The organism is Algoriphagus sp. (assembly GCF_024305035.1).
Taxonomy (GTDB): domain Bacteria; phylum Bacteroidota; class Bacteroidia; order Cytophagales; family Cyclobacteriaceae; genus Algoriphagus.
Genome location: NZ_JAMWZB010000017.1, coordinates 57084 through 106299 on the forward strand (window position 1 = coordinate 57084; position 49216 = coordinate 106299).

Sequence of the window (49216 nt, forward strand, 5' to 3'; positions counted from 1 at the left end):
GCAAGTCGTTCCCGAATCAGTGGGAGATGAATACTTTTTTCCCCCAGCTCCAGGGTCTGGGAAAAGGAAATCTCGTTGAATCCACTTGGAAAATCCTTCATTTCTTCCTGAAGTTGCTTCATTAATTCTACCCCAGACCAATACCGGGCATCCGGGGGACGAAGCTCACCAAAAATCCGTGTCAAATTCGGATCCATGGGCAATCTGGTTAGGAAGTGAATTGCCACTTGAGGTTTCTTTTTTTTGTAAACCTTCCAAATGCCGGGAAGCGGTTCGGGATCTATTTTCCCATAGTAAAGATGGTTTACCAAACGGTAAAAGGAAGTGGTCAATAGGACTTCCCACTCATCCAATTCCGGAGTGAAAGGAACCGAGTTTCGACTTGAAAACTGGGAATAAAGTAAGCTGATACGGGAAAACTGGTAATCCTCCGGGTCCAAGCCTTCGTAATGAATCTGAGAAAGAATTTCTTGGTAAGCAAGGGCCTGCCGGTTCGGAAATCCATCGACCAACCAAATGGGCTTAAATTCCCGCTTTTGATAAAACTCAAAAAGTTCGGCTTGCTCAGCAGGGTTAAGCTGTTTACCCTGCTGCGCTAAAGCCCACTTAATTCTTTCCCCCTGCCCTTGGGTCATCCCCAAAGTAGCGATTCCCCATTGAAAAACAGCAAGTAGAAACAGAAAGCGCATGCGCTATTCTACCTGAAAATCTTGATATTTTCTACCCAAAGTCCAAGATTCTTTTAACATCGCCAAAAAATCACCCATTCGATGCAAGGGGATCAAATTTGGACCATCACTGAGGGCTTTACTGGGTTCAGGATGGGTTTCGATGAAAAACCCATCAATTCCTGTTGCTGCTGCCGCACGCGCTAAAATCGGAGCAAACTCCCGTTGTCCCCCACTGCTACCCCCTTGGCCACCGGGCTGCTGAACCGAATGGGTAATGTCAAAAACCACCGGAGCAAACTGACGCATAATCGGAAGTCCTCGCATATCTACGACTAGATTATGATAACCGAGCGAAAAACCCCGTTCGGTTAGACAGACCTGATCATTCCCTGCTTCGCGTACTTTTTTGACCGCATACTGCATGTCCTCCGGGGCCATAAATTGCCCTCGCTTGATTTTTACCGCCTTTCCTGTTGCCGCAGCTGCCAAGAGCAAATCGGTCTGACGACATAAAAATGCGGGAATTTGAAGTACATCCACCACTTCGGCCACTTCGGCTGCTTGATAGCTTTCGTGAATATCAGTGACCAAAGGAACCTCCAAGGCCTTTCCCACGCGCTGAAGTACTTCCAAACTTTTATCCATTCCTATACTTCGAAAAGATCCGGATGAAGTTCGGTTGGCCTTGTCAAAGGAAGCTTTGAATACATAGTCAAAGCCGTTTTCGGAGGCCCAAGCTTTTACCTTTGTGCCGATTTCCAGGCAAATATCATAGCTTTCAACCGCACAAGGTCCTGAAAACAACACGGGGCGCTCGCTTCCCAAAATCACATTTTCGGTGATTTTCATCGGAAGGGTATTTTTTTTTATCATCGCGTTAATCAAAATAAGATTGGATAATTCCTGAAAGCTTTCCCTGAGCAAACAAAATCAAATCAGCCGTTTCACGAAATACGCCTTTTCCTCCGGGAAATCTTGAAATAAAGGTAGCCATCGGCTTGACATACTCCAAAGCATCTGCCGGAACCACGGCCAAACCCACTGCTCTCATGACGGGAATATCGATCAAATCATCTCCAATATAAGCCACTTCATCGAGTTGAATTTCTAGTGTTTCCAAAAGTTCTTGAAGCTTTTTCCCTTTATCCTTGATCCCGTGATAATGAAAATCAAACCGAAGTTCTTCGCAGCGGTTTTCAACTACCGGGGAAGACCTGCCGGTGATTGCCCCGACCATAATTCGAGCTTTCCGAAGATGCTGAACAATCAATCCATCTTTGACATTGTATTTTTTATATTCAGTCTTGAGATCATCGTAAATGATCCCACCATCGGTCAGCACTCCGTCCACATCGGTGATCACGAGCTTGATTTTGGCTGCCTGGGCAAGGACCTCTTCTGAAACGGCTTCGAAATAAGCCTGAATTATTTTTTCTGTTTCCATTGGATTGAATAGAGGTCTAATCGACGCTGTTCAAGATTTCGTACGCTTCCTGCTTTTCGTTGCTTGGTCAACAAGTCCAAATCCACGTCTGCCACGATGGTAGTTTCGGCATTTTCTGAGGCCTGAGCTACGATCGAATCATGGGGAAAAGAGAAATCCGAAGGACTGTAAATTGCCGCCTGAGAATACTGAATATCCATATTTTCGACTTTGGGAAGATTCCCTACCGATCCGGTAATGGCAACATAGCACTCATTTTCGATCGCCCGCGATTTGGCGCAGGTATTGACTCGAAGGAAAGCATTTTTTGTGTCGGTCCAAAAGGGAACAAATAAAATATCCATATCCTGCTCGGCGAGAATTCTGCCCAACTCCGGAAATTCAACATCGTAACAAATCAAAATCCCCACTCTACCGGCATCAGTTTCAAAAACGTGGATCCCATTCCCTCCCTGCAGTCCCCAATATGAGGCCTCATCAGGGGTAATGTGAAGCTTGTATTGTTTTCCATGTGTTCCGTCTCTTCGGCAGAGGTAGGAAACATTTCTGAGCTTTTTCCCATCATACTCAGGCATGGATCCTGCGATGATATTCACATTGTAGGATACAGCCAAATCACTCATCCTACTGACGATTTCATCGGTGTAGTCGGCCAAATTACGGATTGCCTCCGAGGCATCCATATCGTTAAATTCAGCCAAAAGCGGCGCATTAAAAAACTCAGGGAGCAAGCAGAAATCTGATTTGTACCCGGATACGGTATCGACAAAAAACTCCACTTGCTGCATCAAATCATCCACATTGGAGAAGCGTCGCATTTTCCACTGAACCAGTCCGAGACGAACGATGGATTTTTTGTTGCCAATGAGCTTTTCGTCCTTTTCGTAATAAATATTGATCCATTCGAGCAAAGTGGCATAAGCTCTGGAATCCTTATCCTCGGGTAAATATTTGGTGATGACTTTTCTGACGTGAAATTCATTGGCCAACTGAAAAGAAAGAACCGGGTCAAAAACTTCCCTATTTTTCACCAAATCAATGTATTTTCTGGGAGTCATTTCCTCGGCATAATTGGCATAGCCCGGAATCCTGCCACCGGCAATAATGGAACGCAAATTTAGATTTTCACAGAGTTCCTTTCGGGAATCATACAATCGCCTTCCCAGCCGCATCCCCCGGTATTCCTGATGTACAAACACATCGGTTCCATAGAGTGTGTCCCCTTCCGGGTCGTGGGTATCGAATTTTCCATACCCCGTGATTTGATCATAGGTATGGTTATCCCCGAATTTGGCATAGTCCACAATAATACTGAAAGCCGCCGCAACGACCTTTCCATTATCCTCAATACAAATCTGTCCTTCGGGAAATGCCTTAATTTGATTTTTCAGTTCTTGCCTAGTCCATGCCATCCCTTTGTCTTGATAAATAGACATCATGATTTCACGGATATCTTCATAATCTCCCGGCTTGATATTTCGGAGTTTGAGACGATGCTCTAATTCTTCTCTTTTCTGACTCATTTCACAAAATTAACTAAATTCAATCAAAAATTTCAAAAGTGATAGTTCTAGCTCCAGTAAACAGAATAATCTACCGAATACCAAAACTTTTTGAAACCTGATGGGTTGAGGCTTTGCTTTTTTAAGTATAATTAAGTTCAAATTACGCTAATGTCCTGCGATATTTCATGCAAAACGATTCAATAAATAATTCAAGCGACAATTCTTTTAATTTAATTTCTTGGCTGGAAGAAGTCATGAATTTGAGCTTGTTTCATCTTGGTGATTCTCATCTAACACTAGGCCTTTTGCTGGCCTTAATTTTCTCTTTTGCTGCCTTATTTATTGTTTCGGAGTGGATCAGAAAGTTACTCGTCGATCGAATTCTTGCCCGCTACCAATTGGCCTTAGGCACCAAACAGTCTATTGGCACCATGGTCAAATACCTGCTGATCATTATTGGTGTTTTTACCATTTTGCAGACGAATGGAATCGACCTCAGTGCTTTGGGAGTTTTGGCAGGAGCTATTGGTGTGGGTATTGGTTTTGGTCTTCAGAATATCACCAACAATTTCATTAGTGGCTTGATCATCTTATTTGAGCAACCCATCAAAGTCGGAGACCGAATTGAAGTTGGAGACGTTACCGGCGATGTGATCAAAATATCAGCTCGGGCCACCATGGTAGTGACTAATGACAATATCACGATAATTGTCCCAAATAGTCAGTTTATTGATTCGCAAGTGATCAATTGGTCACACAGTGATCGGATGGTTCGGTTTAATTTTCCGGTGGGAGTTTCCTACAAAGAAGATCCTCAAAAGGTAAAAAGGATTTTGCTTCAGGTCGCAAAAGATAATCCAGGAGTTTTGGAAAAGCCTGAAACCGACGTACTATTCGAAGATTATGGGGATAGTAGTATTAATTTCAACCTGAGAATTTGGACTTCCGAATACATTAACAAACCGAAAGTACTCAAAAGCCAGCTCTATTACGAAATTTTTAAGAAATTTGGAGAAGAGGGGATCGAAATTCCTTTTCCTCAGCGAGATCTCCATCTTCGCTCAGGATTTGAAAATTTAAAGAATTAAGTTAATTTTCGCCAATAACCGCTAGCTGCCTTCTTGACAGCCTGAAAATGAAAAAGTTACTCCTCATATTCTTTGTTTTTTTAAGCTTAGAAACTTTCTCCCAAAGCTTCTATCGCTACCGCTTTGAGGAGCCTTGGTCATTTTCAGCCAGCTTAGGTCCCACCCAATATTTTGGGGAGCTTTATTCCTTTTGGAAATACAATGAAGGGGTTCAACCCGACTGGAATGCAAATATCGCGTTCCATTACACCTTTGGCACCCACCTGAGAGCACGGGGAGAGTTTTCCTATTACAAAATGTCAGGACAGGACCCTCCTTCCGATCCGAGAGCTTATCGAACTCCGAGAGATTTGCACTTCCGGGCTAAAAACTGGGAGATGACAGGTATTATCGAGTATTATTGGCATCCCGTCAAAGTTCCCAATATCCACCGCCCCCTTTGGAATCCCTATATTTTCTTCGGCATTGGCATGTCCACCAATAATCCGGAAGCCCAACTCGATGGGGTATGGCGAGACTTACGCCCCCTTCAACTCGAAAACAATCCCTATGAACGCTACATCACGGTTTTTCCCATGGGACTGGGTTTTAAATACAAGCTCAATGTGTACATGGACTTGATCTTTGAAGGGAATTATCGCTTTACCCTGACCGACTACATGGATGATATTTCGGCTTACAATGTCAATGAGTTCTACCTAGACTTGGTTGATGATTACGTGACGGGTAATAATCCTGATCGACTCAGGCTGGCTATCCGAAACCCTAGTTTTCTCGATGACAATGGCATGCCTGATGTAGACAAAATCCTACGAAATAACGGTCGGGTTCGCCGAGGTTCAGGTCTTCGTCACCGATACGATGGATACATGACGGTGAATGTAGGCTTGGAAATTCACTTCTCCCGAGATATTTTCCAAAACTGGATCTTCAGAAACAGGATTTACGAAAAGCGATTCCGATTCTGGTAATTTTTTATCCGAGGCAAAAAACTTAATTTTCTACCCTTGAGCCTTTCTAAGAACTAGGGAAAAAAATGGAAAATTTTAATTATTGGGAGTTTTTGGCGGGCTTGGGGATCTTTTTGTTAGGCATGAGCCAAATGGAAGGGGGTATTCAGGTACTCGCAGGAAAATCTTTCCGCCAACTTCTTCAAAAATTTACCAATAAACCCTGGAAAGGAATTGTGGTGGGAACCGGGATCACCGCATTACTCCAGAGCAGTTCCTTGGTCACCTTACTCGTTCTGGCTTTTTTAGGAGCAGGGGTACTCAGCTTACATCATGCCCTCGGGGTGATTTTGGGAGCTAATTTAGGCACTACCCTAACCGGCTGGATCGTCGCTACGGTTGGATTTAAGCTCAGCATAGAAGCCATGGCCTTTCCTTTTATCGGCTTAGGCTCCCTACTTTTCATCTTTTTTTCACCAAGGCCGCTAGTCAAAAATACGGGACTTCTGATTTTGGGTCTGGGCTTTCTTTTTTTGGGGATCGAATGGATGAAAGGATCTATTGAAACGATAGCCGATCAGGTGGATCTTGCTCAGTTAAGTTCAATCGGGACGTTTGCCTTTCTGCTTTTCGGCCTGATAATTACTGCCTTGATCCAATCCAGTTCGGCGACCTTAGTCATTTTGCTCACCGCCTTACATGCTCAAGTAATCGGATTGGAACAGGCAGCAGCAGCTACCATTGGAGCCAATATCGGAACTACCCTTACGGTCATTCTGGGTGCCTTGACCGGCACCCCAGATAAAAAACGACTGGCCCTAGTCCATACCCTTTTTAATGTGATATCCGGACTCCTCGTTTTTATAGTTCTTGATCAAATCATCGATGGGATCCTCAGCCAATCTATCGCAAAAGATCCCATGATTTCGTTGGTCCTGTTTAACACCTTGCTCAACCTTTTTGGGATTCTTCTTTTTTACCCTTTTCTTTCGTTGTTAGAAAGTTGGGTGCAGCGGAGATTTCAAGAACAAAAACACTACGCCACCCGGTATATTCAAAATGTGGATATTGCCGTACCCGAGGCTGCCATCAGGGCACTCGAAAATGAACTCGATCAAGTTTATGAAAAAACAAAACTGTACATCCAATTAAGTTTAGGCTTGACAAATGAGCCACAGAATCAAGGTTTTTGGGAGAAAGTACTCGAAAAACCTTTTGAAAAAATCAGTCTTTACAATCAGCTCAAAGAGATCGAGGACGAAATGATCGCCTACCATATCAAACTTCATTCTTCCACCCTTAGTGAACCAGTGGCCAAACAATTGACCGCTATCATGCTGTCTTTACGATTAATGATATTTGCTGCCAAGGACTTTAAGGACATCAATCATAATCTGATCGAGCTTCAAAACGCCACCCGGAATTTACCCAAAAACTTCCTGAAAAAAGTCCAGCAAAAAACACAGGATACCCTTCAAAAAATTGAGGATATTACCAACCCACCCCGGGTAATCCTCAAAATCCCGGATTGGCTGGAAGCTTTGGAATCAGAATCGGATACGCTGATTGAAGAATTCTACCAAGAAGCCAAAAAACACAAGACCGATATTCCTTTTTCCACCTTGACCAATGTCACCAAAGAGTTTTCGCGGGGTTTATATCATTTGGGTGCTGCCATTTTACATAAGCAGCACCCCATCAACGAAGTTTTGGATGATCAACAACTCCCTCACTATTCTAAACCGATTTAAACCTTAACACTCAATACGCCTACTTCTCCTTTAAAGAGCACCGTTTCGGTAGTACTGATCAGATAGGAAGGACTTTTTTCATGGTTGCCGGTGACCACAGCCAGCCATTTGATGCCCATTTCTTCACAGAATGAAATGATTCCCTTTTCAGCCTCTGAGTCATTGTAGGTATGTTGATGAAAAACGATTTCTTCATTTCCGGATTGAAATCGGTCCATTCCTTCTTTAATTTCAGCAGATGAAGTGAATTTTGCAGGAGTATTGACAAATACCAGGTGAACGCTGGACTTGAATGTTTTGACCAAAGGTTTGATTTTATCAAAGGCAACCTTTGCACCCGGATGGAAAGTGGAAGCAAAAGCCAATTTTCTGAAATCATTTCCATCTAGGGCTTCTTTTACGGTCAAAACCGGAACTTTGGATTTGCGAAGTACTTTTTGAATCGTTGAACCGATAAATTTACCCGGAGTGTAGCCTTTTCCATAAGCCCCCATCACGATCAGATCAGCCAGATGTTCATCGGCCACCCTGAGAATTAATTCATAGGGTACCCCTATCCGGATATCTTGAAGGATAGCTGCTTTGGCAGGAGCTACCTCTTGGATATACTCCGGCAATATCCGTTCAGCCTCCTCTTTCTGCTCCCAAAGCTCCTTATATTTTTGCTTGGCAGCATTCGATAGCTTGTCAAAGTCAATCTCCGAAGGGATGACCGTGACACAGATGATTTTTGCGCCTGATTTGCTGCTTATTTTTTGTGCTGTTTTTAATGCTGCAAGTGAATAAGGCGAAAAGTCGAAGGGAACAACGATAGTTTTCATGGCAGGGGTCAGTTTGATTCTGTACAAATCTCAAAAAAATCCAAGTCCATTACCGTGAGGGATATCACCGAATAAACTGATATAAATCAGCTATGAAACTAATTGATTTTCAACTTAATGAACTAAATCAAAAAGGTCCATTGTCCGTTTTGTAGCGCTTAGAATTTAAAAAAAGCGTCCACCTCCAAATAAAATTTGCTTTAAAAGCCATCTTAACTAGTAAGAAAAGTGGAAATTGCAAAGCAATCTGAAGTAACCAGAATTTATCAATTCAATCATGCGATCCAAGGTGACAATAAGTGTTTTGATGGCGGTATATAATACGCCATTTGAATGGGTAAAAAGGGCGCTTGACTCAGTGATGGTCCAAGATTTTAAGGACTTCGAACTTTTGGTGATTGATGATGGAAGCAATCTGGGCTTGAGCCAACAGATTATTGGATACTGTGAAGCCCATGAAGAAAAAATCAGCTATATCCGCTGTAAAAATGTCGGACAATCCATAGCTGTAAACCGGGCTGTTCATTTTGCCCAGGGAGAATACATTACCATCATCGATTCGGATGATGAATATAAGCCAAATCACCTCTCGGCTTGTTTCAAAGAGATGACCCATGCAGATTTGATTTCCTCACTCACCGAAACAGTCGTTTCCAGCTTGGAAGATTATTTTGTAGCAGATAAACACGATCTGAAAAAGAATATCCATGTGGATGATTGTATCCTTTTTGCTACGCTTTTTGGAAAAAAGGAGGTCTTCAAGAGTATCCATTTTGAAAATCGCTATTCTGCCGATTCGTTTTTTTATGAAAATGCATCAAAAAAATATCGGGTTAAAAAATTAGAGAGCCGTACCTACATTTACTATCGAAATATTCCGGACAGCATCACGGCACGAAGCAAACAAACCCGATTACCTAACCCCTAAACTTATGGCTGACTTTAGGGGGGATATAATTTGTGCTTCGCTATTTACGGGAAATTACGATGTCAATCGAAGCGAATTGCTAGCTGGAGACAATTTTCAACTGATCGAAAAGTGGTGCAGCTCCATTCAATCCCTGGGTTTAAAAGGTGTGGTGTTTCATAATTCCTTTTCAGAAAAAACAATCCGTAGCAACCAAGTGAATGGGATCGAATTTGTAGCGGTGGATTTCAACACTCCCCTCAGTGCAAATGCCTATCGATACCTGGTATATAATGAGTTTTTGAAAAAACACCGACCCCACCTTGATCACGTGTTTTTTACGGATATTGCAGACGTTGAAGTCGCCAAAAACCCGTTTGAGGACCCCTTTTTCAAGGAAAATTCAAATGCTATTTTCTGCGGGGATGAGGAGGAAATTCTAGATAATCCATGGATGAATGAGCACAGTATGCATCTTCGACATCTCATCGCAGAGTTCAGCGATTTTGAGGAAAGAAACAAAAATCAAAAGTTGCTGAATTGTGGCGTATTCGGAGGGAAAACGGCTGTGATTTTCAAACTAGTGCAGGAACTGAGCCGGATTCATAGCACCTATACTATCCACAATAAAACCCCCTACACCCTGGATATGGGCGCCTTCAATTTTGTGATGCGAACCCAATTTAACACCCAACTCATCCATGGATTTCCAGTCAATACCCGATTCAAATTTTATGAATCAACCCGCCAGGATTGCTGGTTTAGACACAAATAGCTGAATTACTTGGAACTAAAGATCCTTAGACGGCCATCGCATCTAAGCGGAAATTCAAACAGAGAGAACCATCTTCAAATTGCAGCGACAGTATTTTCCTGGCTCGGGGACTTCATCTTGGAACCCCAGCTTTCGGTAAATCTTCAAAGCCGCTTCAAGTTTAGTATGGGTATAGAGCTCCACCTTTTGGGCTCCCAATTCCTTTGCTTTTTCCAAAATCGCTTTTCCCAAAAGCAGCCCGACCCCCTTTCCCTGAGCTGATTTTTTCACCCCCATCTTAATCAACTCATAGGTTTGATCCTCAACTTTAGCCAAGCCGATGGTACCCACAATTTCTCCCTCCCAGTCCGCAAAAAGGATATGTCCACCTCGATCCAAAATCGTAGCTTGAGGGTTTTCCAATTGGGCGATATCAAACGGCTCGAGGGAAAAGAACTCCTCAACCCATTCTTGATTAATGGTTTTGAATTCGTCTTGAAGTTCTTCTCGATAGGGAATGATTTTGATTGTAGACATAATTTTGAAAGGCTTGAGGAAGGGGAAAGGAAAATTTCTGCTAGATTAGTTTACCTAAAGCAAAAATCCAATGAAGAAATGTATTTTAATCGCACTGCTCCTTTTTGGTTCCTCTCAGGTTAGCCAGGCACAAAGTCCAGAAGAAAAAATAAAAGAGCTGGGCCTGGAATTACCCGAAGTCAGTCAGCCCATGGCCAATTATGTCAAGTGGAAGCAGGTAGGAAACCTACTTTACCTCGCTGGAAATGGTCCAGATGTTTTTGGTAAAGTCGGTGCAGATCTCACTACTGAAGAGGGCTATCAAGCTGCTCGGGAAACCGGGCTGGAAATCATCGCCGTGCTCCAGGCTGCGACCGGAGATTTAAGCCGGATCAAGCAATTCGTCAAAGTACTGGGAATGGTCAATTCCGCCCCGGATTTTACTGGACACCCCGCAGTAATCAATGGGTTTTCGGACTTGATGGTAGCCGTATTTGGGCAAAAGGGAAAACATGCCCGCTCAGCGGTGGGAGTGGCCGCTTTGCCCAATAATATAGCCGTAGAGATAGAGGTGATTGTGGAATTGGAGGACGAAAAATGAGTAGGGTATTCTTTCTTTTGATTTGGCTTCCTGCACTCTTCATGGTTCCAAATAAAAAGACTTTCCTAAGCGAATACATGTATGTGGATGGCTTGGCATTTCGACAGCAGGGACTCAAAACTATCTTTGAAAAATATGGACCCATCAAAAAAAGTCCCATCAATTATGAATGTGGTTTCCATTCCAATGAAGAACAGGGAAAACTATTTTACCAATTAATTTATCCTCAAATTACTTGGATCGGAAGCTCTGAGGATGGTCGTTTTTTAGCTGAACGTATTATTTTCGATCCCGAAGGACAACTCAAATGGGTCTATTTCCAAGAAGCAGAATTTACCGGGAAAAGCACCATGGTCGAAGTAGAAGAATTCATGGGCAAAAGAGCCCAACCCATTCAAATTCAAGGACGGGATGAGGAAAAATTATTCAGTATTGGAGGGCGATTCACCTATAGTGATGATGGTTTTTTCTTTCTTTTTAGCCAAGGAAAACTGATCGAATTTCAGTATTGGAGCCCTTGTTGAAAACAAAAACACGGATAGACTAAAATAAAAAAGTAGCGTTCATTTATCGCCTAGGGAGGGGTGAATCGCAAAAGAAAGAAAGAATAAGATTGTAGGCATTTTTTAAATCCAAGGAACTAAAGGATGGAAATTTTAGCAGCAATTGCTCGGTCGTGGTTGCTTTTATCGCTGATCGAAACAAAGAATTTTTTAGCATTTGAACTCCTTCTATTGGGTAAAAGATTAATTAAATCCCCTACTGAGGCAAGCGAAAAAACCTTACCTCCCGCAAATCTCCTTATAGGGACAATACTCGCATTTTTTCAAAACCTCGGTTTGGTCAAAGGGAACTTCGGGATTGTAAATTTCCTCAAGCAGTTCCTTCAGTTTTGACTGAAAATCTTGGTCGTAAGTCCTGTAATCTATCACTTCTACCCCGGTCTTTCTGCCTTCTTTTTGATAGAGATAGGGATCAAAATCAGCATTGAACACTTCCTTCAAATTGAAAATGGCAGGCTTAAGTGGAGCGGTATTCTCCGGGTGGGTACCCTGATAGATCAACCCGTAAAATAGGGTTTGCATAGCTGCTTTGTTCCTTTTTTCGATGGTACGGTCAAAGAGCGCATCCAAATCCGGAAAGGTTTTCTGATCTCCACCCGATTTATAGTCAATCAGCCGAATGACTCCATTGAGTTCATCCACCCGGTCGATTATCCCCCGCAGGATCACCTCACGCGTGCCCGATGAGGTCCTAATCTGCAAGCCTGCCTGATAGGTCTTTTCTTTTTCCAAGGATACCAATCGGAAGGGTCCTGTAGACGCATCGTATTCCAAGACCTGGTCCACGTAGCGTTGGATCACATCTCGGGCGATGGCCAATTGACCATTCAATTTTGTATCTGCTTCCTCCTCCAGGTGATAGAAATCCCGAATCGCTTTTTCAACCGCAGGGAAAATCCAGTTTTTCCGTAATTCTTCGATGTCTTCTTTTTCTATGACCGAACGAGCTTTTCTCTGAATAAATCCTTGATACAAATTCTCCAAACTGAAATGGGCCAAGTTCCCAAAGACTCCAGCGTCAATCTCCTCACTCACTTCCTCTTTCTGCTTGATTCCCACAATATATTGAAGGTAAAACTTCAAGCGGCAATCCAAATACATATTCAAGGCTGAAGGAGAAAATGCCGTCTGGGAATGGCCGTTTTCCCCTACTAGGTAGCGCTCTAAGGTTTGAAGAATAGCGGGCACCTTTTGGATTTGAATAGCCGAGGTTGACTTTTGGTCAATGGGAACGTAAATCACCTCCTCGACTATTTTTTGATTCAGTTCTACCTCCATCTGCTGAATATATCGACTCTTTTCTCCGGCCTTTCCTTGATCAGCAGCGGTAGTGTAGATCATGTGAACTTCCTCGGCCGCATGTAAAAGACGGTAAAAGGTATAAGCGTAGATGGCATCATTTTGCTCCTGTACAGGCAATCCGAAGGCTCTCCGGATGCTAAAAGGAATCATGGAGTTTAGGCCTGCTGAGGGTGGAAAACTATCCTCGTTCATATTGCATAGGATGACCCGGCGAAAATCCAAATTCCGGGATTCCAACACCCCCATGATTTGGAGTCCACGCAAGGGCTCTCCTTCAAAGGGTAGCTTGACTTCTTGAAATACCTGACGAAACAAACGAATGAAAAACTCCCGATCAATGGTCCATTGTTTTTCTTTCTCAAAAGTCTCTCGAAGTCGGCTCAATTGCTTGAAACATTGAAAAAGATAATTGCGCTGAAGCTTATCCTCTTGGAGCAATTCGGCCAATTCCTGTATCAGAGTACTCAGGTAAGGAAATAATTGATCGGCCTCCAACTTCTGGAAAATCAACTCAAACATAATTCCTCCCTTTTGCAATTCGGACTGGGGGACGTAAACCTTATTCATGGCCTGAATTTCTCCCAGGACCCGCTTGCAAAAGTCCTCATCCACACTTTTGAGGTAGGTTGAAGAAAGTAAATTTTTGATGGGTTGATGGTAGAAGTAGACTTCACCATTCTCTAGTTTGATAAAGCGCTGCATTTCCAAAACGGCTTCCAAGAATGCATAAACAGGGGCATTTTTTACCGGATACCCCATCGTTACATTCACCTGATCGATCCGCTCGGGTAAGGAATGGAGTACCGGAAAAAGTAATTGCTCATCGGGTAAAATCACCACCGTCTCCTCAAGCCGCTCATCTTGGGGAATTTGCGCTAACAGCGAGCCCACCAAGTTGGCCTGATTCACTTTCAAAGGCGTTGCGTAGGTTTTTATCGTGGCTGATTTGCCTTGGATCATTTCAGGAAGCGTTTCGGGAAAGGTCGGCCCCAGGATAGAATCTCTACGATATTGACGGAAAAATAGCCCCGCTTCCTGATTTCCATCTAAGGTGTAATAGGCATCCAAATCCCAGTAGATTTCTGCCTCAAACGCTTGGATAAAATGCTTAACCAGTACTTCTTCTGTTTTGGTGAAGGCATTGAAACCTACGAACAGGTACTTTTTAGCCGGTTTTTGAATACCGTTCAAATTCTCGGCGACCTGTCGATAGAGCTTTCCAGAATAAGCCAAACCAGACACGTCAAGTGAAGCTTGAAAGGATTGGTAAAGCGGTTTGAGTACCTGCCAAAATTTGAGAAATTTCTCCTGATGCTTTTTATCCTGGGTGATGAAGGAATTCCAAAATTGACGGATAAGCTCAATTTGACTATCGGTCAAAAAACTCAAATCCGACTCCAGTTCCTTGATTTCTGCCAAATGATGGTAGAGTTTATTTGGATCGGCCATAAACTGATCCACATCATTAAAGTCCTTTAAGATCATTTCCCCCCAGAAGAAAAACCGGTCAAACGGTTCCGGTTCAGGATGCAATTCCCCATAAACCCGATACAGCTCAAATATCAAGGTCAATTCATCAGCCGGTTTTTTCCCCGCAAAACCGTAGAATACATCCTCAATTGTTTTGACCTCCGGCATCCAAGTAGCCTGGTCAATTAAAGTCCCTAAGTGTTGGGTAAAAAAAAGCCCTGCCCGACGATTGGGCAACACCACCACCAATTCTTGTAATGACTTGGATTGCTTGAGGATATTTTGAGCTGTATTTCTTAAAAAGTTATGCATGTACTTCTTTGATTTTTCCGGTTTCTAAATAACATAAATAGCCTTTACAAGGCTTCTGGGTCAGGGAATGCACCAAATCCATGTATTCCCGGATTTGCTTGGAATAGCGGTCTTGTTCCTCTCCTGTTTTAAAATCGACCACCACGGCTTCTTCGGGTTTGAGCAGGATTCGATCCGGCCTTTTTTGTTTGCCCCCCGGCAAAAGAATTCCCTGTTCATTCAAGGAAAGCTGATCGGGATCAAACCAAGAAGCAAAAAGAGGATGATCGAAAAGAGCTCGGAGTTGAGAGCGCACTTCGGCTTTCTCCTCAGTACTCAATCTCCCCTCAAAATAAAAGGCATCCAGTTCTAGTTCAGCTTGCTTTAGGGTATCGGATTTTTCCAAAATCTCATGGACCAACAACCCAAAATTTCGCTTTTTCCGCTGTTCCATCCCCTGGGCAGAAAAATCCACGGCATATTGCTTGACTTCAAGCAAATCCTCCCATCTTTTATAAGTCCAGCGCAAAGAAGGAGTTTGAAACTGGGCCTTCTCCGGAACCGTCGATTCGGGCCATTCGCCCAATTGAAATACATGGGACTCCCGATCCATTGCTCCAATTTCTTGCACCCCGCTATCTAAAAGTTGCTGTAAATGAACTTGCACATAATTTTCCGAAGTCTTGGTCGAACTGGCTTTGCTCATCTCCCTATAGGGTGACAAAGACCAGAAAATCTCCTCGGCACGAGTCAGCGCTACATAAATCAGGTTCAAGCTGTCCAGGTAGGCCAAAGTCGCTTCCTGCCCATAGGTATCGGCAAAAAATGATTGACTTAAACTACTTTGGAGCTTTAAAGGAATCACGGCTCGGATTCCTGATTCGGCATCTTCAAAAGGGGACCAGACGATATTGTCTTTAGAGGTATCAAAAATGGTCCATTTCAAAAAAGGCATCAAAACCACCTTAAATTGGAGCCCTTTAGACTTATGAATGGTTAGGATACGCATGGCATCATGCCCTTCTGGGATTTTAACCGTACGCTTCTGTTTATTGATTTCCCACCATTCCAAAAAAGCGCCTAAATCCGAGCGATTTTTAGCGATGAAATCAAAGATCGCCTCTCGAAAACCGGAAATATAAGCCTTCTCTAACCCGCTCTCTTGAATCCCCAGTATTCGAATTAATTCTTCGGTCATCTCCAAAAGAGAAAGCTGCATTAAGCCTTTTTCCTGATGCTTAAATGAGGCAATGATCTCGGAAAAATCCTGACCCATCTGATCCAGGGAAAAGAGTTGATGATCTATTGTTTGATCTTTCAGGACGGCCCGGTAATACCACATGGTCTTAAACTGCACTTCATCATCGGGCTGGTACAAATATGAAAGTGCCGATACCAAAGCCTTAACCGAGGCAGATTTGTGTAGAAACATGGACTCATCAGAGAGCACATCGTAGCGGTAGTGACTTTCCTCGGCTTTTGCCGTTTCTTGCATGAAACAATCCGCAATTTCCTCCCCTTCGGACTTGGTACGCACCAAAAAAGCAATATCCTTGAGTTGATAACCCAAGTCTTGCAACTTTCTGACTTGTTCGGGTAATTTTTCAATGACCTGTGCACTAAATTTTCCCTCTTCCTCCAGCGCTTTTTCGTCTTCCAAAAACTCCATTCGGACTAATCCTTTGAAATTGGCTTGCTCTTTTTTGGAGGATACGTTTTGGTCCACATCGGCATAAGCTTTGGACAGAATACTAGGGTCTGTTACGCCATAAGTATCCGAAAGTACCCGCTCAAAGGAAGCTGGAAGTACCCGAAAAAGTGCGTTGTTGAATTCGATGATTCGCGGCAAACTCCTAAAATTGGTACCCAGGTTTTTAGCATCAATCAAGTGAGTCCCGATTTCCTGCTGCACCTGCTCAAGAAGTAGCTTCATTTCACCACCACGCCAGCGGTAGATGGACTGCTTCACGTCTCCCACCAGCAGGTTTCGATTTCCAAAGGATAAGGAGTTTTCCAACAATGGCTTAAAACTGGCCCATTGAAAGCCTGAAGTATCCTGAAACTCATCGATGAGAAAATGCTGAAATTGATTGCCTACTTTTTCATAAATAAATGGGGCGTCATTTTCGTAGGTGATTTCTTTGAGAAACTCATTGGCATCTGAAATCAACAACATGTTCTCCTCTTCTTTGATCAGGGATAGATCATCAAGCAAATTCCGAAAGACCCCATACACGTAAATGTTTCGGGAAATTGCCTGGATCGTATTCCATTGCGATTCGAGTTGGGGTACTTTCCCTAAAAGTTCTCCTAAGCCCGCATAATAAGAGATTTCGATGGCCTCCTTCTTTTTACTTGCTTGGGTAGCCCAGCCTTCCGGGGAGTATGCCTTTTCTTTTTGGGCATCGGTAAAATTGGCAAAGGGGGCGTTCCGATCTCCAAACTTATCAAACTTGGCCAAAAACCCCCGGTTGTAATCCGACCATTCCAATCGGTGAGCCATCCGTATCCGATTGGCTTGTTGCTTTACCTCCTCCCCTACCTTCACCAGCTCATTTCGACGCTTTCTAATTAACTTCTGGAGTTGATCGGCATTTTCTTTGTCACTGAGGAAAGCCTTTATTTCGGTGGCATGTTGTTTAAAATTTTCTTGAAAAATCTGCTTGCCTAAGCCATGAATATTTCTTCGGATATCCCAGGATTTGCCATTTTGAATTTGATCAGTGGCGTAGTCCACCAGCCATTTATGCAAAAATTCATCGTCCATGACCTGCATGACCACACGATCCACCACACGCTCCAAGACTCCATCCTGATCCAGTTCTACTTCAAATTTGGCATTGAGATCGATCTCTCGGGCAAAAGCTCGGACCACCTTTTGGAAAAAACTATCGATGGTACTGACCGAGAAATGACTGTAATCATGTAGAATAGCCGTTAGGGTTGCTTTGGCTTTTTGTTTCAGACCGATTTGATCCACTTGAAGAAATTTCATCAATTCTTGATCTAAAAATTCCTGCTCATCCACTTGCTCAGCAATCCTTCTCAGAACTGAAAGGATCCGCTCTTTCATCTCCTGAGTGGCTTTGTTGGTAAAGGTCACCGCCAGGATTTGTCGAAAGGCCGAGGGTTGCTTCAGGGCAAGCTTGAGGTATTCCAGAGTCAGGGTATAGGTCTTACCTGAACCTGCCGAGGATTTGTAAATGATAAAGGGTTTGTTTTTCATTTCGAAAAAGTCTTTCCCGAAGATAGAAAAGCTTAGGATTTTATCGGTAAGGGAAGTTTGACTTTGACAAAAATTGTCAGACATGTAAGGCGATTAGTTTTTGACTTTCCATCCCCTAATCATAGGTATTCAAGCGTTTTTTTCAGAAATTCTGCCCTCAAACCTTAAGCCCATGAAAAACCTATTCCTCATTTACCTTTGCTTTTTGGGTATGATTGGACCCAGCCTAGCCCATGACGGGTACAAACTTTGGCTGGATTATCAACCTATCGAGCATCCGGAATTAAACCAAACTGTTTCAGAATTATTTTCTGGTATCTTTTTCTTTGGTAAAAATCCAAGCTACCAGATGATCCAAAACGAACTCGAATTAGCCAGTCAGGGCTTTCTAAACTCCGCACCCACCTTTAGGGCAGAACGTTTTGAATCCACCAAACTTTGGATCGGAACCAGGGAGGAACTTTCACAGTTTCTTGGACTCGAACATCAAACCAAAATCAAGAGCCTGGGAGCAGAAGGATACTGGAGGGGGACGATCATTCACGAAGGAAAAAACTACTACGCCTTGATTGGAAACAGTGCTGTGGCAACACTTTATGCCACCTTCGACCTGCTGAAAAGCATTCAAAGTAACACTTTTGATAAGAATACTGAAAAAACTGATTTCCCGAAGGTTAAATTACGAATGTTAAACCATTGGGACAACTTGGATCGCACGGTAGAAAGAGGGTATGCGGGATTCTCTATTTGGGACTGGCATCGTCTTCCCGGCTACGTAGATCCCCGCTATGTCGATTATGCTCGTGCCAATGCCAGCTTGGGAATCAACGCAGTTTCCCTAACCAATGTCAACGCGAATGCTTGGATTTTACGCGAAGATTTTGTGGAAAAAGTTAAGGTCCTGGCGGACATTTTCCGTCCCTATGGAATCCAGGTTTTTCTCACCGCACGGTTCTCTGCCCCGATTGAAATGGGGAAGCTCGAGACAGCGGATCCACTGGACCAAGAAGTTCAAAAATTTTGGAAAGATCGGGTTGCCATGATCTATAAGGCTATTCCGGATTTTGGAGGATTTTTAGTGAAAGCAAATTCGGAAGGACAGCCCGGTCCACATGAATATAATCGTGATCATGCGACGGGTGCAAACCTACTGGCTGATGCGCTTTCGCCCCATGGAGGAATTGTAATTTGGCGAGCTTTTGTCTATTCCCATGAAATCGATGAGGACCGGCATAAACAAGCCAATTTGGAATTTGAGCCACTCGATGGAAAATTCAGAGACAATGTCATCCTTCAGGTTAAAAATGGTGCCATTGACTTTCAACCTCGAGAACCCTTTCACCCCTTATTTGGTGCTGTTGAAAACACTAATCTGGGAATGGAGTTCCAGATCACCCAAGAGTACCTGGGTCAAGCTACCCAATTGGTATATCTGGGTACGATGTGGGAAGAAATCCTTCAATCCAAAACCTATCGACCGACAGACTCCAGTACAGTGGCTGGGATTATTGACGGTTCAGATAGCAAACAAAATCACACCCTGATGGCTGGGGTCTCCAATATAGGAACGGATAGAAACTGGACCGGGCACTTGTTTGGACAAGCTAATTGGTTTGCCTTTGGGCAATTGGCTTGGGATCCAGATCGCTCCGCTGCTCAAATTTCGGAGGAATGGATAAAATTGACCTTCGGTCAAAAAGAAGGTTTGCTCACTCAGATACAAGAACTGATGATGGGCTCACATGAAGCTGCTGTCAATTACATGACTCCGCTAGGCCTGCATCATTTGATGGGGAGAAGTCATCATTACGGACCCGGCCCATGGGTAGAAGGAGGGCGTGCCGACTGGACGTCCTTGTATTACCATCGGGCAGATAGTTTGGGAATTGGGTTTGATCGGACAGCCTCGGGAAGTGGAGCCTTAAATCAATATGCAAGTCAAATCAGTAGGGTTTGGTCGGACCCCAAACAAACCCCTGAAAAGTTTTTGCTTTGGTTTCATCACTTGGCTTGGGATTATGAAATGAAATCAGGAAATACCCTCTGGGAAGAAATTTGTCTTCACTACGATAAGGGAGTCAAAACCGCCCGCCACATGCGGGATCTATGGAGAGCATTAGAAAATCAAGTCGATGCGGCCCGTTTTTCCCATGTAGATCAATTGCTGGGCATTCAAATCGAAGAAGCCGAATGGTGGAGAAATTCATCTTTGCTTTATTTTCAGACCTTCGCCAATCGACCTTTTCCCGAGTCCATCGAAAAGCCCGAAGGTGAGTTGGAATTTTTCAAGCAACAACGATTTCCTTTTGCCCCGGGGATTCGCCCCAATTGGTAATTGAATCTAATTCAAAAATTATGGAACCCTATCAAATTCCCTCAGAAACCCGAATTGGCCACGTCCACCTTAAAGTGAGCGATCTGGAAAAAAGCTTGGACTTTTACTGCGGTCTGCTGGGTTTTCAATTGATGATGCGCTACGGTAGGGATGCTGCCTTTATTTCGGCTGGAGGCTATCACCATCATATCGGATTGAATACCTGGCAAAGCAAAGGCAGTTCTCCTGCACCCAAAAGCTATCCGGGATTATTTCATACCGCGATACTATTCCCTACGCGCAAGGATTTGGCAACTATTTTCCAGCGCTTGCAAACCGCCAATTACCCATTGACGGGAGCCGCAGACCATGGGGTGTCGGAAGCCCTCTATTTGGATGATCCAGACCAAAACGGAGTCGAACTGTATTGGGACAGACCTCAGGACCTTTGGCCCAAAGATGAACAGGGAGAACTAAGGATGTACACCCGAAGATTGGATATCGAAAACCTTTTGGGCGAATTGAAAACCTAAACCAGTGGTTCGATTTTAAGTTGTGACCAAATCTTGAAATAACATAAAATACATTTTTGCTATTTTTAAATACATTTACTTGATTTCCAGCGTTTAATTTTTATATTTACCTAGCCTTCAAACCTCGAAATTTTACCATTAGCGTCGGCATCGCCCTGAGCGGTTTTTTCCAGTTTATCAGTTTTCAATAATCAAATAACCCAAAACACTATGCTTCATTTTCGCAAAATGAGTAAGGTAATTCTATTGGTGGCTATCAGTAGTATTGCTATTTCCGGTTGTATCTCTGATACAGGTCTTGATCCGGTAAAGGATCAGGTTTCCATGCTTGAATTTGATCAAGAGCTTCCGCTAGGTAATCCGTTGGAAAACCTTCGGATGGATCCTGAAACCTTAGAAATGCTTTCGGCACTTCGCGAATCCACCGATCACTTTCACCAAGTAGAAACGGCTTTGCAAGAAGGTCATGATTTTATTTCAGAATGCGTCTCCATACCCAATGTGGGAGGAATGGGCTATCATTACGTCAACTTTCCTGCAATCTTTGGAGCCTACGACCCCACCATGCCACAGGCTTTGCTTTACGAAAAGATGAAAAATGGAAAAATGCGATTGATCGGAGTCGAGTTTGTAATTGACCAGGAAACCTGGGATGCTGAACACGACGAGCCCCCTTATTTTGGGAGTAGGGAATTCGACTTTGATAATGCTCAGGCATTACCCTTCACGAATTATCAACTTCATGTCTGGATTTGGAAACATAATCCCAATGGAATTTTTGAGAAATTCAATCCAACTGTTTCCTGTCCTGAAGAATGAGCAAGAGAGCTGAGCACTCCTCAAGGTGCCAATCCCTGAATTTAAACTAAATCTTCTAAAAAGGCTGCCCATGGATTTTGAGCAGCTTTTTTTTGCTAAAATCCACTTCCAGGTATTGATTTTTTTCCTTTTCAACTAACTTGTCAAAAACTTCCTTACCTGAAATGCCCTTGAAAATAAAGTTACACAGGGGGATGATTATCCGGCCACTCCATCTAAGCTCTCAAATACAACAAGTAAACCCATGAAGTCCACCACGCTGCTTTCCTTATTTTTGATCCTTGCCTTTTTCAAGGTCACCCATTCAGTTGCCCAAAATCCCTCCACCCGGGAGATGGACCGGATCAATTGGATGGAGTTTTCCGAATTTGTCCCGGAAAAAATCACTACCGTGCTTCTGCCTACTGGAACACTTGAACCCCATGGGGTCATCAACAATGGAGCAGATAATACCGCGCCTTTTGCAATGGCTAATGAACTTGCTGATCAGCTCAATGCACTGATCTCCCCTCCCCTCAATTATGGGATGACCGGTTCTTTGGCTAATTATCCAGGTGCTTTTGAAATCAGCGAGGAGGCTTATTCGCTTTTCATTCGGGATATTTTGAAAGGCTTAGCCAAAAATCAATTCAAAAATATCATTATCCTCAATGGACATGGAGGAGGGCAAACCGCCGTATTGCAAAAAGTCGCTGCCCAAGTCGCCAATGAATTAGGGGTACGCACCCTGGTCATCAACTGGTGGTCCTATGCCTCTGATGTGACCCTGGAAGTATTTAAAGAAGACGGAGGTCACGCCGGGCTCAATGAAACGGCCTACATCCAGGCCATCGATTCTACCTTGGTTCAACAAGAGCGCTATACCCCCAATCAAGCTACCGCCTATCCGAAAGACAAATCCTGGTCAGCCGTTCCCTTCCCCTCTGCAATCGGGCTTTATCAACAAGGGCAGGGCTACCCCAACTTTGATCAAGCTCAAGCCGATGAATACTTCCAAAAAGTGAATGCCAAAGTCTTGAAATTAATTCAGGATACGATTGCCAAATGGGATTTGGCAGGACTGTAATGTAGGATTTACGAAGTGCGATTTATAAACTAAAATTCATGTCATTTTTCACTGAACAAACTTTTCAAAAGCTTTCCGTTTCTGATTTTCAGACCGGAGAATATGAGCACTGCATTTTCCAATCCTGTGATTTTTCTAAGGTAAACTTCCAGAGATCAGCCTTTGAAAACTGCATCTTCGACACCTGTGATCTGAGCAACAGTAAGGTTCCCAACGTCTCCTTTCAGCAGGTTAAATTCAAAAATTGCAAAATTCTAGGGGTACATTTTAATAGCGCCAACCCATTTTTGCTTGAATTTTACTTCCAAAATTGCCAGATGGATTACTGCAACTTTTTCAACCTTCAGCTCAAGCAATCCACCTTTGTCAACTGCCGCTTGCACGAAGTGGATTTTTCCCAAGCCAATCTTAGCGGGGTGAGTTTTCTGGAGTCGGATTTGATGGGAGCTGTTTTTGATCAGAGTAACTTGGAAAAAGCGGATTTTCGCCATACCCAAAACCTCCGGCTCGATCCTGAAACCAATAAAATCCGAGGTGCATATTTTGACCTGAATGGGCTTCCCGGGCTTTTGGAGAGGTATGGAATAAAAATAGGCTGAATACTCGGTAATTTTTCACCCCTTTCCTTCAAAAAATCAGTCAAGCCCTTGACTTGATTTCAATTATTTTTGTCTAATTTATAAACAATAAAATGTTAAAATAATTGACATTTTATCCCAAACGGGCATTGAGGCTTAGAAATTCTCGAAGGCTGATCAAAATTAAGCCTTCTATCCTCTGGATTTGAACCGAGAGGGCTTGGGCTGGGATTTGTACTCCAGCCTAGACTATCTCCCGAATGCAGAGCGCACATTTGACCAAGTCTATCTCTAAAAGTATAGCTCCAAAGCCTCGAGGCCTGCTAAACCTCTATCATTTTCCAATTCGTTAAATCACACATGTTTCTCAACTGCCATTCTCACTTCAGCTTCAAATATGGGACGATGTCCGTGGAAGCGCTAATCGCTGAGGCGAAAGGTAAAAAAATCGATTCCCTCGCCCTGACCGACATCAACTGCACCGCAGGAGTATTCCCCTTTATCCGCGCTGCACAAAAAGCAGGCATCCATCCGGTCATCGGGATTGACTTTCGCAATGGCGTGCAGCAACAATACATTGGACTGGCCCGAAACCAAGAAGGCTTTTTTGAACTCAACAGGCATCTTTCTGAACATTTGGTGTACAAACGGGAGTTTAAACCCAAAGCCCCGAAATTTGAGCACAGCTTTGTGATCTACCCCTTTTCAGAGAAGGCTTTCCCCCTACGGGAAAATGAATTTATTGGCCTACATCCCGGTCAACTCAACAAATTGCTCACCTCGCCTTGGTACAGACGCAAAGAAAAACTGGTGCTTTTGCAACCGGCAACGTTCAGTTCCAAAACGGAATTCAATGCCCACCGGCTTTTGCGCAGCATAGACTTAAACTCCCTGTTGAGCAAACTCCCTGTTGGCGAACAGGCCGACCCAACTGACCAACTTTACTCCTATGCCGACCTGATTTCCCGCTGTGAAAATCATAGCTACCTATTGGTCAATGCCCAAAAGCTGCTCGAGCAATGTCAGTTTTCCTTCTATTTCCAAGCGGTCAAAAACCGTCGGGATATTCTCGGTTCAGATTGGGAGGATTTTGACTTTCTCCGACAGGAGACCTTCAAAGGAGCCATTCGACGCTACCCCGACCTCAGCCCAAAAATCAGTCAACGAATTGAAAAAGAGCTCGAGCTTATTCAGCAAAAGGGCTTTGTCTCCTACTTTCTGATCAACTATGACATCATCACCTTTGCACAGCACCGCAACTTCTATCATGTGGGACGGGGCTCCGGTGCCAACAGCATCGTCGCCTATTGTCTGGGCATCACGGACGTGGATCCCATTGAGCTGGATTTGTATTTTGAGCGCTTTATCAATCTCTACAGGGAAAACCCTCCCGATTTTGACATCGACTTCAGTTGGACAGACCGGGACGAGGTAACCGATTACATTTTCCGCAAATACAATGACGGGAGAGAAGAGCATGTGGCCCTGCTCGGTTCCTACAGTACTTTTCAGTACAACTCCATGCTCAGGGAGCTGGGGAAAGTCTTTGGCCTACCCAAGACCGATATCGAATCACTGATCCACCATGCCGACAAGCAGGGCTACGAACCCGATCAATTTGGCAGGCTGATTATCAAATATTCCCAAGTGCTGCATGATATGCCTTCGCATTTGACCATACATGCTTGCGGAATTTTAATATCCCATAAACCTATCCATTATTACACGGCCACGGACATGCCTCCGAAAGGTTTCCCACTCGCCCATATCGATATGCATACCGCCGAGGATATCGGGCTGCACAAATTTGACATCCTAAGTCAGCGGGGACTCGGCCACATCAAATCCGCCTTGGAGATCATCTACCAAAATCAAGGCATAAAAGTGGATATTCGCCAGGTCGAAAAATTCAAAACAGACCCCAAAATCAAGGAGCACTTGCGCACCGGGCACACCATTGGTGCCTTTTATGTGGAATCACCCGCAATGCGTATGCTTCTGGCCAAACTCAAGGCAGACACTTATCTCGAACTCGTGGCAGCAAGCTCCATAATTCGCCCCGGAGTAGCGCGATCAGGCATGATGCGGGAATATATTCTACGCCACATCGATCACAATCGAAGAAACACTGCCCATCCAGTCATGGCTGAAATCATGCCGGAGACCTACGGCATCATGGTCTATCAGGAAGATGTGATTAAGGTAGCCCATTACTTTGCCGGACTGAGTTTGGGAGAGGCCGATGTACTGCGCCGGGGAATGAGCGGAAAGTCCCGCTCCAAGGATGAATTTCAGCGGGTAAAGGACAAGTTTTTTGAAAACTGCAAAAAGCTGGGCCGGGAGGATAAAATTGCTTCAGAAGTATGGCATCAGATTGAGAGTTTTGCTGGCTATTCCTTTGCCAAGGGTCACTCGGCTTCTTTTGCGGTGGAAAGCTATCAGAGTTTGTATCTAAAAGCCTATTTTCCACTGGAATTCATGGTCGGAGTGATCAATAATTTTGGAGGATTTTACCATACCGAATTCTATGTACACGAGCTGCGGATGAACGGGGCAAGCATTCAGCCTCCACATCTCAATGAAAGCGAATACCTGACACGAATTACAGGAAAGACCGTTATTCTAGGATTCATTCATATGAAATACCTGGAAAAAACCACCGTAGAAAAACTTTTGGCGGAGCGCAGCGCTTCCGGTCCGTTTTTAAGCCTATCTGACTTTGTGGCCCGGGTAGAAATCGGGTTAGAGCAGCTGCTGATCCTCATCCGGATGACCTGCTTTCGGTTCACGGGCAAGACCAAACAGGAGCTCCTCTGGGAAGCGCATTTTCTTCAAAACAAACGAAGGGCCCTGGTCAGTACAACTGAGCTTTTTCGTTCGGATTCGACCCAGATCAGTTTTGGCAAAAAACCACCCCAAGTTCCTGACCTTGATGAGACGGATATTCGACAGGATATTCTCGATCAGATCGACATTCTGGAGTTTCCGCTAGACTCTCCTTTTCACCTGGTCAAAGACCAAAGCGTCCGAGGAATCAAGGCCCGAGAAATGACAAATTACCTGGGAAAGAAAATCATGATCGTCGGCTACCTGGTCACTGTGAAATACACCCGAACAATAAAAGGTGAAGTCATGAATTTTGGGACTTTCCTGGACCGGGACGGTCACTGGATCGACACGGTACACTTCCCCCCTGTGGTCAAGAAGTACCCCTTCAAAGGCCGGGCGATCTACCGAATCGAAGGAAAAGTCGTCGAAGAATTTGGCTTTTACTCCATCGAAGTGGAAAAACTGGAGCGAATGGCCTATTGGAATGCGGGTGAAGCCTAAAGATAAAATCCTAAAAGTAGCCTTACGATCGGACAACTTACCGGTTAAATACCAAAAGAAGTCTTCCAATCCCAAAGGCTATACCGATTGGTTGAGCCTTAGCTGCCGGGCATCGTGATCTCCACCCGCTCTGAACAAAAGGTTACCGAAATAAATGCTCCTGCTCCTCAACGAAAGCTCAACTCGTCCCGGTTAGGCAGGCCTTCATAACCATCCGCTGAAACTGAAAATCATCCTTCATGATTCTAAAAAAATCACCGATAAACCGGGTGCAGGATTTTTGATCAGACTCATCCATGTAAACCGACATGTTTTGTACCACTTGCCAGATTTGATCTTCCTTGTCTAAAAACTCTTGACGCATATACTCCATCAACTCCGGATCTCTGCAATACCCACGATACAAGCGATCGGTAACATGCTCGATATCGACCAAATTACTTACTTGGGCATAAGGTGGATTCACCAGACCGGTCATATCAAAATCATAAGGCAAGGGCAAAACAGCATTTTCCCCAACTTTGAGAATTTTCTCATTGTGCCGAAACATGCTCGAAAAATCTGTATTACCAATTAAAAATTGAAAAAAATCATGCCGCAGCGAGGCCGTGTCCAGCATAAAATTCGGATGAATTTTCACATCCTTGACAATCTCCCCACCGAATCGATCGGCAATCTTATCATCGTCTTCAATCAAGAAGCCTAAAAGCTGTTCTTTCTCCCCTTTTTTATCATCCAGATTTTCCATCTCCACCTGTATCATGCGAGTTTGGAATGAATAAGGGGTCACTTGCTCATATAGCTTATAGCACAAAAGTTCTTTGGCCACATAACCGTTGGCATTTTTGACTTTAGTGCAAGGCAATACCACTTTCAAATGCTTATGCCCCTGGAATGGCGTCCCTTCTCGTTTCTTCTTTTTAATCTTGAGACGAAGGGGTGGATAGTAGCAATTATCTAACCTGAAGTTGCCTCGAGTCCGAAGCTCCACCTCCAAGGAATCCCAATTCCCTTTCTCATCTTGATACCAGAGCACTTGATCAGAATAGGTCGAATCGTTGGTCGTCTTTTTCAATTCCTTAACTGAAAACTTCATTCGGACAGGTAAGGCCTCCTGACTGGAAAAAAGATCCTGGGCGAGCGAAGAAAAGCTCGGCAACAGAAAAAACAAATAAAGTGCGGAGATTAAGTATTTCTTCATGTGTTTCGTGAAAAGTGAATGAAAAATACAAAAAAATGCTGATTACCAAGTCATTCAGTCTTTATTTCTAGCTTCCCAAATTCGCATAAAAAGCATGTGTGCCATTCTACGTGCATGCTCTTTGGCATACTCAGCGTTATCTCCCTCAAAGTAACGGTCGACTGTTTGAAACCAAAGCTCCAGCCAATTTCCAAAATGAATTTGATCGATGGACTCCTTGACCTTTTTATCCACGGTCACATGAACCTGAGCGGGATTAAATTTGCCTCTCCCTGGTCCGGTTTGCAATAAAATAATCTCCCAAAAGTCACTAAGGTGAACCAAATGATGATCCCAATCCTGAATCACTTCATTAAAAATCGGACCCAGACTTTCATGCTGACGGATTTGGGTATAAAACCTTCTGACTAAAAAATCTACCTCTTTTCGACTTTTAATTTCAATACGATCCATGCCTAGTCATTTAAAATGGGTTTGAGAACTTCAAGTTTTCCATCAATATCTTTGGGGATGGGCAGGCCTAAAATCTCACAAATCAAGGGATAAATATGCACATTGGAGAAAGGAGGTATTGTCTTTCCAGCTTGAATTCGCGGCCCAGCCGCATAAAAAATTCCCTGCATTTGGGGATAGTCGGGACTAAATCCATGCTCTCCAAAAACCTCCGTTTTCATACTGGCCGCGCGGTTTTGATAGCGAAACAGGCCCCTACTATCGGTCAGATAATAACCCAAATCAGGGATAATCAACAAATCTCCCATCAAATCCCGGTGAAGACTTAGATCCTTGTAATACTCCCTGTCATCGATATCGATGACATGAATATTTTTCCCTCGGGATTCAATGAGTTTTTGGTAAGCCTCTTTTTTTGTTGAATCGGCTAAATGGAGATGGACCAAAGCTCCCGAATTGACTACGCGCGCGTCCAGTCCCTCGACTAAAGGCTCTAAGTTGATCAAATTCGCCCTCGGAACCTCAACCATCCCATGATCGGAAACCAAGAACAGGTAAATGGGTAAATCAAAGCTTTTCAGTCCTTCGAATAAGGCGCCCAGTTCTCGATCCAGCCGGAACAACCGTTCCCTCAATTTTCCATCGTTGTTGGGACCGAATCCATGTCCTACATCATCCATATCCGAAAAATACAAAGTAATCATCTGTGGACGCTGGTCGGCGGGTAATTGCAGCCATTCAAAAACTTTGGCGACTCGAGTTAGATTAGGAACCTTCCCATCGTAATTATAATAATAACTTGGTCTGACCCCTTGAATATCCGCTTCCGATCCCACGAAAAAGTAGCTTGCCGCTTTCATCCCCTGTTGTTCTGCTAGGACCCATAAGGGTGTACCTCCATACCAGCTCCCGTCAGTGACGACGTCTCGATTGCCGATGGAATAAACCTGATCTTTTTCCGGATTGTAAAACGTATTATCCACCACTCCATGATGCTCAGGTTTCATCCCGGTAGCGATCGTATAGTGGTTGGGGAAGGTCTTGCTGGGAAAAGAAGGGATCAATCCCTCTGCTGCAGTTCCGGATTGAATAAATCGACTTAGATTTTCAGGTTCAAATCGCTCCACATAATCATATCGGAATCCGTCCAGGGAAATTAAAATCACCACGGGTTCTTTTTCCTGCGCAACAGCCAACCAGGAACTACTTAATCCAAGAAGCAAGCAAAAGAAAAGTCTCATATCTTTTTTCCCAAAAATACAATCCCTTTTTTTCTTACCCCATTTTTTTAAATAAAATGCAGGGTATTCATTCCATCATTTCCCCAATTCCATCCTAGGCCTTGAGTACTTCATTAATGCTTCACCTTTCTAGCCACGGAACTTGGATTAACTTGTCATCGAATTTCTTTGGTACGCGACTTGCAAATGGTAGGAGAAACATAAGTATTCATGAGATCAAACCTATCAAACGAAAACGCTGATTCGTTTATCGGAAAATCTCATGGCCCACCCGTAAAATTACACGCATATGAACAGGTCAAACAGCATTTTACTAGGACTAGGAATCATGGGAATATGGGTAGGAACACCCTCCTGCAAAACCAGTAATGCGGTTAAAGGGGCGGCTATCGGTGGATCGGCAGGTGGAATTCTTGGTGGGCTGATCGCCGGAGAAGAAAAAACCGCAACAGGAATCATTCTTGGATCGGCCATTGGTGGATCGGCAGGTGCGATCATCGGCCGAGAAATGGACAAACAAGCCGAAGAGCTCCGCAGAGATTTAGAAGGTGCCCAAGTTGAACGGGTTGGAGAAGGCATCAAAATAACCTTCGATTCAGGACTTCTCTTTGGATTTGATCAATCCACCCTCAGCTCGGATGCTACCACCAATCTTCAAAATCTAGCCACCACTCTAAAAAAGTACGAAGACACCCACATTTGGGTTGAAGGGCACACCGACTCGGTGGGAGAGGAAGACTATAACCTTTCGCTTTCTAAAGACCGAGCCAATGCAGTTCAAGCCTACCTGAACAATCTTGGCGTGGACAGTGCTCGAATGACGAGCACCGGCTATGGTGAATCCGCACCCTTAGAGCGTAATGAAACCGATCGAGGCCGGGCCCAAAACCGACGGGTTGAAGTCGCCATTTATGCCAACAAAAAGATGCAACGCATGGCTGAACGGGGAGAGTTAGGTTCTTAAAAATCAATCCGCATCAGATAATCGGTCTGAACTTCATCCCCAAAGGGAAAAGGATGGCTTCCAAAAATTCGGAGGCCATTTTTTTCATAAAACCGGATTGCGCGGGCATTTTTCTCCCAGACTCCCAACCAGAGATAGTTCTTTGCTTTTTGGCGGGCTAGCTCCATAGCAAAATTTAATAATGCGGGCCCCACTCCCCTTCCCAGGTAATCCTCAAGGACATATAATCTGGCGATTTCCAAACTTTCCGGATCCTGAATATCGGTTTGGGAAGGCGTTTCATTGACTTTGAGATAACCTAAAAGCTGATCCTCTCCTTTTGCCAAGAAAAAATGGGAGGAAGGGATTTCAAACTCCTTTTTCAGCTGTGTCAAAGTAAAGGCTTCATTCAAGTAATGTTGGACATTTTCGGGTTTGTTTCCACTGGTGAAAGCTTGGATAAAAGCAGTCCGGGCCAGGCTAAGCACGTCTGGCAAATCGTTTATTTCAGCAGGGACTATCGTTATTTTTTTCAAAGGAAAAGCAACCGTTTACATGACATCCTATCGTTCAAAAATAAAGCAAATACCCAAATTTTCACGATTCATCCGGTAACCCTTTATCCGGTGTGTTTCGAATATAATCCGCATAGCGTTTCAGCTTGTAGGCAAACCACTCTTTTTGAAGGTCAGATTCATGAATCATGCGCTTAAATTGTTGAAAGGGCTTTCGGTGTTGAAGACTGTTTGTCAGGCGTCGGGCTACTTTGCTGTCTTCCAACGAATCCACAAAGTCCTCCATCACCTCAAATGCCTCCCAGGACTCCATGGGTCTGATGACCCAATAGTCATCCCAGTTTTGATCGATTTTATCAATGATATCTTGCCATAGTTTTCGATCGACAAAAGAATCCCAGCCCTCTGGAATAGACAGCACTTCACCGGTATTTTTATCCACATAACAAGTGGCGCCCATTTCCAAATCTTCGGTTATTTCTCGAAGCATTTGCTCGGTAATTGGTAGATTCATCTGTTTATCAATTATTTTTTCAAGGGTCAAATAGAATACTCGAATAATCATCCTCCTGGATAAGATTTATTCTTACCAGCATTACAGGTGTTTTTAAGTTCATCCTAAAGGTCACCTGGAATCTTGCAGGGTTGACATCCTACCCTGGGTGACTTCGTAATCCTGCTAGATTTCATAGGGAAAATCCCACTAGCTCATCGATCATAAATTTATTAAAAACCTGAATGTCTAGCTGATCATTCCCTCAAATTTATTTGATAACAAACGACAACTATCGGATACTTTCGACTGTCTCCCGACTGGTTCTTGGCCTGGGATGCAATTTTGGCTCAACGATTTACTTCTGGCGAAATCAAAAAATCATCATTCACTAAAACAACAAACCATATGAATGCGCTAAGAAACAAAGTACAGCTCATCGGTCACTTGGGTGACAAAGTAGAACTTCAAAAATTCGACTCCGGACAAGTCCTGGGAAAAGTGTCCCTGGCAACTAACGAAAGTTACAAAAATCAAGAAGGCGAACGCGTGGAAAATACCACCTGGCATCGCTTGGTTCTTTGGGGAAAACAAGCTGAGATTCTCGAAAAATTCACAGACAAAGGCTCTGAGATTGCCATTGAAGGCAAAATTTCCAACCGGAGCTATACGGACAAAGAAGGAATTAAACGATACACCACCGAAATCGTCGTGCACGACTTCCTGTTTTTGGGTAAAAGAAATTCCGAATCCCCTGCCTCTACCCTAGAACCGGCTGAAACCCGAGAAGAGGACCTTCCCTTCTAGCCTTGAGTTGAAATTAAAAAAGCCCAGTTTATGGGCTTTTTTGTTTTTTTGGGCAGCTAGTGATTCTCTTTTCCTTGGAAGGATCGGACAGGCTCTAAACTTAAAAACCCCCGGAACAATGTCCCGGAGGTTTTGTCTAAAAAACCACCAACCTTAAATCAATCATGCCTTTATCTTTCGCAGCTTCATGTTCAATTTATCTGCCAGCAAGTACATGACTGGTACAATCACTAACGTAAGGAAGGTTGCAAAGGTTAACCCAAATATGACCGTCCAAGCCATTGGTCCCCAAAAATCTGCGTTGTCACCGCCGACGTAAAATTGAGGGTCAAATTCGCTCAATAAGGTACCGAAATTGATATTCATTCCGATGGCCAGTGGAATTAAGCCCAATACGGTAGTTATGGCAGTAAGCAAGACTGGTCTGAGACGCGTCTTTCCGGATTCGACGATACTTCCCACTAAATCCTGATAAGACAAATACTGACCTTCAGACACCCCGAGTTCTTCTCGTTTTCTGGCCCGCACCAAGTTCGTGTAGTCAATCAATACAATCGCATTGTTTACCACTACCCCTGCAAGTGAAATAATTCCAATCCCGGTCATGATCACCACAAAATCCATATTGAAAATCACCAATCCCAAAAACACACCAATGGTGCTCAATACCACCGAGGCCATGATGATGAATGGAGTGGTCACCGAGTTAAACTGAGCTACGATAATCAAGAAAATCAGGGATACTGCAATTCCTAGGGCTCGGATCAAAAACTCCATCGACTTGGCCTGTTCCTCCTGCTCTCCTGTGAATTTAACGGAAATTCCATCTGGAACTTCGAAACCAGCCATGTATTCCCGAAGGGCTAAATTGATCTCAGTAGCATTGTATCCGTCCAAAACATTGGAATAAATAGTTACTGCTTTTTCCAAGTCTTTTCGCTTGACCGAGCCATACGTGGACCCAAATTCAATGTCTGCAACAGCAGAAACCGGCACTTCACGTTTCTCCCCAAACTTATCCCGGAAACCTATTTTTTTATTGATCAGCGCATTGACGTCGTAGCGATAATCCTCTTTCAATCGAAGTTGAATCGGATAATCATCTTCCCCCTCTTTGTACTTGGAAACCTCCAACCCGAACAGTGAGGTCCTCATTTCAGTGGCGATGGTAGAGGTGGAAAGTCCAAATCTCCGTGCTTTGTCGCGGTCTATATCCACGATAAGCTCTGGATTCCCCAAAGACAAATCGGTCTTTAATTCCTCCACCCCGGGCACATTTTTACTGTTGAGAAATTCAAGGGTACGGTTGACACAACTGATCAACTGATCGTAGTCCTCTCCGGAAAACTCAATGTTGATCGCTTTTCCTACCGGAGGTCCGGCCTTTTGTTTATCCACAGTAATCAGCACCCCCGCATAATCTTCGGCGATTTCACGAATTTCTTCCATCGCCTTATTGGTATTGACTCCCTGCCGGTCGATGTAGTCTACAAAGCCAATGGTGATTTTGGCTTTATGTGGGGTAGCCTCTCCCGTGGATCCTTCGGTCGGATCACTGGTTCCTTCCCCGATTTGGGAAATCATCGACTCAATGATCTCATTGTATTCACCCAAACTTTCGGCGATTCGATCCTCAAATTCATCCACAAATTCATTGGTTGCCTCAATATCGGTTCCCATTGGAAACTCCACATAGACATTGATCAATTGCGGTTGATTATCCGGAAAGAAAAGCACCTTTGGGGCTCTGATAAAAAGCAGAGCCAGCGAGAAGAGTAAGAGTAAATTGATCCCACCGAATAGGAAGTAAGGATTTTTACCTCGAAGAGAATACGTTAAAAGACCTTCATAGGCATTTTCCAATCGAACCAAAAAAACCGTCTGAAACCATCGGATCGCCTTTCTGAGTAAAAACACATTGAATAGGGTCAACACACAAGCTACCAAGGTCAGTGATCCAAAGGCCGTCCATCCCAGTAGATAAAAAATCGTAGACAAGACCAGAAATATACCTGCAACAATAATTGATTTTTGCTTGGGCTTTTCTTTGGTAACGTCTTCAATTTTCATGTACATGGAAGTCATGACCGGATTGATAACCAAGGCTACAAAAAGAGAGGAAGTCAATACGATAATTAAAGTAATCGGCAGGTATTTCATGAAATCACCGATCGTATCCTGCCAAAATGCCAAGGGCATAAAAGCGCCAAGAGTAGTCGCTGTGGATGTAATAATGGGCCAAGCCACCTCTCCTACTCCTTCTTTTGCCGCGACGATCGGAGATTTGCCCTCAGACATCAAACGGTAAATATTCTCCACCACTACGATTCCATTATCCACGAGCATTCCCAAAGCCAAGATCAGGGAAAACAACACCATCAAATTGAGGGTGATCCCAAAGGCATTGAGCACCAAAAAGGAAATAAACATCGAAAGCGGAATAGCGGACCCTACGAAAAGGGCATTGCGAAATCCTAGGAAAAACATCAAAACTAATACGACTAGGATCACTCCAAAAATGATGGAGTTTTCCAAATCACTGACCTGAGTACGGGTAGTTTTACTTTGATCATTGTTGATGGTAATCTCCAAATCCGGTGGAAACCGGTTGGCTTTGGTTTCTTCGATGATTTGCTTGATTTTATCTGCGGCAAACAACAAATTCTCCCCGCTTCGTTTGACTACATTGATCGTGACCACCGGGAGGTTTTTCATTCTAGCATAGGAGGTCCGGTCTTTATAGGTATCCTTTACCTCAGCCACATCCCGGAGATAGACGATTTTTTGATTATCCGTTTTGACAATCACATCCAAAATATCCATGGGATCGGTAAATTCCCCATCCACCCGAAGCGTACGCTGAAAATCACCTCCTCTGATACTACCTCCTGAAATGGTTACATTCTCGGATCTCACTGCATTGGCGATATCATCAAAGGTCACCCCAACAGACTCCATTTTGTAAGGATCTGCATTGATTTGAATTTCACGCTCTACCGTTCCGGCCAGATCAGCTTTTGAGATTTCGGGAAGCTTTTCAATTTCATCTTCCAAATATTCCCCAAATTTCTTCAGTTCGGCTTCCGAATAATTCCCAGAAATATTCACATTCATAATCGGGAAATCAGAGGTATTCACTTCTAATACATTCGGATCTTGATCCAAATCTGAAGGCAATTCACTCTTGGATTTATCCACTGCGTCTTTGACATCCTGGATGGCTTTTGAAATCTCCACACCTGGATTAAATTCTACGACAATCGAAGAGAAATCCTGAACCGAAGTGGATTTGATATCCTTTACATCATTGAGGGATTTAAGCTCCTTCTCAATCGGTCGAGTGATCAAGTTTTCCATATCCACGGGAGAATTGCCGGGATAAGGCGTTCCCACATAAACGGTGGGAATAACGACTTCGGGAAAACTCTCTTTGGGCATGGTACGGTAGGCACCCAATCCCAATACCGTGATGATCAGGGTCAGAATTACGATCGAGGTGGAATTATCCACACTCGCACTAGTGATCCCAAACTCTCTTGTTGTATTTAATTTTTTTTGCTCGGCCATGATTTACTGCTGCGCAATGTTCACATTAAAATTGTCTCCTACTTCTCGGAAGCCTTTATCCACCAACTGCTCATTTCCTGTCAAGCCCTCGAGAATCTCGGCATTCTGCTGGAAGGTTTTTCCTCGCTTCACGTAGATTTTTTGAGCCTTTCCTTCCTTCACTACAAAAACATAGTCCCCTTGATTATCACTCAATACCAATTTGGACGGAACGACCACCGCATTGGGATTTTCATAATCTTTGATCTTCATGACCGCTAGCATATTAGGCTTGACCATTTCTAGCTTGGGCAAAAATACCTCTACTTTGAAGGTCCGATTGTTTGGGTTGATGATGGAGCCTACCGAGGATACTTTGGTTTTTATTTCCTGACCAATGGATGGGAAATTTACCCTGACCGAATCCCCTTTATTCAAAACACCCACGTAGGATTCCGAAATATCCGCCTCGATAAAAAGGTCACTTTCCCCTACAAACTGGAACATCGGAGTACCTGGCTGAACCAACTCTCCCAATCTTACCTGTACGGTCTCGATCGTTCCGTTAAAGGGTGCCCGGACAAAAGCTTTATCCAATTGGGTTTTTAATGAAGCCAGATTTCGCTCCAATCCTTCTTTTCTGTTTTTTGCTTCCAGGTATTGGACTTCTGTCCCGATCTGCTGATTCCACAACCGCTCCTGTTTTTCAAAAAGCGTACGTGCCAATTGTAACGAGTTTTCGACTTCTTCGATATTTCGTTGAATCCCTTCCGCATCGATTTGAGCTAACACTTGCCCTGTATTGACCCGCATTCCTTCGATGGCTGGGATTTCGACAATCCTACCCGAAGTTTCAGCAGAAATGCTAACATTTTTCTTAGACAAGACTGCTCCGGTCACCTCTACAAAATGCTCAAAATTGCTTTTCTGAGCATCCGCGGTGGTGATGAGAATGGACTTTTGATTTTGTTTGGCAAACTCCGGATCCAACTTGGTCAGCTCGGATTCTAATTCGCGGATGGAGCCGTTGAGCTCAATCACTTCAGCTTTTAGCTTTTCCAACTCCGCCTTTTTCGCTTCGATGCTATCCTCTTGTGCACAGCTCACTGCCAAAATCATCGCAAAGCTGATGGGTAAAAATTTCAAGGTTCCTTTCATGGTCATTTTTACGGTTTTTCTCCTTTCAGAAAAAGGATACTAGTTGGTTTGATTTTCAATTGATGTTTTTAATATTCCTAGGGCTTTTTCCAAATCCACTTTGGAAACTAAGCCGTCGTAAAGTGCGGATAAATAATTGATCTCTGCCTCGATTAATGCCGCATCAGCTTCCACTACTTCGAGATTGGATCCCACTCCTTCATTGTATTTGATTCGGGCCATATCAAAGACTTCTCGAGCCAAGGCCAGATTTTCCTGTTGAACTTGAAGTAAACTTAAGTCATTTTTCAAGTTAGTTTTAGCAGAGAAAATTTCGCTTTTTATACTTTCCTTGAGGTAATTTCGCTGATTTTCCAACTGCTGAATCTGTATCCTATTCTTTTGGATCTTAGCACTTTTTAAAAACCCGTCAAAAATCGGAATTGTCATACTCACCCCAATCAGGGAGCTTCCAAACCAATTTTGACTATTGAACACCGAACTGATTTCATTCCCTGCCCCGGCTCGCTGAATGTTCCCCACAAAATCGATCGAAGGCATATATTGAGACTGATTGTTTTTAATGTCCAATCCGACCAATTCAATATTGGTATTGACTTGTTTGACTTCAATTCGCTCAGATCCCTGTTCGGTCAACAGCGCGGAGACCTCTTCCAAACTATTGAACTCTTCCAAATTTTCTTCCAACTCCAAGTCGTATTCCATCGGAAGGCCGATTTGCAGTTTTAAAAGCTGCATGGAAATCTCCAGTGCCGCGCGACTTCGCTCCAACTGGGTGAAGGTGTTGTTTCGTTGAACCTGAATTCTCGACACATCAATTTTCTCGGCAAAACCTGCCTCATTTAAGGCCCGTGTTTCATTCAAAAGTGTATCCACCCGCGCAAGATTTGACTGGGCCAGTCTGATTCGCTCCTGGTTCACCAAGACGCCAAAATAAGCCTTCTTGACCGACTCGATTACATCGGTTTCTGTTTTTTCCAGATCATAATCGGTGAGTTGCTTGTAGGTCTTGGCCGCGCGGAGACCTACAAAGAATGACCCATCAAAAATCATCTGGCGGACATTTGCGCTTAAGGAAGAGGTAAAACTCACCCCAAATCGCGCTGGAATTACATCCGAAGGGATGTTTGGATCTCCAAAGGGCGGTTCATTCGGTAAGAAGACAACCGGAATCGCCGGATTGTAGTTTACATCAAATGCACCGTTGATTTGAGGAAGGCCACTGGCAGTAGTTTCCTTAATCGTAGCCTTGGAGATTAAAGTCTCCAGTCTGGCGTTTTTAACATTGACGTTATTCTCAAGAGAGAGTGAAAGTGCCTCTTGTAGAGTCATTCTCACCTGCTCCTGAGCCTGAAGGGCTAAAGAAAATGAGAAAATCAGCCATAAGGCAAAAAGGTTTTTTTTCATTCCTGTAGGGTTCAATCTTGTTTTTTCTGTTGACTATAATAAGCTTCACGACCTTTTTGAGTGAATATCCCATGAAGAAAATGATCCATCATTTCCATTTGGACCTCCACTAGGTCATGTGAATCGGTGTGGTGATTGGTTTGCTCCAAAGCGGAAGTGATTTGATTCACCCGGAGTCGGGCTAAGATAGTGGAATCGATTTCCTCTCTGAAATAGCCTAGTTTCTTGCCCTTCTCCAGGACATTGACCAGATCCAATAGGATCACTTCTTCCTTATGCTTCTCGAAAATCTCCCAGGCATCAGGAAAATATTTCTGGACTTCCAAAATGGCAATCGGATTAATTCCGCTGAGTCGCTCGCGCATCAATTTTGACAAATTGACCAAGTGCTCAATGACGCCGTCTTCAGACTCCATGATAAAGCACATTTTCTCTTGATCCAAGGAAAGCATTCGATGAAATGCCTCCATGACCAACTCCTTTTTATCCTTGAATTCCTGATACAGTGTTTTTTTGGATATCCCTACTTGCCTTGCCAGGTCGTCCATGGTAATATTCCTGACTCCATAGCGGGCGAACTGCTCCATTGAAACATCCAATATTTTATCTCTCATCTCCACGCAATCATTAGAATTGGGACACAAAACTACGGAAACTATTTACATCCACAAAGTTTCCATGGTTTTTCATCAAATATTATTTTGAAAGAAAGTTCACAGCAAACCATACGATTACTTTTCATCTATAATTAGTTGATTTTGAAATATTTTATTTTGTTTTTTAAGCTTCATTTTTTCCCATTTTTATGTTCTCCTTACCCTTAATAAAAATGGTATAGAGGTATAATTGAAGGGTAAAGGTTACCAGGAATCTGGCGGGGTCGATCCTCCTACCAGTGAATGACTTTTTAGTCCAGCTCGATTACATGGGATTGAAAATTAGGGAAACCCAGAATGGCAAATTGGCATGCCCCAGGTTGGGTACTGGATCAGCCCCCATTCTTTTTGATCACGGTTTTGGGCAAATCGCAAGGAAACTTTCCGTTTTGCAACCTACAATAGGGGAATGTTTCCGTTTACTTCCTTTAGCTTTTTTACCATGTTCGAAGATAGGAGCACCCAGAATCCATCACGCTTCCCAAAAATCACTGGAGCCTTTTCATTTAAAAGCTGATGCAACAAGAGACTTTCACGAACTTTCTTCTCATCGGTTTCAGTAGAGCAGGAAAATTTTCAAAATTATCCTGTGAGCTATTCTTCGACCAGCTAAGACCTCCCATCGGTCTGCCTCCGAAGAATGTCAAAACCAGGTTCCACGATGGCTTCGAGCACTTCCTTGACTGCTTACCTCTCCCATTTGAAGAATTGGTTTTCATCCACAGCGTTTGATTAGCTTCATCTGGTAACTATATCCGTTTGGTTTTTTTTAACGCAGTTTTTCAAGCTTCTGACTACTGGATGGAAAACAGGAACACCACTACCCCCAGCCTATTTTTTTTTGGTAAGTGCTGGGCAAATTCAACCCAACTTTCTAGGGGTCAAAGAGCATGAATGGGAATAACGGTAAACGACTAGTAGGATCCTAACTCAGGAATGCTCAACTGACTAAAATCATTTTTTAAACAAACGCTTGACCCATGAATTACCAAGTCTCCACCTTAACTTCGCTAAAAATTTAATTCCATGACCGATCTCGAAATTGCAAATCTAACCGTTCCGGCCCCCATCCGTGAAATTGCAGAAAAGCTGTCCATTCCAGAGAAAGACCTAGAATACTATGGAAAATTTAAAGCCAAACTTCCGCTGTCATTTTTAGAGGAAGAGGCAGTCCAAAGAAGTAAGCTCATTCTGGTTACTGCCATTACGCCCACTCCTGCTGGGGAAGGCAAAACCACTACTACGATCGGCTTGGTGGACGCTTTGAACCAAATCGGAAAAAAAGGCACTGCGGTAATCCGTGAGCCGAGCCTGGGTCCTGTCTTTGGTATTAAAGGAGGGGCTGCCGGCGGAGGACGAAGTCAGGTTATTCCAATGGAAGACATCAATCTACACTTTACAGGGGACTTTTCTGCTATTGAAAAGGCAAATAATCTTTTGGCGGTATTGATTGACAATAACATGCAAAGCAAAAAGAGAAACCTTCATTTAGATCCTAGAAAAGTACTTTGGAAACGGACCTTGGACATGAATGACCGGGCGCTTCGCAGTATTGTTTTGGGATTGGGAGGAACCACCGGTGGAATTCCTCGGGAAAGCGGGTTCACTATCACGGCGGCTAGCGAGGTCATGGCTATTTTATGCCAAAGTAAAAGCATCTCTGATCTCAAAGCGCGTTTTGCACAGATCTACATCGGAGATACCCTGTCGGGTGAGGCCATTTTTGCCCGAGACCTCCATGCGCAAGGGGCCATGGCCGCTTTGATGAAAGAGGCGATCAAGCCCAATCTTGTCCAAACCCTCGAGCACAATCCTGCGCTAATCCATGGAGGGCCATTTGCGAATATCGCACAAGGTACCAATTCAATTTTAGCGACTAAAATCGCAATGAGCCTCAGCGATTATGTGGTGACCGAAGCCGGTTTTGGGTCAGATCTCGGCGCAGAAAAATTCCTAAACATCAAGTGTCGCCAAGCCCAACTAGCACCGAAAGCCATCGTACTTGTAGCTACCATACGAGCCTTAAAATATCACGGAGGTCAGGCCTTGAAGGATCTGGAAAAAGAGCATATCGAAGCCTTAACTCAAGGGTTTGCAAATCTGGATGGTCACCTGGACGCACTCAACTCATTCGGTGTACCGGTGGTAATTGCGATCAATGTCTTCTCAAGTGATACCGAGACGGAAAAATCACTTCTTTTGGATTATTGTGAACGAAAAGGCATTTCAGCGGCACTAAGTGAGGGATGGGCCAAGGGCGGACTAGGTTGTGTAGACCTTGCTCAAAAAGTGGTAAAAACGGCCGAACAAAATGATTCCAAAGGAATAAAATTCACCTATAATCTAGAAGACAGCCCAGTTCTCAAAATCGAAAAAGTAGCCCAAACCATTTATGGAGCAGACGCTGTGGTGTTAACTCAGGCCGCTAAAAATAAACTAAAGAGATTTGAAGAGTTGGGCTATGGCAATCTCCCCATTTGCATCGCAAAAACCCAAAAAAGTCTCAGTGATGATGAGAAAAAGCTTGGAAGACCACAAGGATTTGAGGTTCAAATCCGAGATTTCGAAATAGCAGCTGGGGCAGGATTTATCATTCCTATCGCTGGGGAAATCCTCAGGATGCCAGGCCTACCGCTAGTCCCTGCCGCCGAAAGGATTGATATCGACCAGGAGGGTACCATCAGCGGTCTATTTTAAGGATTTCTTTCAAAGAATGGAAAAGGGAAGGATTTTCTCATCTTTTGCTTTTCCATTCCTTCTACCAATTCCTTACCTTTGCAGCTTACCAGCTCAAGGACATGATTTTCTTCTTTGAATCCCCTCAAAAAAGCGTTTACGCTGTACAGACCCCTCAACCTTTCGCCCCTGATGATCTTGCTAAACTCTCCTGGCTTTTTGGAGAGGCCCAAGCCCTTTCAGATGCTCAGATAACTGGAAAATTTTCCGGACCACGAAAGGAAATGATCACTCCCTGGTCCACCAATGCGGTGGAAATCACCCTCAATATGGGCATCTCTGGAATTCAGCGGATTGAAGAATTTTCCCCTATATCTGAAGGGGATCAACTAGATCCCATGCTTCAAAAGGCATACGATGGGCTCACGCAACAGATTTTTGACATTGATATTCAACCCGAATCCATACAGCAGGTTGAGGATATCGCCTCCTACAATCAGAAAGAAGGACTCGCGCTCAGTGAGGAAGAGGTAAGCTATCTTGAAAAGGTTTCCGATCAACTCGGAAGACCCTTGACGGACTCGGAGGTTTTTGGATTTTCCCAGGTCAATTCAGAGCATTGCCGGCACAAAATCTTTAATGGCACCTTTATCATTGATGGGGAAGAAAAACCGATGACTCTGTTTCAACTCATCAAGGAAACGTCCAAGAAAAACCCAAATCGAATCGCTTCTGCCTACAAAGACAATGTGGCATTCGTACAAGGCCCCAAAGCTTTTCAATTTGCCCCTAAAACCCAACATCAAGCCGACTTTTTTGAACAGCGCGAAATCGACACGGTCATTTCCCTGAAAGCGGAAACCCACAATTTTCCCACTACCGTCGAGCCTTTCAACGGTGCGGCAACGGGATCAGGTGGGGAAATCCGAGACCGTCTGGCTGGAGGAACGGCCTCTATCCCATTGGCGGGAACTGCCGTTTACATGACCTCTTACCCTAGGAGTGAAAAGAATCGATCTTGGGAAGAGAAACTTACCGAAAGACCCTGGCTCTATCAGACCCCGATGGATATTTTGATCAAAGCCTCCAATGGGGCTTCGGACTTTGGAAATAAATTTGGTCAACCCTTGATTTCAGGCTCCCTGCTAACCTTTGAACACGAGGAAAATGGGACACAATATGGCTTTGACAAAGTCATCATGCTTGCCGGTGGTGTAGGCTTCACCAATGCCAAATACACCAAAAAAGCAGAACCGAAAACCGGAGATCAAATCGTCATCATGGGCGGAGACAATTACCGCATCGGGATGGGGGGGTCAGCGGTCTCTTCCCTCAATACCGGGGAGCTTTCCAATGCGATCGAACTCAATGCGATTCAACGCTCAAACCCGGAGATGCAAAAACGGGTAGCCAACGTCATTCGGGCTATGGCCGAAAGCGAGGACAACCCGATTATTTCCATTCACGATCACGGTGCGGGAGGACACTTAAATTGTCTTTCCGAACTGGTTGAAAATACCGGAGGAACGATTCACATCGATCAATTACCCGTAGGTGACCCTACCCTATCTGCGAAGGAAATTATCGGCAATGAGTCCCAAGAGCGAATGGGAATGGTCGTGGACAAAAAAGACATCCCCACACTAAAACAGCTCTCTGAACGGGAAAGAGCGCCTTTTTACGTGGTCGGGGAGACAACTGGAGACATGCATTTCAAGTTTGAAAATCAAAAAACCGGTGAAAAACCGGTAGATTGGAATTTGAGGTATATGTTTGGTTCCTCTCCAAAAACTATCCTGGAAGATGCTACTTCCCATGCTGACTTTAGTGAGGGAAGTTATCAAATCGCACAGCTAAAATCCTATCTGGAAGCAGTCCTTCAGCTCGAAGCAGTAGCCTGTAAAGACTGGTTGACCAATAAGGTGGACCGGTCCGTTACCGGGCGGGTAGCCACGCAGCAAACCGTCGGCGAGATCCAACTTCCTCTCAATGATGTGGCGGTTATGGCCTTGGACTACACCGGAAACAAAGGAATTGCTACTTCCATCGGGCATGCTCCTGTAGCAGCATTAGCTAATCCGGAGGCAGGCAGCAGATTGGCGATCGCAGAAGCCCTGACCAACTTGGTTTTTGCCCCCATTGCTGAAGGAATGAAAGGCATTTCCCTTTCTGCCAACTGGATGTGGCCGGCAAAAAACAAGGGGGAAAACGACAGGCTATACCGGGCTGTGGAAGCGGTATCTAATTTTGCGATCGAACTGGGAATCAACATTCCGACAGGAAAAGATTCCCTATCCATGACGCAAAAATATCCCGACGGTAAAGTGGTTTATGCCCCAGGAACTGTGATCATTTCTACGGTGGGAGAATGCGCTGACATCAATAAAACCGTTAAAGCTGCACTTCAGCCTGTGGAAGGTTCTAAAATCTACTGGATCGATTTTTCAAAAGACGCTGCCAAACTTGGCGGATCAAGCTTTTACCAGGTGCTCAACAAGATCGGTCAAGAAACACCTACCGTCCAAGACGCAGACTACTTTAGCCATGCCTTTATGGCGGTGCAAAAACTAATCGAGCAGGGATTGGTTTTGTCCGGTCACGATATCTCAGCAGGAGGAATAATCACCTCACTTTTGGAAATGTGTTTTCCCTCTGCTCAAGCAGGACTGAACGTAAAAACAGACCGATTCGGGGAACCAGATTTGGTAAAAGCGCTTTTTGCAGAAAATCCAGGTGTATTGATTCAAGTAAACGAAACTGAAAAAGTTCGGGCTATTTTACATAATTACGGGATCGATTTCATTTCCATTGCCGATGTCAATACGGGAGGGCAGGTCCGTCTTGATGGACTTGATTTAACTGTATCTGTATCTGAAATGCGGGATATCTGGTTTCGCTCCTCCTATCTATTGGATAGAAAACAAAGCGGAGAAAAACTCGCCAAAGACCGATTTGAGAATTACAAAAATCAACCGCTAAGCTATGCATTTGCGCGGGATTGGGAAGGAAATCTCAAAAAGGCGGGACTGGATCCTTTCCGAAATCAAAAAGGAAAAGCCAAGGCCGCCATCATCCGAGAAAAAGGGGTAAATGGAGATCGGGAAATGGCCTATGCCCTTTGGCTGGCTGGCTTTGAAGTGAAAGATATTCACATGACCGATCTAATAGCCGGGCGGGAGGATCTTTCCGATGTAAACATGATTGTATTTGTGGGCGGATTTTCCAATTCCGATGTATTGGGTTCAGCCAAAGGTTGGGCTGGTGCATTCCTGTATAATCCAAAAGCCAAACAGGCACTGGATCAGTTTTACGCTAGAGCTAATACGCTTAGCTTGGGCGTTTGTAACGGCTGTCAACTGATGGTTGAATTAGGTTTGGTTGGGAAAACAAATGCTTCCAAGGCCAAAATGCTTCACAATGAGAGCCACAAATTTGAATCAGCATTTGTCAACGTGACTATTCCGCAAAACAATACCGTCATGCTTGGTGCTTTGAGCGGTCAGCGATTGGGGGTATGGGTAGCTCATGGAGAAGGAAAATTCCAATTACCCGAGACCGAAAGCAGCTATCAGATTGGCATGAAATATAGCTATGATGCCTATCCCGGTAACCCCAACGGTTCGGATTATGCAGTAGCGGGAATTGCTTCAGAGGATGGCAGACATCTGGCGATTATGCCACACATCGAACGAAGTCTGAAACCCTGGAACTGGGCTCATTATCCAAGCCAGAGGCAGGATGAGTTCACCCCTTGGCTAGAGGCTTTCATTCAGGCCAGAAAATGGGTGGAAGCAAACAACTAAGATCAATTGGGGTAAAAAATCCCTGCTGGATGAAAAATTCAAGCAGGGATTTTTATAAAACGTAGGTAAATCCCAGCCCTCAGAATAGGAATGGGCAGGTTACTTCATCAGCTTGATTATGCTTTGCCCCCTAGAGTCAGAGAGTTGAAGCACGTAAATTCCTTTTTTGGCTGATTTAAGGTATTCATTTAATCTTTGAGCTAATTCTACCGGATTCGATGCGATAAAACTAAATGCTTTTCCGGAAAAATCAGAAAGGGCAACTCCAATCTCACCTGTAAACTCTCTTTCCAAACCTGCAGGTATAATTTGAACATCGGATGTGCCAATCGGATTGGGAAAAACCTTCCAAAGCGCACCTTCAGACTGGGCAGGCAGCTGAACAGAAACCAGATTGCTAAAACCGATTTTTCCGTTTGAATCTTCTCCTTTGATGCGGTAGAAAATAGTTTCATGTGCTCGGGCTAATTCCTGATCCTGGAAAGAAAATGACAGCTTCGAATTTTCTTCCACCAAGGTGTCCATCTGATAGATTTCATCCCAGGTTTTGGTTTGATCTGTTGATCGCTGTACGGTCAGATTCAGGTCTCCCTGCTGTGCAAATAAAGACCAATCGACCTTTACGCTTTGGAATTTGGGATCATAAACCGCATTTATTTGATCAAACTCCAAGGCCAAAATGCGATAAGAGATTCGAATGATGACTTTACCGGCCGAACCCGCGCCCCCTCGGACACTTCCAGCCCCTCCACCCGAACCGGTATTGGGACGCCCTTCCTGACCGATTCCATCAGAATTAGAGTCTCCAGGATCCAAATGATCCCCGTCTCCTCCCAGTTTTATTCCTGAAAAAAATCCTCCCGTACCTTTTCCATATTGCTGGGCAGGATTTCGTCCGGTGGCTCCCCCTCCACCTGCAAAGGCATTGGGTATCCCAGAGAACCCGTTCAAAATAGCAAGAGAAATACCAGCACCTCCCTCTCCAGGATTATTATTTTTACCGTCTAATCCATTGGATCCTGCTCCTCCGCCTCCTCCGCCATTCAATTGATTACTATTTCCTCCATTTTCTCCATTCCCCCCCCGATTTCCATTTGCGTTACCCTTGCCATTAGCGTTTTGGCTTTGCCCTCCATTACCCTGGCCATTATTGTTCAGTCTATTTTTGCCATTCCCGTTGCCATTCCCTTTGCCGTTGCCGTTGCCATTGCCGTTGCCGTTGCCGTTGCCGTTGCCGTTGCCGTTGCCATTTCCACCACCTGTTTCATCCGCTCCGGCGCCCCCACCACTTCCTCCCGGAAGACCATCCTGAAAACCCTGACCTTTGGATCCACCCCCACCTCCGCCGTTGGCAATCAATCCAAAAAAAACAGAGGGGTAGCCACTATGGCCTTGTGTATTGGCCTGGTTGGATCCATATCCACCCGGTCCTACCGCCACCGGATAGGTTTGGCCTACCTTTAAGGAAATTCCATTCGCAGTCACTACTCCGCCTGCTCCGCCTCCTCCGGCAGCCTCTCCAAAACCACCTCCACCTGCACCAGCAACTAAAGCTACTTCCACGTCCAAAATCTCTTCATCTGCCAACAGCTCAGGAATTGTCAACTTATCCGAACAATGATAAATATAAATTTCATCAAACCCATTGCTAGTCAAAACCGAATAGGTTTCCACACAGTCGAAACTTGGACAAGCCCCAACCTGGGCTCCTTCCGAGAGTGCCGTTCCGCTCGGTGTTTTATTCACGTACAAAATGGAATTGGGTGATTCGAGCCCGTTTCCTCTGATTTGACCCCCATTCGAGAAAGCGCCTCCTACGGATAAAAAATTACAGAAATTAGAATTGATCCCTGAAATGGAGCTATTCGAATTGAGCTGAAGTGCCCCAGAAATTTCAAAATTTCCCGACAGTTGGATATCGGTATTGGAATTGACCACCACGGACCCTGCAATAAAGGTTTCTCCAACTAACACCACATTTCCATTACTGTTAAAATTGGTGCTTCCACTGATAGCCAGGGTTCCATTGCTTTCTAATCTGGAATTTGAATTCACATTAAAATTTCCATTGACGGTCATTTGACCAAAATTGAAAATCGTCTTATTGGAATTTAAGTTTTGACTGAATTCCAATGATCCATAGTTGGTGATGGTCCAGTTTCCATTGGGATTGGAATTAAAGGTTAAAGAACCATAATTTTGAATTTCACTCAGGCCTGCTAATTGATTGAAATCTCCATTCCAAGAAGCACCATCCGCTAGGCAGATCTGAATAGCATTTCTATTATCAAAAGTGAGCTGGGTGGTCCGGTTTCCCGTGATGCAAACTTTCGCTCCATTTGAAAATGTGCCTACCGGCGCATTATTCCCATCCACGGTAACGTCACAATCCGTGCATTGTCCCATCAACGCCTGGTTTGCGGTCAAAAAAAGAAGGACTAGTAAAATAAATGACCAAAGCGTTTTCCGCATTTTTAAAGGTGAATTTTTAAGGGCATGCAAAGATCCGCTTCTATTCATTTATTTTCAAAAAATAAGTTGATAAATTATTAATTATCAACACTTAGCTTCGAAACTGGCACTTGTTTAAAAATTCTGAAAGGCAAAATTCCACTGGATTCTATTTCTTTCCCCTATTTTAAAATATCTTGTATTCATGCAACGCAGACCTTTTCTCCAAAAAATCAGCCTCATTGGTTCATCTCTTATGACTATGCCCTTTTTGCTTCATGGGAAAATGGATTTTCCCAAAAAGACCAAAATCAAGTTTATCACCGCCTCTGATGGCCATTTCGGTCAACCCGACACCGATTTTAAGGCTTCCCATCAGCAACTTATCCAGGCGCTTAACCAAGAAAAAGACCTGGATTTCGTCGTATTTAACGGGGACCTGATTCATGATGACCCTAACTGGATGCCGGAGGTCAAAAAAGCCTACGATCAACTCTCCGTTCCCTATTTTACTTGCCGGGGAAATCATGATCGGGTGAGCCTAGAGACTTGGGAGGAAATCTGGGGAAGACCCAGCAATTTTGCATTTATCCATCAAAATCAGTTGGGAGTTATCCTGCTAGACTGTTCCAATGAAACCGGAGAATACCTATGTGCAGATTTAGCGTTTGCTTCTGCCAAACTCGAAGAATTTAACCAGCTGGAACAGGTAGTCGTCTTCATCCACATCTCCCAAAATGACTGGACTCGCCATGGTGTGGCTTGCACCGATTTTCTTGATTTAGTAACCAGCTACCCCAATGTCAAAGCCACCTTTCACGGTCATGATCATGACGTGGATGGACAAATGCTTTACCGGAAAAAACCATTCCTCTGGTCTGGACATTTTGGCGGTTCATGGGGCAATCCCTTCCCTTCCTTTCGGGTTTGCGAAATCGGAGAGGACGGCAAAATCGCCACCTACCTGAAGACCGTAAACGAAGGGATGATTCTCAATGGGCACAATTTATAACTTCTCACCACTTACGAAATCAAGCATGACACAAACCGGGACACATTGACCTAACTATCAATCATGCGAGATTCCCTCTGACCGTTAAAAAAAACAAATTATAAACAGATGAAATACCCATGTCGAATAGTCGACACACAGGAGAATGATTATCCAGGGTATTCCATCTGACTGTTCAAAAACAATTATAAACAGATGAAATCGAGCACGACGTACCCGTCACACAGCGGGAGGATTAGAATTGCGAGATTCCATCTGACCCCTGAAAAACAAATTATAAACAGATGAAATCGAGCATGACGTACCCGTCACACAGCGGGAGGATTAGAATTGCGAGATTCCATCTGACCCCTG

Annotated in this window: 36 protein-coding genes (1 of these 36 running past the window's edge); 18 read left to right on the top strand and 18 right to left on the bottom strand. The window is 44.1% G+C overall.

What is annotated here, in order from left to right:
- The 4 genes in view from Q0L00_RS11295 to Q0L00_RS11310 are tightly spaced (at most 7 nt apart) and all read right to left on the bottom strand, a layout consistent with a single transcriptional unit that may run on beyond the window.
- Positions 1 to 689, bottom strand: partial view of a L,D-transpeptidase family protein gene (locus tag Q0L00_RS11295; protein WP_297336983.1) — the 5' portion only. It extends 916 nt beyond the left edge of the window; only the first 689 of its 1605 coding nucleotides appear in the window; it begins with the start codon at positions 687 to 689; the stop codon falls past the left edge of the window.
- Between the two features lie 3 nt (positions 690 to 692).
- Positions 693 to 1541, bottom strand: coding sequence for a 3-deoxy-8-phosphooctulonate synthase (kdsA, locus tag Q0L00_RS11300; protein WP_297337020.1), 849 nt, complete (start codon positions 1539 to 1541; stop codon positions 693 to 695).
- Positions 1542 to 1548: 7 nt separating this feature from the next.
- On the bottom strand, positions 1549 to 2115 hold the full coding sequence (locus Q0L00_RS11305) for an HAD-IIIA family hydrolase (protein WP_297336984.1): 567 nt from the start codon (positions 2113 to 2115) through the stop codon (positions 1549 to 1551).
- Positions 2097 to 3638 carry a GNAT family N-acetyltransferase gene (locus Q0L00_RS11310; RefSeq protein WP_297336985.1) on the bottom strand — a complete coding sequence of 514 codons (1542 nt, stop codon included), beginning with the start codon at positions 3636 to 3638 and terminating at the stop codon, positions 2097 to 2099. Before Q0L00_RS11310 ends, Q0L00_RS11305 begins: the two co-directional genes overlap by 19 nt.
- A 167-nt stretch (positions 3639 to 3805) precedes the next feature.
- Here Q0L00_RS11310 and Q0L00_RS11315 point away from each other — a divergent pair, with 167 nt between their 5' ends.
- The 3 genes from Q0L00_RS11315 (at position 3806) to Q0L00_RS11325 (ending at position 7409) form a co-directional block, all read left to right on the top strand.
- The gene (locus Q0L00_RS11315; protein WP_297336986.1) at positions 3806 to 4708 is read left to right on the top strand and encodes a mechanosensitive ion channel domain-containing protein; all 903 of its coding nucleotides are present in this window, start codon (positions 3806 to 3808) and stop codon (positions 4706 to 4708) included.
- Positions 4709 to 4755: 47 nt separating this feature from the next.
- A complete protein-coding gene (locus Q0L00_RS11320) occupies positions 4756 to 5679 on the top strand; it encodes a hypothetical protein (RefSeq protein ID WP_297336987.1) in 924 nt (307 codons plus the stop codon).
- Positions 5680 to 5744: 65 nt separating this feature from the next.
- Entirely contained in the window at positions 5745 to 7409 is a 1665-nt protein-coding gene (locus Q0L00_RS11325) for a Na/Pi symporter (RefSeq protein ID WP_297336988.1), read from the top strand.
- Here Q0L00_RS11325 and Q0L00_RS11330 read toward each other — a convergent pair.
- Positions 7406 to 8230: a universal stress protein gene (locus Q0L00_RS11330; RefSeq protein WP_297336989.1), complete on the bottom strand. Its 825-nt coding sequence runs from the start codon at positions 8228 to 8230 to the stop codon at positions 7406 to 7408. The genes Q0L00_RS11325 and Q0L00_RS11330 overlap by 4 nt on opposite strands.
- A 277-nt stretch (positions 8231 to 8507) precedes the next feature.
- On the opposite strand from Q0L00_RS11330, the gene Q0L00_RS11335 reads away from it, so the two are divergent.
- Positions 8508 to 9158: a glycosyltransferase family 2 protein gene (locus tag Q0L00_RS11335; RefSeq protein WP_297336990.1), complete on the top strand. Its 651-nt coding sequence runs from the start codon at positions 8508 to 8510 to the stop codon at positions 9156 to 9158.
- Positions 9159 to 9162: 4 nt separating this feature from the next.
- Entirely contained in the window at positions 9163 to 9912 is a 750-nt protein-coding gene (locus tag Q0L00_RS11340; protein ID WP_297336991.1) for a hypothetical protein, read from the top strand.
- A gap of 54 nt (positions 9913 to 9966) precedes the next feature.
- Here Q0L00_RS11340 and Q0L00_RS11345 read toward each other — a convergent pair whose 3' ends face one another.
- Positions 9967 to 10428 carry a GNAT family N-acetyltransferase gene (locus Q0L00_RS11345; protein ID WP_297336992.1) on the bottom strand — a complete coding sequence of 154 codons (462 nt, stop codon included), beginning with the start codon at positions 10426 to 10428 and terminating at the stop codon, positions 9967 to 9969.
- Positions 10429 to 10498: 70 nt separating this feature from the next.
- Here Q0L00_RS11345 and Q0L00_RS11350 point away from each other — a divergent pair, with 70 nt between their 5' ends.
- On the top strand, positions 10499 to 11008 hold the full coding sequence (locus Q0L00_RS11350) for a RidA family protein (protein WP_297336993.1): 510 nt from the start codon (positions 10499 to 10501) through the stop codon (positions 11006 to 11008).
- Entirely contained in the window at positions 11005 to 11532 is a 528-nt protein-coding gene (locus Q0L00_RS11355; protein WP_297336994.1) for a hypothetical protein, read from the top strand. The genes Q0L00_RS11350 and Q0L00_RS11355 overlap by 4 nt, the downstream gene beginning before the upstream one ends.
- A gap of 258 nt (positions 11533 to 11790) precedes the next feature.
- Here the strand turns inward: Q0L00_RS11355 and Q0L00_RS11360 are convergent, their stop codons facing one another.
- On the bottom strand, positions 11791 to 14655 hold the full coding sequence (locus Q0L00_RS11360) for a PD-(D/E)XK nuclease family protein (protein ID WP_297336995.1): 2865 nt from the start codon (positions 14653 to 14655) through the stop codon (positions 11791 to 11793).
- Complete coding sequence (locus Q0L00_RS11365) at positions 14648 to 17944, bottom strand: UvrD-helicase domain-containing protein (protein ID WP_363318536.1); 3297 nt, start codon at positions 17942 to 17944, stop codon at positions 14648 to 14650. Before Q0L00_RS11365 ends, Q0L00_RS11360 begins: the two co-directional genes overlap by 8 nt.
- Before the next feature lie 88 nt (positions 17945 to 18032).
- Here Q0L00_RS11365 and Q0L00_RS11370 point away from each other — a divergent pair, with 88 nt between their 5' ends.
- From Q0L00_RS11370 to dnaE, 6 genes are all read left to right on the top strand, one after another.
- Entirely contained in the window at positions 18033 to 20195 is a 2163-nt protein-coding gene (locus Q0L00_RS11370; protein WP_297336996.1) for an alpha-glucuronidase family glycosyl hydrolase, read from the top strand.
- A gap of 20 nt (positions 20196 to 20215) precedes the next feature.
- Positions 20216 to 20707: a VOC family protein gene (locus Q0L00_RS11375; protein ID WP_297336997.1), complete on the top strand. Its 492-nt coding sequence runs from the start codon at positions 20216 to 20218 to the stop codon at positions 20705 to 20707.
- Positions 20708 to 20917: 210 nt separating this feature from the next.
- Complete coding sequence (locus Q0L00_RS11380) at positions 20918 to 21526, top strand: hypothetical protein (protein WP_297336998.1); 609 nt, start codon at positions 20918 to 20920, stop codon at positions 21524 to 21526.
- Positions 21527 to 21770: 244 nt separating this feature from the next.
- Positions 21771 to 22592, top strand: coding sequence for a creatininase family protein (locus Q0L00_RS11385; RefSeq protein WP_297336999.1), 822 nt, complete (start codon positions 21771 to 21773; stop codon positions 22590 to 22592).
- A gap of 38 nt (positions 22593 to 22630) precedes the next feature.
- Complete coding sequence (locus Q0L00_RS11390; RefSeq protein WP_297337000.1) at positions 22631 to 23191, top strand: pentapeptide repeat-containing protein; 561 nt, start codon at positions 22631 to 22633, stop codon at positions 23189 to 23191.
- Positions 23192 to 23530: 339 nt separating this feature from the next.
- Complete coding sequence (gene dnaE / locus Q0L00_RS11395; RefSeq protein WP_297337001.1) at positions 23531 to 26500, top strand: DNA polymerase III subunit alpha; 2970 nt, start codon at positions 23531 to 23533, stop codon at positions 26498 to 26500.
- Between the two features lie 178 nt (positions 26501 to 26678).
- Here dnaE and Q0L00_RS11400 read toward each other — a convergent pair whose 3' ends face one another.
- From Q0L00_RS11400 to Q0L00_RS11410, 3 genes are read right to left on the bottom strand one after another with little or no spacing between them, the layout of a single operon-like run.
- Entirely contained in the window at positions 26679 to 27701 is a 1023-nt protein-coding gene (locus Q0L00_RS11400) for a hypothetical protein (RefSeq protein ID WP_297337002.1), read from the bottom strand.
- Between the two features lie 54 nt (positions 27702 to 27755).
- Positions 27756 to 28154: a group III truncated hemoglobin gene (locus tag Q0L00_RS11405; RefSeq protein ID WP_297337003.1), complete on the bottom strand. Its 399-nt coding sequence runs from the start codon at positions 28152 to 28154 to the stop codon at positions 27756 to 27758.
- Between the two features lie 2 nt (positions 28155 to 28156).
- On the bottom strand, positions 28157 to 29395 hold the full coding sequence (locus Q0L00_RS11410; protein WP_297337004.1) for an ectonucleotide pyrophosphatase/phosphodiesterase: 1239 nt from the start codon (positions 29393 to 29395) through the stop codon (positions 28157 to 28159).
- A 289-nt stretch (positions 29396 to 29684) separates the two neighbouring features.
- Here Q0L00_RS11410 and Q0L00_RS11415 point away from each other — a divergent pair, with 289 nt between their 5' ends.
- On the top strand, positions 29685 to 30359 hold the full coding sequence (locus Q0L00_RS11415) for an OmpA family protein (RefSeq protein ID WP_297337005.1): 675 nt from the start codon (positions 29685 to 29687) through the stop codon (positions 30357 to 30359).
- Here the strand turns inward: Q0L00_RS11415 and Q0L00_RS11420 are convergent.
- Positions 30356 to 30874, bottom strand: coding sequence for a GNAT family N-acetyltransferase (locus tag Q0L00_RS11420; protein WP_297337006.1), 519 nt, complete (start codon positions 30872 to 30874; stop codon positions 30356 to 30358). The genes Q0L00_RS11415 and Q0L00_RS11420 overlap by 4 nt on opposite strands.
- A gap of 61 nt (positions 30875 to 30935) precedes the next feature.
- Entirely contained in the window at positions 30936 to 31367 is a 432-nt protein-coding gene (locus tag Q0L00_RS11425) for a UPF0158 family protein (protein WP_297337007.1), read from the bottom strand.
- A gap of 387 nt (positions 31368 to 31754) precedes the next feature.
- Between Q0L00_RS11425 and ssb the strand changes: the two genes are divergently transcribed.
- Positions 31755 to 32153 carry a single-stranded DNA-binding protein gene (gene ssb, locus Q0L00_RS11430; protein ID WP_297337008.1) on the top strand — a complete coding sequence of 133 codons (399 nt, stop codon included), beginning with the start codon at positions 31755 to 31757 and terminating at the stop codon, positions 32151 to 32153.
- A gap of 162 nt (positions 32154 to 32315) precedes the next feature.
- Here ssb and Q0L00_RS11435 read toward each other — a convergent pair whose 3' ends face one another.
- From Q0L00_RS11435 to Q0L00_RS11450, 4 genes are read right to left on the bottom strand one after another with little or no spacing between them, the layout of a single operon-like run.
- Positions 32316 to 35720 carry an efflux RND transporter permease subunit gene (locus Q0L00_RS11435; protein WP_297337009.1) on the bottom strand — a complete coding sequence of 1135 codons (3405 nt, stop codon included), beginning with the start codon at positions 35718 to 35720 and terminating at the stop codon, positions 32316 to 32318.
- Positions 35721 to 35723: 3 nt separating this feature from the next.
- The gene (locus Q0L00_RS11440) at positions 35724 to 36857 is read right to left on the bottom strand and encodes an efflux RND transporter periplasmic adaptor subunit (protein ID WP_297337022.1); all 1134 of its coding nucleotides are present in this window, start codon (positions 36855 to 36857) and stop codon (positions 35724 to 35726) included.
- Between the two features lie 39 nt (positions 36858 to 36896).
- Positions 36897 to 38264 (bottom strand): TolC family protein, encoded by a 1368-nt coding sequence (locus Q0L00_RS11445; RefSeq protein ID WP_297337010.1) that lies wholly within the window; start codon positions 38262 to 38264, stop codon positions 36897 to 36899.
- An 11-nt stretch (positions 38265 to 38275) separates the two neighbouring features.
- Positions 38276 to 38878: a TetR/AcrR family transcriptional regulator gene (locus tag Q0L00_RS11450; RefSeq protein WP_297337011.1), complete on the bottom strand. Its 603-nt coding sequence runs from the start codon at positions 38876 to 38878 to the stop codon at positions 38276 to 38278.
- A 1068-nt stretch (positions 38879 to 39946) separates the two neighbouring features.
- Here Q0L00_RS11450 and Q0L00_RS11455 point away from each other — a divergent pair.
- Both Q0L00_RS11455 and purL read left to right on the top strand, forming a co-directional pair.
- The gene (locus Q0L00_RS11455) at positions 39947 to 41617 is read left to right on the top strand and encodes a formate--tetrahydrofolate ligase (protein ID WP_297337012.1); all 1671 of its coding nucleotides are present in this window, start codon (positions 39947 to 39949) and stop codon (positions 41615 to 41617) included.
- A gap of 101 nt (positions 41618 to 41718) precedes the next feature.
- A complete protein-coding gene (gene purL, locus Q0L00_RS11460; RefSeq protein WP_297337023.1) occupies positions 41719 to 45399 on the top strand; it encodes a phosphoribosylformylglycinamidine synthase in 3681 nt (1226 codons plus the stop codon).
- Positions 45400 to 45498: 99 nt separating this feature from the next.
- On the opposite strand, the gene Q0L00_RS11465 is transcribed toward purL, so the two are convergent.
- Entirely contained in the window at positions 45499 to 47919 is a 2421-nt protein-coding gene (locus Q0L00_RS11465; RefSeq protein WP_297337013.1) for a T9SS type A sorting domain-containing protein, read from the bottom strand.
- A gap of 136 nt (positions 47920 to 48055) precedes the next feature.
- On the opposite strand from Q0L00_RS11465, the gene Q0L00_RS11470 reads away from it, so the two are divergent.
- Positions 48056 to 48862 (top strand): metallophosphoesterase, encoded by an 807-nt coding sequence (locus Q0L00_RS11470; protein ID WP_297337014.1) that lies wholly within the window; start codon positions 48056 to 48058, stop codon positions 48860 to 48862.
- The last annotated feature ends 354 nt before the right edge of the window (positions 48863 to 49216 follow it).

Coding starts and splice junctions, on each gene's coding strand:
- Q0L00_RS11335 (WP_297336990.1), top strand. CDS start 8,508: ATGCGATCCAAGGTGACAATAAGTGTTTTGATGGCGGTATATAATACG.
- Q0L00_RS11455 (WP_297337012.1), top strand. CDS start 39,947: ATGACCGATCTCGAAATTGCAAATCTAACCGTTCCGGCCCCCATCCGT.
- Q0L00_RS11470 (WP_297337014.1), top strand. CDS start 48,056: ATGCAACGCAGACCTTTTCTCCAAAAAATCAGCCTCATTGGTTCATCT.
- Q0L00_RS11415 (WP_297337005.1), top strand. CDS start 29,685: ATGAACAGGTCAAACAGCATTTTACTAGGACTAGGAATCATGGGAATA.
- Q0L00_RS11440 (WP_297337022.1), bottom strand. CDS start 36,857: ATGAAAGGAACCTTGAAATTTTTACCCATCAGCTTTGCGATGATTTTG.
- Q0L00_RS11365 (WP_363318536.1), bottom strand. CDS start 17,944: ATGTCTGACAATTTTTGTCAAAGTCAAACTTCCCTTACCGATAAAATC.
- Q0L00_RS11360 (WP_297336995.1), bottom strand. CDS start 14,655: ATGCATAACTTTTTAAGAAATACAGCTCAAAATATCCTCAAGCAATCC.
- Q0L00_RS11305 (WP_297336984.1), bottom strand. CDS start 2,115: ATGGAAACAGAAAAAATAATTCAGGCTTATTTCGAAGCCGTTTCAGAA.
- Q0L00_RS11380 (WP_297336998.1), top strand. CDS start 20,918: ATGCTTCATTTTCGCAAAATGAGTAAGGTAATTCTATTGGTGGCTATC.
- ssb (WP_297337008.1), top strand. CDS start 31,755: ATGAATGCGCTAAGAAACAAAGTACAGCTCATCGGTCACTTGGGTGAC.
- Q0L00_RS11355 (WP_297336994.1), top strand. CDS start 11,005: ATGAGTAGGGTATTCTTTCTTTTGATTTGGCTTCCTGCACTCTTCATG.
- Q0L00_RS11450 (WP_297337011.1), bottom strand. CDS start 38,878: ATGAGAGATAAAATATTGGATGTTTCAATGGAGCAGTTCGCCCGCTAT.
- Q0L00_RS11320 (WP_297336987.1), top strand. CDS start 4,756: ATGAAAAAGTTACTCCTCATATTCTTTGTTTTTTTAAGCTTAGAAACT.
- Q0L00_RS11350 (WP_297336993.1), top strand. CDS start 10,499: ATGAAGAAATGTATTTTAATCGCACTGCTCCTTTTTGGTTCCTCTCAG.
- Q0L00_RS11385 (WP_297336999.1), top strand. CDS start 21,771: ATGAAGTCCACCACGCTGCTTTCCTTATTTTTGATCCTTGCCTTTTTC.
- Q0L00_RS11405 (WP_297337003.1), bottom strand. CDS start 28,154: ATGGATCGTATTGAAATTAAAAGTCGAAAAGAGGTAGATTTTTTAGTC.
- Q0L00_RS11325 (WP_297336988.1), top strand. CDS start 5,745: ATGGAAAATTTTAATTATTGGGAGTTTTTGGCGGGCTTGGGGATCTTT.
- dnaE (WP_297337001.1), top strand. CDS start 23,531: ATGTTTCTCAACTGCCATTCTCACTTCAGCTTCAAATATGGGACGATG.
- Q0L00_RS11330 (WP_297336989.1), bottom strand. CDS start 8,230: ATGAAAACTATCGTTGTTCCCTTCGACTTTTCGCCTTATTCACTTGCA.
- Q0L00_RS11465 (WP_297337013.1), bottom strand. CDS start 47,919: ATGAATAGAAGCGGATCTTTGCATGCCCTTAAAAATTCACCTTTAAAA.
- Q0L00_RS11390 (WP_297337000.1), top strand. CDS start 22,631: ATGTCATTTTTCACTGAACAAACTTTTCAAAAGCTTTCCGTTTCTGAT.
- Q0L00_RS11425 (WP_297337007.1), bottom strand. CDS start 31,367: ATGAATCTACCAATTACCGAGCAAATGCTTCGAGAAATAACCGAAGAT.
- Q0L00_RS11445 (WP_297337010.1), bottom strand. CDS start 38,264: ATGAAAAAAAACCTTTTTGCCTTATGGCTGATTTTCTCATTTTCTTTA.
- Q0L00_RS11345 (WP_297336992.1), bottom strand. CDS start 10,428: ATGTCTACAATCAAAATCATTCCCTATCGAGAAGAACTTCAAGACGAA.
- Q0L00_RS11435 (WP_297337009.1), bottom strand. CDS start 35,720: ATGGCCGAGCAAAAAAAATTAAATACAACAAGAGAGTTTGGGATCACT.
- purL (WP_297337023.1), top strand. CDS start 41,719: ATGATTTTCTTCTTTGAATCCCCTCAAAAAAGCGTTTACGCTGTACAG.
- Q0L00_RS11310 (WP_297336985.1), bottom strand. CDS start 3,638: ATGAGTCAGAAAAGAGAAGAATTAGAGCATCGTCTCAAACTCCGAAAT.
- Q0L00_RS11340 (WP_297336991.1), top strand. CDS start 9,163: ATGGCTGACTTTAGGGGGGATATAATTTGTGCTTCGCTATTTACGGGA.
- Q0L00_RS11400 (WP_297337002.1), bottom strand. CDS start 27,701: ATGAAGAAATACTTAATCTCCGCACTTTATTTGTTTTTTCTGTTGCCG.
- Q0L00_RS11375 (WP_297336997.1), top strand. CDS start 20,216: ATGGAACCCTATCAAATTCCCTCAGAAACCCGAATTGGCCACGTCCAC.
- Q0L00_RS11410 (WP_297337004.1), bottom strand. CDS start 29,395: ATGAGACTTTTCTTTTGCTTGCTTCTTGGATTAAGTAGTTCCTGGTTG.
- Q0L00_RS11315 (WP_297336986.1), top strand. CDS start 3,806: ATGCAAAACGATTCAATAAATAATTCAAGCGACAATTCTTTTAATTTA.
- Q0L00_RS11370 (WP_297336996.1), top strand. CDS start 18,033: ATGAAAAACCTATTCCTCATTTACCTTTGCTTTTTGGGTATGATTGGA.